50 protein-coding genes (2 of these 50 running past the window's edge) are annotated in these 57,671 nt (G+C 35.5%); 31 read left to right on the top strand and 19 right to left on the bottom strand.

Translation table 11 applies throughout. From position 1 onward, the window contains the following. The 6 genes from ES676_RS00775 to ES676_RS00750 all read right to left on the bottom strand — a co-directional run. Window positions 1-691: the 5' portion of an adenylosuccinate synthase gene (locus ES676_RS00775; protein ID WP_148368126.1), read on the bottom strand. Its footprint begins 581 nt before the window's first position; the window shows 691 of its 1,272 coding nt (coding positions 1-691); its start codon is at window positions 689-691; its stop codon lies off the left edge, out of view. A 7-nt stretch (window positions 692-698) separates the two neighbouring features. Next, on the bottom strand, window positions 699-1,154 hold the full coding sequence (locus tag ES676_RS00770) for a Fur family transcriptional regulator (RefSeq protein WP_148368125.1): 456 nt from the start codon (window positions 1,152-1,154) through the stop codon (window positions 699-701). Window positions 1,155-1,248: 94 nt separating this feature from the next. Then, on the bottom strand, window positions 1,249-3,462 hold the full coding sequence (locus tag ES676_RS00765; RefSeq protein ID WP_148368124.1) for a RelA/SpoT family protein: 2,214 nt from the start codon (window positions 3,460-3,462) through the stop codon (window positions 1,249-1,251). A gap of 220 nt (window positions 3,463-3,682) precedes the next feature. Then, on the bottom strand, window positions 3,683-4,666 hold the full coding sequence (locus tag ES676_RS00760) for a carboxypeptidase-like regulatory domain-containing protein (protein WP_148368123.1): 984 nt from the start codon (window positions 4,664-4,666) through the stop codon (window positions 3,683-3,685). Between the two features lie 52 nt (window positions 4,667-4,718). Further along, complete coding sequence (locus ES676_RS00755; RefSeq protein WP_148368122.1) at window positions 4,719-5,954, bottom strand: DEAD/DEAH box helicase; 1,236 nt, start codon at window positions 5,952-5,954, stop codon at window positions 4,719-4,721. A 173-nt stretch (window positions 5,955-6,127) separates the two neighbouring features. Continuing rightward, window positions 6,128-8,386: an FUSC family protein gene (locus tag ES676_RS00750; RefSeq protein ID WP_215731626.1), complete on the bottom strand. Its 2,259-nt coding sequence runs from the start codon at window positions 8,384-8,386 to the stop codon at window positions 6,128-6,130. A 258-nt stretch (window positions 8,387-8,644) separates the two neighbouring features. Between ES676_RS00750 and ES676_RS00745 the strand changes: the two genes are divergently transcribed. Beyond that, a complete protein-coding gene (locus tag ES676_RS00745; RefSeq protein ID WP_148368121.1) occupies window positions 8,645-9,274 on the top strand; it encodes a LysE family translocator in 630 nt (209 codons plus the stop codon). A gap of 115 nt (window positions 9,275-9,389) precedes the next feature. Here the strand turns inward: ES676_RS00745 and ES676_RS00740 are convergent, their stop codons facing one another. The 4 genes from ES676_RS00740 to htpG form a co-directional block, all read right to left on the bottom strand. Continuing rightward, a complete protein-coding gene (locus ES676_RS00740) occupies window positions 9,390-11,582 on the bottom strand; it encodes a B12-binding domain-containing radical SAM protein (protein ID WP_148368120.1) in 2,193 nt (730 codons plus the stop codon). Window positions 11,583-11,716: 134 nt separating this feature from the next. Next, entirely contained in the window at window positions 11,717-12,664 is a 948-nt protein-coding gene (locus ES676_RS00735) for a tRNA dihydrouridine synthase (protein ID WP_148368119.1), read from the bottom strand. Between the two features lie 161 nt (window positions 12,665-12,825). Continuing rightward, a complete protein-coding gene (locus ES676_RS00730; RefSeq protein ID WP_148368118.1) occupies window positions 12,826-14,664 on the bottom strand; it encodes a Xaa-Pro dipeptidyl-peptidase in 1,839 nt (612 codons plus the stop codon). Window positions 14,665-14,919: 255 nt separating this feature from the next. Beyond that, entirely contained in the window at window positions 14,920-16,812 is a 1,893-nt protein-coding gene (htpG, locus tag ES676_RS00725; RefSeq protein ID WP_148368117.1) for a molecular chaperone HtpG, read from the bottom strand. A 239-nt stretch (window positions 16,813-17,051) separates the two neighbouring features. Here htpG and ES676_RS00720 point away from each other — a divergent pair, with 239 nt between their 5' ends. Both ES676_RS00720 and ES676_RS00715 read left to right on the top strand, forming a co-directional pair. Next, window positions 17,052-18,059 carry a 3-oxoacyl-ACP synthase III family protein gene (locus ES676_RS00720; RefSeq protein ID WP_148368116.1) on the top strand — a complete coding sequence of 336 codons (1,008 nt, stop codon included), beginning with the start codon at window positions 17,052-17,054 and terminating at the stop codon, window positions 18,057-18,059. A 680-nt stretch (window positions 18,060-18,739) separates the two neighbouring features. Then, the gene (locus tag ES676_RS00715; protein ID WP_148368115.1) at window positions 18,740-19,102 is read left to right on the top strand and encodes a CoA-binding protein; all 363 of its coding nucleotides are present in this window, start codon (window positions 18,740-18,742) and stop codon (window positions 19,100-19,102) included. Here the strand turns inward: ES676_RS00715 and ES676_RS00710 are convergent. After that, on the bottom strand, window positions 19,099-20,559 hold the full coding sequence (locus tag ES676_RS00710; RefSeq protein WP_148368114.1) for a sodium:solute symporter: 1,461 nt from the start codon (window positions 20,557-20,559) through the stop codon (window positions 19,099-19,101). The two genes, ES676_RS00715 and ES676_RS00710, sit on opposite strands and share 4 nt — an antisense overlap. A gap of 123 nt (window positions 20,560-20,682) precedes the next feature. Between ES676_RS00710 and recR the strand changes: the two genes are divergently transcribed. The 3 genes from recR (at window position 20,683) to ES676_RS00695 (ending at window position 23,819) form a co-directional block, all read left to right on the top strand. Then, a complete protein-coding gene (gene recR / locus ES676_RS00705; protein WP_148368113.1) occupies window positions 20,683-21,300 on the top strand; it encodes a recombination mediator RecR in 618 nt (205 codons plus the stop codon). A 7-nt stretch (window positions 21,301-21,307) separates the two neighbouring features. After that, complete coding sequence (locus ES676_RS00700) at window positions 21,308-22,411, top strand: glycosyltransferase family 2 protein (RefSeq protein WP_148368112.1); 1,104 nt, start codon at window positions 21,308-21,310, stop codon at window positions 22,409-22,411. Window positions 22,412-22,517: 106 nt separating this feature from the next. Next, a complete protein-coding gene (locus ES676_RS00695) occupies window positions 22,518-23,819 on the top strand; it encodes a dihydrolipoamide acetyltransferase family protein (protein WP_148368111.1) in 1,302 nt (433 codons plus the stop codon). Between the two features lie 87 nt (window positions 23,820-23,906). On the opposite strand, the gene ES676_RS00690 is transcribed toward ES676_RS00695, so the two are convergent. After that, window positions 23,907-24,290, bottom strand: coding sequence for an acyl-CoA thioesterase (locus ES676_RS00690; protein WP_148368110.1), 384 nt, complete (start codon window positions 24,288-24,290; stop codon window positions 23,907-23,909). A 34-nt stretch (window positions 24,291-24,324) separates the two neighbouring features. Next, window positions 24,325-24,897, bottom strand: a complete 573-nt coding sequence (locus ES676_RS00685; protein ID WP_148368109.1) for a GNAT family N-acetyltransferase — start codon at window positions 24,895-24,897, stop codon at window positions 24,325-24,327. Between the two features lie 108 nt (window positions 24,898-25,005). Here ES676_RS00685 and ES676_RS00680 point away from each other — a divergent pair, with 108 nt between their 5' ends. From ES676_RS00680 to rimO, 9 genes are all read left to right on the top strand, one after another. After that, on the top strand, window positions 25,006-25,779 hold the full coding sequence (locus ES676_RS00680; RefSeq protein WP_148368108.1) for a 3'-5' exonuclease: 774 nt from the start codon (window positions 25,006-25,008) through the stop codon (window positions 25,777-25,779). 139 nt (window positions 25,780-25,918) lie between these two features. Continuing rightward, window positions 25,919-26,530, top strand: a complete 612-nt coding sequence (locus ES676_RS00675; protein WP_148368107.1) for a fumarylacetoacetate hydrolase family protein — start codon at window positions 25,919-25,921, stop codon at window positions 26,528-26,530. Beyond that, window positions 26,530-26,871 (top strand): Hpt domain-containing protein, encoded by a 342-nt coding sequence (locus ES676_RS00670; protein ID WP_148368106.1) that lies wholly within the window; start codon window positions 26,530-26,532, stop codon window positions 26,869-26,871. The genes ES676_RS00675 and ES676_RS00670 overlap by 1 nt, the downstream gene beginning before the upstream one ends. Window positions 26,872-26,874: 3 nt before the next feature. Then, on the top strand, window positions 26,875-28,125 hold the full coding sequence (locus ES676_RS00665; RefSeq protein ID WP_148368105.1) for a CinA family nicotinamide mononucleotide deamidase-related protein: 1,251 nt from the start codon (window positions 26,875-26,877) through the stop codon (window positions 28,123-28,125). 83 nt (window positions 28,126-28,208) lie between these two features. Further along, the gene (rpmB, locus tag ES676_RS00660) at window positions 28,209-28,445 is read left to right on the top strand and encodes a 50S ribosomal protein L28 (protein ID WP_148368104.1); all 237 of its coding nucleotides are present in this window, start codon (window positions 28,209-28,211) and stop codon (window positions 28,443-28,445) included. Window positions 28,446-28,474: 29 nt separating this feature from the next. Further along, a complete protein-coding gene (gene rpmG, locus ES676_RS00655) occupies window positions 28,475-28,657 on the top strand; it encodes a 50S ribosomal protein L33 (RefSeq protein WP_148368103.1) in 183 nt (60 codons plus the stop codon). A 7-nt stretch (window positions 28,658-28,664) separates the two neighbouring features. Beyond that, the gene (locus ES676_RS00650) at window positions 28,665-28,814 is read left to right on the top strand and encodes a DUF4295 domain-containing protein (RefSeq protein WP_148368102.1); all 150 of its coding nucleotides are present in this window, start codon (window positions 28,665-28,667) and stop codon (window positions 28,812-28,814) included. A gap of 212 nt (window positions 28,815-29,026) precedes the next feature. Then, complete coding sequence (gene ftsY, locus ES676_RS00645; protein ID WP_148368101.1) at window positions 29,027-30,001, top strand: signal recognition particle-docking protein FtsY; 975 nt, start codon at window positions 29,027-29,029, stop codon at window positions 29,999-30,001. A 250-nt stretch (window positions 30,002-30,251) separates the two neighbouring features. Further along, window positions 30,252-31,556, top strand: coding sequence for a 30S ribosomal protein S12 methylthiotransferase RimO (gene rimO / locus ES676_RS00640; protein ID WP_148368100.1), 1,305 nt, complete (start codon window positions 30,252-30,254; stop codon window positions 31,554-31,556). 46 nt (window positions 31,557-31,602) lie between these two features. On the opposite strand, the gene ES676_RS00635 is transcribed toward rimO, so the two are convergent. Next, window positions 31,603-32,874, bottom strand: a complete 1,272-nt coding sequence (locus ES676_RS00635; RefSeq protein WP_148368099.1) for a carboxypeptidase-like regulatory domain-containing protein — start codon at window positions 32,872-32,874, stop codon at window positions 31,603-31,605. 126 nt (window positions 32,875-33,000) lie between these two features. On the opposite strand from ES676_RS00635, the gene bshC reads away from it, so the two are divergent. The 9 genes from bshC to ES676_RS00590 all read left to right on the top strand — a co-directional run bounded on the left by bshC (window position 33,001) and on the right by ES676_RS00590 (window position 45,051). Continuing rightward, the gene (gene bshC / locus ES676_RS00630; RefSeq protein WP_148368098.1) at window positions 33,001-34,602 is read left to right on the top strand and encodes a bacillithiol biosynthesis cysteine-adding enzyme BshC; all 1,602 of its coding nucleotides are present in this window, start codon (window positions 33,001-33,003) and stop codon (window positions 34,600-34,602) included. A gap of 4 nt (window positions 34,603-34,606) precedes the next feature. Next, window positions 34,607-35,977, top strand: coding sequence for a pyridoxal phosphate-dependent decarboxylase family protein (locus ES676_RS00625; RefSeq protein ID WP_148368097.1), 1,371 nt, complete (start codon window positions 34,607-34,609; stop codon window positions 35,975-35,977). Window positions 35,978-36,028: 51 nt separating this feature from the next. Then, the gene (gene guaA, locus ES676_RS00620; protein WP_148368096.1) at window positions 36,029-37,564 is read left to right on the top strand and encodes a glutamine-hydrolyzing GMP synthase; all 1,536 of its coding nucleotides are present in this window, start codon (window positions 36,029-36,031) and stop codon (window positions 37,562-37,564) included. 169 nt (window positions 37,565-37,733) lie between these two features. Continuing rightward, window positions 37,734-39,737: a LysM peptidoglycan-binding domain-containing protein gene (locus tag ES676_RS00615; RefSeq protein WP_148368095.1), complete on the top strand. Its 2,004-nt coding sequence runs from the start codon at window positions 37,734-37,736 to the stop codon at window positions 39,735-39,737. A 42-nt stretch (window positions 39,738-39,779) separates the two neighbouring features. Beyond that, a complete protein-coding gene (locus ES676_RS00610; RefSeq protein WP_148368094.1) occupies window positions 39,780-40,316 on the top strand; it encodes a DUF922 domain-containing protein in 537 nt (178 codons plus the stop codon). A gap of 1 nt (window position 40,317) precedes the next feature. Continuing rightward, a complete protein-coding gene (locus tag ES676_RS00605) occupies window positions 40,318-40,554 on the top strand; it encodes a DUF3820 family protein (RefSeq protein WP_148368093.1) in 237 nt (78 codons plus the stop codon). Window positions 40,555-40,620: 66 nt separating this feature from the next. After that, entirely contained in the window at window positions 40,621-42,243 is a 1,623-nt protein-coding gene (locus ES676_RS00600; protein ID WP_148368092.1) for a CTP synthase, read from the top strand. Window positions 42,244-42,344: 101 nt separating this feature from the next. Continuing rightward, the gene (gene yidC, locus ES676_RS00595; RefSeq protein WP_148368091.1) at window positions 42,345-44,252 is read left to right on the top strand and encodes a membrane protein insertase YidC; all 1,908 of its coding nucleotides are present in this window, start codon (window positions 42,345-42,347) and stop codon (window positions 44,250-44,252) included. A 91-nt stretch (window positions 44,253-44,343) separates the two neighbouring features. Further along, complete coding sequence (locus tag ES676_RS00590) at window positions 44,344-45,051, top strand: toxin-antitoxin system YwqK family antitoxin (RefSeq protein WP_148368090.1); 708 nt, start codon at window positions 44,344-44,346, stop codon at window positions 45,049-45,051. 122 nt (window positions 45,052-45,173) lie between these two features. Here the strand turns inward: ES676_RS00590 and ES676_RS00585 are convergent, their stop codons facing one another. After that, the gene (locus ES676_RS00585; RefSeq protein WP_148368089.1) at window positions 45,174-46,592 is read right to left on the bottom strand and encodes a fasciclin domain-containing protein; all 1,419 of its coding nucleotides are present in this window, start codon (window positions 46,590-46,592) and stop codon (window positions 45,174-45,176) included. A 182-nt stretch (window positions 46,593-46,774) separates the two neighbouring features. On the opposite strand from ES676_RS00585, the gene mnmA reads away from it, so the two are divergent. From mnmA to ES676_RS00555, 6 genes are all read left to right on the top strand, one after another. Beyond that, window positions 46,775-47,965 (top strand): tRNA 2-thiouridine(34) synthase MnmA, encoded by a 1,191-nt coding sequence (mnmA, locus tag ES676_RS00580; protein ID WP_148368088.1) that lies wholly within the window; start codon window positions 46,775-46,777, stop codon window positions 47,963-47,965. Window positions 47,966-47,987: 22 nt separating this feature from the next. Next, window positions 47,988-49,601 carry a S8 family serine peptidase gene (locus tag ES676_RS00575; RefSeq protein WP_148368087.1) on the top strand — a complete coding sequence of 538 codons (1,614 nt, stop codon included), beginning with the start codon at window positions 47,988-47,990 and terminating at the stop codon, window positions 49,599-49,601. An 85-nt stretch (window positions 49,602-49,686) separates the two neighbouring features. Beyond that, window positions 49,687-50,628: an NAD(P)H-dependent flavin oxidoreductase gene (locus ES676_RS00570; protein WP_148368086.1), complete on the top strand. Its 942-nt coding sequence runs from the start codon at window positions 49,687-49,689 to the stop codon at window positions 50,626-50,628. A gap of 94 nt (window positions 50,629-50,722) precedes the next feature. Then, a complete protein-coding gene (locus ES676_RS00565; RefSeq protein ID WP_148368085.1) occupies window positions 50,723-52,096 on the top strand; it encodes an MATE family efflux transporter in 1,374 nt (457 codons plus the stop codon). 7 nt (window positions 52,097-52,103) lie between these two features. Further along, window positions 52,104-52,331, top strand: coding sequence for a hypothetical protein (locus ES676_RS00560; RefSeq protein WP_148368084.1), 228 nt, complete (start codon window positions 52,104-52,106; stop codon window positions 52,329-52,331). Window positions 52,332-52,463: 132 nt separating this feature from the next. Further along, window positions 52,464-53,039: a phosphatase PAP2 family protein gene (locus tag ES676_RS00555; protein WP_148368083.1), complete on the top strand. Its 576-nt coding sequence runs from the start codon at window positions 52,464-52,466 to the stop codon at window positions 53,037-53,039. 552 nt (window positions 53,040-53,591) lie between these two features. On the opposite strand, the gene ES676_RS00550 is transcribed toward ES676_RS00555, so the two are convergent. From ES676_RS00550 to ES676_RS00540, 3 genes are read right to left on the bottom strand one after another with little or no spacing between them, the layout of a single operon-like run. Beyond that, window positions 53,592-55,226, bottom strand: a complete 1,635-nt coding sequence (locus tag ES676_RS00550; RefSeq protein ID WP_148368082.1) for an ArnT family glycosyltransferase — start codon at window positions 55,224-55,226, stop codon at window positions 53,592-53,594. Beyond that, window positions 55,210-55,842 (bottom strand): lipid-A-disaccharide synthase N-terminal domain-containing protein, encoded by a 633-nt coding sequence (locus ES676_RS00545; RefSeq protein ID WP_148368081.1) that lies wholly within the window; start codon window positions 55,840-55,842, stop codon window positions 55,210-55,212. The genes ES676_RS00550 and ES676_RS00545 overlap by 17 nt, the downstream gene beginning before the upstream one ends. Then, window positions 55,842-56,555 carry a glycosyltransferase family 2 protein gene (locus ES676_RS00540; RefSeq protein WP_148368080.1) on the bottom strand — a complete coding sequence of 238 codons (714 nt, stop codon included), beginning with the start codon at window positions 56,553-56,555 and terminating at the stop codon, window positions 55,842-55,844. Before ES676_RS00540 ends, ES676_RS00545 begins: the two co-directional genes overlap by 1 nt. Before the next feature lie 95 nt (window positions 56,556-56,650). On the opposite strand from ES676_RS00540, the gene ES676_RS00535 reads away from it, so the two are divergent. Continuing rightward, entirely contained in the window at window positions 56,651-57,592 is a 942-nt protein-coding gene (locus ES676_RS00535; protein ID WP_148368079.1) for an NAD-dependent epimerase/dehydratase family protein, read from the top strand. Between the two features lie 20 nt (window positions 57,593-57,612). Here ES676_RS00535 and meaB read toward each other — a convergent pair whose 3' ends face one another. Beyond that, window positions 57,613-57,671, bottom strand: partial view of a methylmalonyl Co-A mutase-associated GTPase MeaB gene (gene meaB / locus ES676_RS00530; protein WP_148368078.1) — the 3' end only. The gene runs 1,018 nt beyond the window's last position; the window shows 59 of its 1,077 coding nt (coding positions 1,019-1,077); the start codon falls outside the window, past its right edge; the stop codon is at window positions 57,613-57,615.

Here is a 57,671-nt window from a genome sequence, read left to right as displayed (position 1 = left end):
CGATATCTAATAAAGACCCTTGAGCACCTTCAGCTAGAATAGTTTTTCCTGATTTCTGAGCTTGGTGAACATATTCTTCAGAATCAATGATTTTTAAAGATTTTAAAACTTTAACAGCTTCAAAAAATTCAGTTTCTAATTCTGCTAAGTCGTACTGTATTTCAACATTGTGAAAGTCAATCATTGCTTCATGTTTATCTGCTAAAGCTCTGTATTTTTCTTTCCAATTGGTTAATTCTAAATCGCCAACACGCAATCCATTTCTACCCGTTTTGTCCATATATGTTGGACCAATACCTTTTAACGTAGAGCCAATTTTGGCTTTTCCTTTTGAGGCTTCACTAGCAGCATCCAATAAACGGTGCGTTGGTAAAATAATGTGTGCTTTACGAGAAATTAAAAGTGATTTTCTGTAATCTACACCTTGCTCTTCTAATTTGTCAAGCTCTTTCTTAAAGATAACTGGATCTATAACAACACCGTTACCCACTAAATTTGCCGCTTCTTTATGGAAAATTCCTGATGGAATTGTATGAAGAACGTGTTTTTTTCCGTTAAAGACTAAAGTATGACCTGCGTTTGGTCCTCCCTGAAAACGCGCAATGATATTGTATTTGGAGGTTAATACGTCGACAATTTTTCCTTTGCCTTCATCTCCCCATTGTAATCCTAGTAGTAAGTCTACTGCCATTATATAATTATTTTGTTGTTGTGTTTTTTGTTCCGTAAAAGTAAAGCGAGTGGTTATTAATTTTAATATCAAAAACTTCTTCAATCGTTTTTTTAATTGATTGAATTCGCGGATCGCAAAATTCTATAACTTCTCCTGTGTCGGTAAGTATAACGTGATCATGCTGTTTGTCGAAATACGATTTCTCGTAATGCGCTTGATTTTGTCCAAACTGATGTTTACGTACTAAACCGCACTCTAAAAGTAAATCTATAGTATTATAAAGAGTTGCGCGACTTACTCTATATTTTTTGTTTTTCATACTGAGATATAACGACTCAATATCAAAATGTTCTTTGTTGTTATAGATTTCTTGAAGTATAGCGTAGCGTTCGGGAGTTTTTCGATGCCCGTTACCCTCTAAAAAAGTTGTAAAAACGTTTTTAACTATTTCTTGATTTTTATTTTCTGTATCTATGCTCATAATTTCATCGCAAATTTACATATTTTTTTTAGGTGAACTCTAATAATTTTAGAGTTTAAAGATAGTATTAATTAATTGTTATAACCAATGTAATTTAAGTGCGATATACTTTGTCTATACCAGTCACTTTTTTTAGGTTATCCATTACTTTTTTAAGCAGTGTTTTGTTTTTTACAATAACATTGATTTTTCCTGAAAATATACCATCTTCGGTTTTAAAACTCAAACTGGTCATATTAACGTTCATATTTGAAGAAATCACCTTAGTCATTTCATTTACAAGACCTAAGTTATCGATGCCTGATAAAATAATTTGAGCTGCGAATTCCTGTTGTGAAGAGTCTATCCATTTGGCTTGCATAATGCGGTAGGCATAATTAGAATGCATACTTAATGCGTTTGGACAACTCTTTTTATGGATTTTTATACCTTCATTAATCGTTAAAAAACCAAATACCGAATCGCCCGGAATAGGGTTGCAACACGTCGCTAATTTATAGTCTAATTTTTCTTCTTCTTTACCAAAAACAAGCATATCGTACTTGTCTGTAATTTCATCTTTTTCAACATCCTCTTTATTAAGAGAGGGTTTTCTAGCCATTTTATTTTTAAAGAAACTCATTAACGCGTTGCTTCTGGACGCGGCATATTCTTTTAGCATCGGGTTGCTAATAGTGCCAATACCTACGCGATAAAATAAGTCTAAACTGGTTTTAAGTTTAAAATGGCTTACCATTTCATTCACCGAGTTTTCGTTAAGTGTAATTTTAAGTTGTTTTAATTTACGTCTTAAAATTTCCTTGCCATCTTCAGCTATTTCTTTATTTTTCTCTTTAAGTAATGATTTTATTTTGCCACGGGCTCGAGACGTGGTTGCATAGTCTAACCAATTAGGATTTGGTTTTACATTTTCAGAAGTTAAAATATCGACCTGATCACCACTTTTTAACTCGTGACTTAAAGGTACTAACTTGCCGTTTACTTTTGCGCCACGAGTTTTCATTCCTACTTCGGTATGAATACTAAAGGCAAAATCTAAAGGTGTCGCACCTTTTGGCAACGATTTTAAATCTCCTTTTGGTGTGAAAACAAAAATCTCTTTGGAATATAAATTCAGTTTAAACTGCTCGACAAAATCTACGGCATTAGTTTCATTATTTTCTAATGCTTCCTGCAAACGATTAATCCAAACGTCTAAACTGTCTTCCTTGTCATTGTTTTTGTATTTATAGTGCGCAGCGTACCCTTTTTCTGCAATTTCGTTCATTCTTCGGCTACGAATTTGCACTTCTACCCAACGTCCTTTTGGGCCCATAACAGTAATGTGTAGCGCCTCGTAACCTGTAGATTTCGGTGAGGAAATCCAGTCTCTTAATCGTGTTGGATTGGGTCTGAAGTGATCGGTAACGACAGAGTAAATTTTCCAAGCAATAAATTTCTCATTACCATCGGTATCCGCTTTATAGATAATTCTCACGGCGAATTTGTCGTACACTTCATCAAACGCCACCCCTTGTTTATCCATTTTTCTTTTAATTGAAAAAATAGATTTTGGTCGGCCTTTTATCTCATAATTCAAGCCTTCTTTATCCAGAGAGTTTTTAATAATATTATTAAACTCTTTAATGTAAACATCTTGTTCCTGCTTACTTTCTTTCATTTTGGTTAAAATATCGAAGTAGACGTCTGGTTCGGTGTATTTTAATCCTAAATCTTCAAGTTCGCTTTTTATGTTATAAAGTCCAATTCTGTGTGCTAGTGGTGCATATATATAAAGAGTTTCGCTAGCTATTTTTTCCTGTTTATCAGGGCGCATAGATTCCATAGTTTGCATATTGTGGAGTCTATCGGCGATTTTAATAATAATTACGCGTACATCGTCATTTAGAGTTAATAACATTTTCCTGAAATTTTCGGCTTGTAGCGAAACATCGGCATCTGTTTTTAATGACGAAATTTTGGTTAACCCGTCAACAATTTTGGCAACGGTAGCCCCAAAAAGGCGTTCAATATCCTCGGTTTGGTAATCATCACTATCCTCAACAACATCATGTAATAAGGCAGCAGCAATAGAGGTGGCATCTAATCCTATTTCCGAAGCAACAATATTAGCCACGGCAATAGGGTGAAAAATATAGGCTTCTCCACTCTTTCGTCGTTGGTCTTTGTGCGCATCAACAGCAACATCAAATGCTTTTCTAATTAGTTTTTTGTCGTCATCCGAAAGTGTTGTATAACTAACCTTTAATAAATTCTTGTATGCCTTAGCGATAGCCGCATTTTCCTTCTCAATATCTATTTCTGTCATATATTTAAAAATAACATAAAATTTTAAATTTTCAATGTCTTTTTTGACTTTTTAATTGAAGTATTTTAAGCGGTTCACTAATAGAAACGTAAAGGTGCTAGAGCCTTTTTTATACGTTGAAAAACAAAATATAGGGTAATGGAAATTAACCTGCGACAATAAAAGGAATCAGACTATCAAATTTGAAGGAAACACTGCTTATAAGATGAGACTAGCGCTCTTAATTTTTAGAATATACTTCCATTTCTAAACCCATACCATAATTATTTAATCCCGACGATAAAAGATTAGAATTCTTAATGTTTTCTTTAGCGTAAAGCACCCATTTCCCACCATTTAAAAACACGCGTTTTACGTACGTTTGTTTCTTAATAATAGCATTTGTAAAAGGTAATAAAGGTCTAAAGGTTGTCGATACTTTTACAGTACCGCGCGTTGTTTTTACTTCTTGGTATTTTTTATGAGGTAGGAGTTTGCCCTTATCGTCGGTGTAACCTAGAACTTGAATAGATACAAAAACGCCCGATTTCGGAACAAAAATATCGTATTTTTTAATATCGAGTTCGTATATTTTTTCATAATCCTCAGTAGCGATAAATACGACTTTATCATAAGTTAAAATGTCGCCAGGCAATCCGTCGTTATTCTCGTAAAACTGAACTCTAAATAAAGTCGAAAACGATCGTTTTTCAGCATTTGCTCGTTTTCTTTTTCGCCAGGATTTTGCTTCCACTTTAATAGGTAAATACAGGGTCGTTAATCGTTTCGTTTGTTGGGTTTCATTGGGGAAGAATACGGCTATTTCCGATTCTATTGTGGGTAACCAACATTGGTAATAATCGTCGTGTGTGGTTGGTTTTATTTCTTCAATTTTAAACGGTCCCGACGGTTTATTTTTTACGATAACTTCTTGAAGTTTATCAATTCTACTTTCTAAAACGAGTGTGTTTGGTAAGTTTTTAGTAGTGATTTTAAGATCTTTATATCCCAAAGCAGAAATATACAGGGTATCGATATCGCTGTACAGTTTTTTAGTAAAATAGAATTTGCCCTCATCATCGGCAAAGATACCGTTACCATTCCCAAAGGAAATAGAGGCAAACGAAACGGATTCTTGAGTCTCAGAAATGATACTTGTATTCTGAGAGAAACCAAAAAACGGAACATATAATAGCGCTAAAAAGAAGTAGTGATTAAAATTCATACTGCTAAAAATAGTAAATACTTTTAAATCGTCTCTATTTAAGCTTTATAAATTAATACCAGCGTTTCTTTTTCTTTTTAGAACCTTCACTTTTACGCCCTTTTCTGTGTTTAGATCCTTGTTTTTTGTGTATAACAGCTTCGGCTTTTGGATCTAGAGGATAAGGGTGTTCGTCTATTACGTCCAACTGTAAATGGATTAATTTCTGAATATTAGTAACGTAATCTTTTTCGTCTGCAGAACAAAATGAATACGCCCCACCAGTATTACCGGCACGAGCAGTTCGCCCTATTCTATGCACGTACGTTTCTGGTACATTTGGCACATCGAAGTTAATAACCGCGTCTAAATTTAAAATATCAATTCCACGAGCAGCGACATCGGTTGCAATAAGAATATTGAATTCCTTTTTCTTAAAGCTATTTAAGGCGTCTTGTCTTTCTGTTTGACTTTTATCACCGTGTATGCTATTAGCTTTGTAACCATTTCTTAATAAGGTTTTTTCTAATTTATCGACACCGAATTTTGTACGTCGAAAAATAATGATGCGCCCTTTAATCGTGTTGCGTAACAAATGCAAACACAATTCTATTTTTTTAGGTTTAGGTACGTAATATAGCGCCTGATTGACATTTTTAGAGGTTGAAGAATTTTGAGCCACTTCAACACGTTTTGGATCTTTTAAAATAGTCTTAGCTAAATCTTGAACTTTAAAAGGAATCGTAGCCGAAAATAAAAGCGTTTGCTTATTCTTAGGACAGAGACGTTCTATTTTTCTAACATCGTCTATAAACCCCATATCCAGCATTAAATCGGCTTCATCTAAAACTAACGTTTCAATAAAATCAAGATTGATAATATCTTGCTTGTGTAAATCTAATAAACGCCCAGGGGTAGCAATTAATATATCGACTCCCTGTTTTAAAATATCCTTTTGAGGTTCTATTGAAGTACCACCAAAAACGACTGTAGTTTTAAGATTGGTGTACGTCGCATAAGTTTCAAAATTTTCATTAATTTGAATGGCTAATTCGCGTGTAGGACTTACAACTAACGCACGAATTTTCTTTCCTTTTTTTGGCGCGTCTTGCTTATCGTACAACCGTTGTAAAATGGGCAATGCAAATGCAGCCGTTTTACCGGTTCCTGTTTGTGCCGAAACAACAACATCTTTGTTTTCTAACACTAAAGGAATTGTTTTTTCTTGAACCAACGTGGGGTTGTCGTAACCTTTTTCGGCAATGGCTCTTAAAATCGGTCTGTTAAGCTGTAAGTCTTTAAATGACATAAATGGATATTTAACGCAAAGATAAACGAAAAAATTGGTGCGGAAGCCTAATAAAAAACCGATTGTGGTTTCTTATTTTATTAGTGACATTTATTTTAGTACAGCAAATTTAGTAGGTTGTGCCTTAGATCATTTAGAGCATCAAGGAAATGAAGCGGTGACCAGTACTTGTTTTAACTAAAAGCAGCTTTATATTTAACCGTAACTTTTCGTAAATTACTACTTAACGTTTTTAACCAAATTAATTGATTGGTAATTAAATGGGCTTCTCGCAAATGCAATAAAAAATCACTATCAATAGCAACATTACCTGCTGCGATATCTTTATCTCTAGCCTGCGATAAAGTATCGTAATTCGCTATTAGTTTTTCTTGAGCCCATTGTATGTGTTTCGGCTTGTAAAGTTTTTGCATCTCGTCTTTATTTAATAAGGAGGCCGCATTGTTTAGAGACGTTGAAATACCCGCGATAAGAATATCAAATTCTTCCGAAGGATTAGTTGTGTTATTATTTATAGTATAGCTTCCTATTGAAGCGATGGCTGAAAGTATGGTGTGATTAAGCGTTACAATATCATAAATTAACACAGATTCTTTTTGCTTCGATTTCGGGTCTTGTGTTAAGCGCTGAAAAGCGGCATTAAGATTACTCATCGCTAAAAACGCTTTTTTTCGATATACTTTATACTCTAAATGGTTAGTTCCTTTTTTGTGATATAAAGTTTTTGTGGCTTGTAAATAATTATTATTAGCCTGAATAACCTCAAAAATAACACCGTCTAAATTTTTATACTCCCAACTCGGTAGTAATGCATAATTGGCAAGTACGGCAATTCCGGCGCCCAAAATAGTATCTATAACACGATATTGAATCACCTCAAACGCATTTGGGTCCATAAGTGCATACACGAACACAATGGTTAATGTAATAAATGCTGCACCTGCTTTATAACTTTGCTGTATAAGGGAGAAGGCAAAAGTTAAAGAGATAATAGCAAGGACCATATACACGGTAGTGTTCTCTGTTATTATAACAATCGCCGAAGCGATAACGGCCCCAATTAAAGTGCCTATAATCCGATTTTTAGAGCGCTCTTTAGTTAAACCATAATTTGGGCGCATAATTACAATAATGGTCAATGCTATCCAATAGGCATTTTTAACGCCTAATACACTACCAACAGCAAAACCAAAAACGATGGCTACAGCTATACGAAGTGCGTGCCTAAACATTGGCGATTTTAAGCTAAAATTTTGAACGATAATATTGAAGCGATACTCTTGTAAGGTTAAAAATTGTTGCGATTCTTGATCCTTTAACAGTACTTTAGAACTGCTTTTAACCTTGCCTAAAACACGACGAATGGCTTTTATTTCTTCTAATAATTGCTTTTGGTATTCGTTTAAGTTTCTTAATGTTATAGCGCCTTCTCTCGCTTTGGGTAGCGTAATTTCGTTCTTGTAATCTTGAATAGCTTGTAGGGTTTCATCTAGCGTTGTGTTTAAGATAGTATCGTCTGGAAGTTGCCCTTTTTTTATTAATAACTCAGATAACGTAATGAGATGGTTTCCCATTACTTTATTCATTTTTTTGAAGGCTTTTAAATGCTGTCTATTAACCCCGAAAAGTGTGTCGATTTTTGAGTAATCCAAGGTGTTTGTTAAAGCCAGTTCAAAAATATCTACCGAAGAGATAAAAATAAGCAAGCGTCTCTCGTTAGAATGCGAACGTCCTGAACGTTTTCTGCCTTCTAACAATAACTCTCTAAGCGTCTCGTGCTTTTCACTAATTTGCGTTTGAATAATAAGTGCTTTTTTCGAGAATTTGTCGCGTTTATGAGGTTTCGAAAGTAGTTTAGCTCTAATTTTTAAATATTTTCCCGTTAACAGAAGTGTATCAGATAATAACTGATCGTCATCCTTTTTGGGTGCAATCCATCCTGCTAATAAAGACACCACTAAATACCATATACCACCAACGGCTATTAAACCAGTGTGAATAAGTATCGACTGCATATCGGGTTTACTAACGGCAAGCGATAAAACAATAGCTAGTAACCCAGAAAAGGAAATTAACGACGCTCTAAAACCGTAGACGGAAATCATTGAAATTAAAAAACTCAATGCGGCAATAACGAGTAATAATACAATAAAAACGGGTTTACAAATTAAAATGATAAAGGTGACGAGCGTGCTTAAAATAATAGTAATTAAAACACCGTTTATTTTACGTTTTAAACTACCGGGAATATCACTAGGTGCGCTTAAAAAGGCTCCTAAAACAATGGAGGGAGCATATTTAAAAATGTCGATATAGTTAAATAAAAATAAAGGAATGACCACCGCAATGGTAAGCACAATCCCTCTGTAAAAGCTAGATCCTTTTAAAAATAACTCTATGGTTTTAATGTTGTTTTTTATCTTGTTTTGCATTGTATGGCAAAGATAGTTTAATTGTTTTGCGAGCTAAATAGCGCAATGTTAATTTATGATTAAAAGCAGGACGTTTGGGTAAAGCGTTTTTTAAAATACAACTCTAAGGTCGCTTAATTAATTTATATAGAAAAGAATATAACGGCCGAATTAAAAAGGAATCTAAATAATTTGTTAATCTTTAAAAAAGAACGGATGAGCTTTAAAATTAAGTTTACTTTTGTAGGCTGTTTTTATTAATAATTTAAAACTAAGGTTATGGGAATAGAAAATTTTATGACGTTTATTATCACGGCACTTTTTTTTGTGATGACACCGGGAATAGACACTATTTTTGTGTTAAATAAGTCTATTGGTCAAGGTAAAAAAGCGGGCGTATATTCCACATTAGGAATTAACACTGGGATCTTGGTTCACACCTTGTTTGCAGCCTTAGGATTATCGATTATTGTAGCAAAATCGGCAATGGCTTTTTCTATTATAAAATATATTGGGGCAGCCTATTTAATCATTTTAGGAATTTCAAGTCTTTTTAGTAAAAAAGGGATGGTTAAAACAGTTGCTGCAGATCAGAAAATGAATACGGGACGAGAAAACTTTATTTCAGGATTAATTACTAATACCCTAAACCCAAAAGTCGCTTTGTTTTTCTTAGCCTTTTTTCCTCAGTTTATAAGTCCTGCGCAATTAGAAAGTGCGTTACCTTTTATTATTTTAGGAGTTACCTTCGCTATCATTGGAGTCGCTTGGTATTTAATACTAACATTTTTTGCGGGTACCTTTTCAAAAAAAATAATGCAAAACCCGAAAGCGGATTATTGGATGAATAAATGTACGGGAATTATTTTTATACTAATGGGATTAAAAATCGCGCTCACTAAGAAATAATCGGTGTATTATTGCGATGACCTCGTATTCTAAACTATAGGGGAGTCCATAGTAATTGAATTATACAACAAAAAAGGATCATTTTAAACAGGTGATCCTTTTTTGCTTTCAGTAGTTAAAGGACCAATAAACCAGCGCCTCTTAGTTTTAATAACGGTTTAGAATACCAGAATAATTCAAAATCTTCAAACGTGGTTTCAAAATTCTTTTTTAATTGTGAAAAGGTGGGCAGTTTAGCATTGTGCGGCAGTAAAAGATCTAGTTGATCTAAAAACCAGTCTCCGTGATCTTTATTTAAGGTAATGGTAATCGCATCGGTTTTGGAGTGAAATGTAAGTTGTAATTGGTGAAATGTCTGGCCTTTTTTAGTTTTAGACGTTTCTTCAACTAGCGGCCATTGTCCTAGCCATACAATTTTAGCGGTAGGTTTGGTGCTGAATAGTTGTTCGTTTTCGATACATTCTTCAATAAATTGATGCGGAATAGAGGTTTCAGAAATATCAAAATCAAACCAATTTTGTAACGGCAATTCAAATCCAATACCGTGCATAAAATTGAATAAAGACTTCTTTAATCCATAACTGAATTTAGAATGATCAATTCCTGTAATATCTGAAAAATGAACATCGTTATTAGCGAATGAAATTGTGTTGTAATGTGGTGTTACCCCATAATCTGAAGGATTTATACCTATGGGGCTATGTGCTGTTAAAGCAAACTGATGCCAAAACCCAGATTGTAAAATACCGATTTCGAAAAGCTGTCGCACCATCTCTAAACTGTCTACCGTTTCTTGTTCGGTTTGCGTGGGGTAGCCATACATTAAATAGGAGTGCACCATAATATTGGCTTCGGTAAGATTGCGGGTAACTTGTGCCACTTGTTTTACCGTTACACCTTTGTCTATTAATTTTAAAAGCCTATCGGAAGCGACTTCTAATCCGCCAGAAATAGCAATGCAACCCGATGTTTTTAGTAATAAACAAAGGTCTTTGGTAAAGTTTTTTTCAAACCGAATGTTCGTCCACCATGACACTACGAGCTTTCGTTTTATAATTTCTAATGCCAGCGCTTTCATTAAAGCTGGTGGCGCGGCTTCGTCTACAAAATGAAAACCATATTCGCTAGTTTGGGCGATAAGCTCTTCCATCCGGTCCACGAGTAACTTGGCAGCTATAGGCTCGTAAATTTTTATATAATCGAGCGATATATCGCAAAAGGTACATTTCCCCCAATAGCAACCGTGTGCCATTGTTAGTTTATTCCATCGGCCATCGCTCCATAAACTGTGCATTGGGTTGGCGATTTCAATAACCGAAACATAGTCCGTTAGTAATAAATCACTATAATCGGGTGTGCCTACTTGCGCTTGTTTATAATCGGGTGTAACCGCATTGTTTTTATAAGTAACCGTATCATTTTCTAATAAAAAAGTACGTTTATACTCTTGTGGTTCTTCTGTTTTGCTAAGATTTGTGTGAAGTAATTCTATAGGTAATTCACCATCATCTAAAGTAATAAAATCAAAGAATTCAAAAACGCGTGAATCGGTTAACGAGCGTAATTCTGTATTTGGGAAACCCCCACCCATCGCTATTTTTATAGTTGGGTAGTGGGTTTTAATATACTGAGCACATCTAAAAGCGCTATATAAATTTCCCGGGAAAGGTACCGAAAAACAAACGAGTTTAGGTTTCGTCTTATGTAATTGGCGTTCTAAAAGATCTACGGTAATGGTATCAATGTGAGTTCGTTCTTTTTGTAGCTCATTATACAATTCATCAAATGCATTGGCGCTATGGCCTAATCGTTCAGCATAGCGACTAAATCCAAAATTAGGATCGATACATTCTATAATAAAATCGGATAAATCTTCTAAATATAGAGTGGCTAAATGCTTGGCTTTATCTTGCATTCCCATTAAACCAAAAGCATAGTCTAAATCGTCTAATTGCTCAAAACGCGAGGCCTGCGGTAGGAAGTTTAAAGTGCAAATTTGTCGTGCAAACGTGCTGTTTTTTCCTTGTAGAAACCGAATAACCACGTCCAAAGGTTGTAAGTATTCGTGTCTTAAGCTATAAATACGTTGCCCGTTGGCGGTAACAATCGTGTCATTTTTATAAGCATAATCAAAGAGTTGCGCAAAGGTGTCTTTAGTAAATAATTTAAGAATAACCTCGATACCTAAATCCATCTGAAAGGCACTAATTGCTTTCGTATTTAAAAATCCTTTTAAATACGCCGTGGCAGGATACGGCGTATTTAATTGGGTAAAAGGTGGCGTAATAAGTAAAAGGTCTTTTTGCATAGTTTAAAGTTGAATGAAGCAAAGATAATCGAAAAGAAACAGGTGTTATTTCAATTTCTAAAAAACCTCTAAATACGTATTTGGAATCTGGTGATGTTACAAATTGCTGGGAATGAGAAAGCGTTCTCTAATAATTATTTTTCATTATTCAATATCTCCGCAACGGCTTGTTGATATTTTACGGGATTTGATGCTTTTTTGATTTTCTTATACGTTTTTTGCGGATTAGAAAATGACTGCGAGAAATAGTCCCAAAAACCGAGCATTTTCATTTTTATAGGCGTTGGCCCCGAAAGTACAGCATCGTATTGCTGGTAAATCTCATCGTGAAAGTCTTTAAAAACGGACCAGCGGTTTTTAGGGTATTCGGTGGTGTTATTTTTTATCATACTAGGCAAAAAAGGATCCGCAATTAAGCCACGACCAATCATAAAATGATCGATAGATGGGAAGTGTTCTTGCATTGCTTTAAACCCTTTAACAGTTGTGATATCGCCGTTATAATAGAGTTTCTGTTTTGACACTTCAATACATTTCTGAAAAGCATCTAAATTCACCCCGCCTTTATATAATTGTTTTCCAATGCGCGCGTGAATCGCAATGTTTTTAAGCGGATATTTTTCTAAAATAGGGAAGGTGTGTAATATTTCTTCAGGATTTTCGTAACCCATTCTCATTTTCATAGAAACCAAAATATCAGTTTCGCTGTGAGCACGCTCTAAAATAGCATCAATTTTATTGGGGTCGCAAATGAGTCCCGAGCCCATTCCGCGCTTGGTAACCATTGGGTAAGGGCACCCTAAATTCCAATTCAATTCTTTATAACCCAATTCGCGCACGTATTTGGCAACAAATAAAAACTCTTCGGCATCGTTTGTTATAACTTGCGGAATAACCTCCAAAGTGGTGTTGTTTTCAGGTAATAAATCGCGCGCGTACGACGACTTAATTTTTAGTTTTCCGTTTAAACGAATATATGGGGCATAAAACGTATCGATGCCGCCAAAATATTTTTGTTGCGCGTTACGAAAACGGTAATCTGTAAAACCTTGTAAAGGTGAAGACAATAATTTGAAATTCATAATTTAAAATGTGCCACAAAGATAGTTGAATTCCAATTTTAAAAAGTGTGTATACTATCAAAAATAAATAAATAAAAAAGTATAGAGATCTTAAAACGTAAACCCACTTTAAAGCTTTTGGTAAGCCTTAAAGTGGGTTTAAACTAAATAATGAAGTGCGTTTAGTTGCGTGTTGCTTTTGTTAAGGCTTTTTTACCACCAACAATTGGTAAGGTTAACGCAGTGCCTTGTAAATCTATAGTTAATTCGGTACCCGGTTTTGGCAAGATTGTAAATTCAGAATCACTAGAAAAAACCATTAATCCTATTTGCTGACCTTTAGGAATAATCTGGTCATCTGGCATAAGGTTAAAAGTTATTTCGTAAAATTCACCTGGATTTAAGGGCGAACTCTCTGTTATTGATTTGTGATTTTGAGGATCGGCCCAACCTCTTGTGATAATATTATCTGTGATTTTCGCCTTTTTTGCCGGATTCCAAGGTAGCGATACTAACCACACCGATAAATTTGCTGCTGGTTTGCTACTCGCTAATTTTATAGTAATCCTAGCTTCTCCAGAAAGGTGTAACGCTTCTTTTAAAATAGGAGTAGAGTATAATAACCTATGTCTTGATGTTGTTGCTTGCGCTAAATTTCCACCCGAAAAATTATAATCGTCGATAAGCGTTTCTTTAGTATTCTTTGTCGTTTTGGTAGTGTTTAGGCTTCCGTTTGTTTCTCCGCCTTTACCCACATATAAAGTAACATCTTCGGCACTTGGATTCGGGTAATTAGCGTAGGCTGTAGGATTATCATTTTTGTCGTTTTCACGAACAATCCAAGCCTTAGCATCGTTCTCAACACCGTTTTCAACACCGTGTAAATAATGAGTAAACCAACGGTTCATCATCGTCATCGGTGGTGGTCCCCCATGCCCTTGTTGGTGGTAATAAATTTGCGACGGAATACCTTGCGCTTCCGCTTGCTTGTAAATACGGTAGCTGTGTTCTGGCATCACATTCCAATCGTTGAAACCATGCGACATTAATAAGGCTGCTGTCATTGGTTTCATCTGATTTAAATAGTCGCGGCTGGCCCAAAAATCATTATAATCACCTGTTAATCTGTCCATATTTGGAACCAACTCAGTGTCTCTAATGACTTTATTGTTATGCGCTCTATTCGCTGTGTCACCACTATGTATAAAATCGTATAAAACATCAATATCCTCACCCAAATAACCGCCCGGAGAACGTACCAATCCGTTAGATCGGTAATAGTGATAATACGATGTGTTTGGCGCAATCGGGATAATCGCTTCTAAACCCTTTACTCCTGTGGTAGCCGCTGCTAAAGGTAATGTTCCGTTAAATGAAGTCCCCGTCATACCGACTTTTCCAGTAGACCAATAGGCTGTAACTTTTTCGTTACCATGGGGCGTTGTGTAACCATCGACACGACCATTTAACCAATCGATAACAGCTTTGGGTGCTAAGGCTTCATTTTCTCCTCCTAACGTTGGCGCACCTTGCGATAAGCCAGTTCCAGGAGACGAAGAATGTACCACGATATAACCACGTGGTACCCATTTCGAAATATGAGAATTAGAAATAATTGGTCGTTCTCCTAAACGTGTAACTTCGGGATGCACGCGCTCTTTTGAAGCGGGTTCACCAAGCTCGTGCTTTACATCCCACATAATACCGTGAACATCTGGTGCGACACCCGCAAAATACGGACTTGTAACATAAACGATTGGAAGTTTTAAACCTTCGGTTTCTGTTTGTTGCGGTCTTGTTACCGAAACGTGAACGCGGTCTAGGAGGTCATCGCCATCGGTATTAGTATTTGTCTCTACCCAAAGGTCGTGACGAATCCAATCTTTTGGTGAGCTAAACGCTTTAACTATTTGTGCTTCGCCATCTTGGAAGACGGGTTTTATCTTGTTTTGTGCAGTGGTTGTTAACGACACAAATGTAATTAGCAGAAATGCAATTAGTCTTGTAGTTTGTTTTTTCATTATAAAGGAATTTTATGTAAAGTCTTTTTAAGATGGTGTATCAGTGCGCGAAATCGTAACGCTTTGAATAAAAGGATTAGCTGTAAAAATAAACATTATTGTTCGATAAAAGACATAAGACCGCTTCACTTTTAGAATCGAGAAATAAGATTGGTTTTCGTGTTTTATAGAAAATGAACAGTAAAAAAAAAATCCACTTCAAAATTTTGAAGTGGATTTTATTTGGTAACGTTCTTATAGAAATAAGAAATGGTATTATTTTATCATTTCGTAACTACGTTTTATAAAGTCGCTTAATTCTTTTCCTTTTAAAAGGCCTTGCGATAAACAAGCTAAATCTAAACTTTGCGTAATTAATTGTTCTTTTCTCTCTTTTTCTTCAGTGGCTAAAATATCGCTCACTAAAGACGAGTTGGTATTTACCACAAGATTGTACATTTCTGGCATATTACCCATTCCGAACATACCACCGCCACCTCCAGACGCTTGCATATCTTTCATACGTCGCATAAATTCTGGTTGTGTAATCATAAACGGAATAGCATCGCTATCTAAAGCTTCTAACTGCACCATAAATTTTTCAGAAGGAATAACGTCTTTTAAAAGATCTTCTAACGTTTTCGACTCGTCTTCGCTCAATTTAGAAATAGCAGTCTCGTCTTTTTTGATAAGGTTACCAACAGAATCAGCATCTACACGAGCAAACGAAATATTTTCTTTCGTGCTTTCTAGTTTTTGCATTAAATGCGAAATGATTGGAGAATCTAATAATAACACTTCGTAACCTTTTTCTTTAGCAGCTTCAATATAGGTGTGTTGCGCATCAGTATTACTGGTATAAAGAAGTATTAATTTACCGTCTTTATCGGTTTGATTCTCTTTTATTTTATTCGTTAACTCTTCGTAAGTGTAATACTTACCGTCTACTGTTGGGTATAAAGTAAAAGCATCAGCTTTATCGAAGAATTTATCTTCAGAAAGCATTCCGTATTCAATAACCACTTTAATGTCGTTCCATTTCTTTTCGAAATCTTCACGGTTTTCATTAAATAGTGATTTTAATTTATCAGCTACTTTACGCGTAATGTAAGACGATATTTTTTTAACCGCACCATCAGTTTGTAAATACGAACGCGATACGTTTAACGGGATATCTGGAGAGTCTATTACCCCACGAAGCATTGTTAAAAACTCGGGTACAATACCTTCCACGTTATCGGTAACGTAAACTTGGTTTTGGTACAATTGAATTTTGTCTTTTTGAATACCCATATCCTGACTCATCTTAGGGAAATATAAAATTCCTGTAAGATTAAACGGGTAATCTACATTTAAGTGAATATGAAATAAAGGCTCTTCAAATTGTGACGGGTATAATTCCTTGTAGAAACTTTTGTAATCTTTATCCTCTAATTCCGTTGGCTGTTTTGTCCACGCTGGGCTAGGGTTATTAATAAAGTTATCGACTGTGATTTTTTCTGGAGTAGCATCTTCTTCAGCATCTTCAGCAAGTGGTAACGTTTCCTCTTTTGTTCCAAATTTAATTGGAATAGGCATAAACTTGTTATACTTCTGTAATAATGTGCTTATTCTAGCTTCTTCTAAAAACTCGGTAGAATCTTCAGAAATATGTAAAATAATCTCTGTTCCACGATCTTGTTTATCGCATTCTTCTAATGTGAATTCTGGCGAACCGTCGCAAACCCAATGCGCAGCTGGTGCATCAGCATTATGAGATTTAGTAAGAATTTCTACTTTTTCGGCAACCATAAATGCCGAGTAAAAACCTAATCCAAAATGACCAATAATTCCAGAATCTTTCGCCGCATCTTTATATTTATCTAAAAACTCTTCAGCTCCAGAAAACGCGACTTGGTTAATGTATTTCTCTACCTCTTCGGCAGTCATACCTATACCTTGATCTATAATGTGTAATTTCTTTCCTTCTTTATCGATTTTTACTTCAATAAACGGATTACCATATTCAGATTTAGATTCCCCGATGCTTGCTATGTGCTTTAATTTTAGGGTCGCATCTGTACCATTACTAATTAATTCTCTTAAAAATATTTCGTGATCGCTATACAAGAATTTTTTTATAAGCGGAAAAATATTTTCTACAGAAACATTAATATTTCCTTTTGCCATAATATTTAATTTATTTTTTCTCGATATCTCGAGAAGTTGTTTGTTGTTGAACTCTTGAAAAGTAATAGTCAACAAAAATGCCAATAGATAAAAAGTGACAAACTGTCAATATTGAATTATTATGCATGCATAATTAATAAGAATTTATTTTTTAAACCTTACTACTGAAAAGACTAAATTGCGATAGAATAACGTCTTAAATTGAAGCGTTATTGGTAACCTTTATGATTAAATAAACTATGTATAATTCAAAAATTATAGGATTAGGCCATTTTGTACCTGAACATATTGTCACTAATGAAGAGCTATCTCAATTAATGGACACCACAGACGAGTGGATACAAGAACGTACTGGAATACAAGAACGCCGCTGGGTTAAAGATTCTGGAGACACCACGTCTTCTATGGGAGTTAAAGCGGCAAAAATTGCGATTGAGCGTGCGGGAATAGATAAAGACGAGATCGATTTTATAATTTTCGCGACTTTAAGTCCCGATATGTATTTTCCTGGACCTGGCGTGCAAGTTCAAGAAGCTTTAAAAATAAAAACGGTTGGTGCGTTAGATATTCGCAACCAATGCTCGGGTTTTATCTATGCAATTTCTGTGGCCGATAATTTTATAAAGACTGGAATGTACAAAAACATTTTAGTTATAGGCGCCGAATTACATTCTCACGGATTAGATAAAACTACGCGTGGTCGCGGCGTCTCTGTCATTTTTGGAGATGGAGCAGGAGCGGCGATTTTAAGCAGAGAAGAAGACACTACAAAAGGAATTTTATCGACTCATTTACATTCGCAAGGGGAACACGCCGAAGAATTAGCTCTAATTGCACCAGGAATGGGCAAGCGATGGGTAAACGATATTATTGCTGATAATGACCCCAACGACGAAAGTTATTTTCCGCATATGAATGGACAATTTGTATTTAAAAATGCAGTCGTTCGCTTTAGTGAGGTAATTATGGAGGGACTTCAGAAAAACAACCTGAAACCTGAACATATTGATATGCTAATTCCGCATCAAGCAAATTTGAGAATTTCTCAGTTTATTCAGAAGAAATTTCAGCTAAACGATGATCAAGTATTTAATAATATCCAAAAATATGGAAATACAACCGCAGCGTCAATTCCTATTGCGTTATCTGAAGCTTGGGAGCAAGGAAAAATTAAAACTGGCGACACGGTGGTTTTGGCGGCTTTTGGAAGTGGTTTTACTTGGGGAAGCGTTATTATTAAATGGTAATAATTTTAAAGACACTAAATATACAATACTTAAAGATTAAAACTAAAAATCCCGAAGCTTGCTTCGGGACTTTTAAGTTATATACTTTACGTTTACTGTATGGCGAATTGAAATATAGAGGAAGACTAATTCAAATAAAATATAATTCGTTAACTGCTTTTTGTATCGGTATACTATGTGTGTCTTTTATTTTTATTGTATTGATTGTTAGGTTTTAACGAGGTTTTACAGTCGGAGGTTTTAATTGTTTGTTATTACTTTAAATAAAAAATCCTAGAACATAAGTCTAGGATTTTTTTGCTATTAATCAACAATAATTAAAAAATCGAAGTATGATTTAAATTATTACTGCAAATATAAGGTAAGAAACACGAGTGGTATTCTCATTTATAGAGGTTTGGGACAAGTTTAACTTAGTATTAAGTTTACTTTAGTACTAAAAAGTCTACAAAAAATTAGAAATCTGAAGCCGATTAAGCTCTAGGTTTCCTTTTCTATACGCATACTTAACACTAACGATGACTTTGCAACCAGGTAATTAAGGCTAATTAACCGATATTATATTTTTACAATTTTTTATTTGATTTTTTACAAAAGTCTATTACATTTAGTAGGTGTAACACTCTTTTTATTACATTGAAATAGTGAAACCCAAGAACCCTAATTTAAATAGATATTATATGAGTAAAAAAACACTAGTAATAGGTGCTTCTCTAAAACCGATTAGATATTCTAATATGGCTATTCAGAAATTAACCAATTACAAACACGAGACCGTGGCTATTGGTTTGCGAGGGGGCGACATTAAAGGTGTCTCCATAGATGTCGATTTAAAAGACTATAAAAATATAGATACGGTAACCTTGTATTTAAATCCTAATCGACAAGAAGACTATTACCGCTACATAATAGGTTTAAACCCTAAGCGCGTTATTTTTAATCCGGGCACAGAAAATCCGGAATTTTACGATCTTTTGAAACGTAATAATATTGACGTTGAAATAGCGTGTACACTCGTCTTATTATCAACGCATCAGTATTAAATCGGTTTAATGTTCTTTTTTTTAGAAATAAGTAATAAGCCTAAAGCCATAATTACACCGTTTACAATTAAAATTTCGAAACCAATTTGGTACCCGTTAAACAATTGCATAGAGTAGCTATTTAAAACATACGAAACCAGTGGCGCTAAAAGGGCTATAATCCACACGTATTGGTCTTTTATTTGCTTTTTGGTGTAAATACCAAAGGCGAATAAACCTAATAACGGACCGTAAGTATACCCGGCTGCTTTAAATAATTCCCAGATAACAGAAACGTCTTTAAAAATTGTATCGAATAAAATGATGACGATAATTAAAAGGATACTGACTACTATATGGACTTGCTTTCTTATTCTTTTCTGCTGATTCTCTGGCTTCTTCTCTAAATCAATAATATCAATACAAAAAGAAGTGGTTAGCGAGGTTAAAGCCGAATCTGCACTAGAATATGCGGCTGCAATCAATCCTAGTAAAAAGAAAGCAGAAGTTACCAAACCAATCTCTGGGAGCATTGCAATGGTAGGAAATAAATCGTCTTTATTAGCTGTAATACCATTCTGTTGCGCGTATTGCGTAAGTAGTAAGCCTAAAGCTAGAAACAGAATATTCACAAAAACCAACACCACACTAAAAACGAGCATATTCTTTTGTGCGTCTTTTAAGTTTCGGCAGGTTAAGTTTTTTTGCATCATATCTTGGTCCAAACCGGTCATAGTGATAGTAATAAACATACCCGCAAGAAAACTTTTTATAAAGAACTGTGCATCATTAACGTCGTCTAGAAACAAGATTTTGCTCATTTCGCTCTCTTTTACATTCGATATTATAGCTGAAACACTATTTAAATCTAAAGCAGAAGCTAAAAATGAAATAGTAACCACCACAGAAATAAGCATGAACAGCGTTTGAAGCGTATCGGTGAAAATGATGGTTTTAATACCACCTTTAAAGGTGTACAACCAAATTAAAGCAATCGTAAAAATAACAGTAATTGGAAACGGAATTCCAAACTGGTCGAAAATAAGTAACTGCAATACTTTAGCCACTAAAAACAGTCTAAATGCTGCCCCAACAGTACGCGAAATTAAAAAGGCAACCGAACCCGTTTTATAACTCGTCACGCCAAACCGCTCTTTTAAATACGTGTAAATGGATGTTAAATTCATTTTGTAATACAGGGGAAGCAAAACATAGGCGATAACAATATATCCGAAAAAATAACCTAAAACAACTTGAAAATAACCAAACTGTTTCGTTTCTACTGCGCCAGGAACCGAAATAAAAGTGACACCAGAAAGTGACGCTCCAATCATCCCAAAGGCAACTAAATACCAAGGCGCCGATTTATTAGCTTTAAAAAAAGCAGCGTTAGAATCTTCTTTTCCAGTGAGATACGATATTAACATTAAAACGCCAAAGTAAGCGGCAATTAAAAGTATAATTTGAGTTGCAGACATTGTTTTAGATAAATTTCGGTGCGCCAAAAATACAAATAAGTTGGTTGCACCGCTTTAAAAAACGGATTAAAATATAGACCGCTATTGTACGGCAAAAGTTTAAAAAGTAGTAAATTCGCAACCATGGAATTTTCATCTAAACTTTTAGAAAAAGCAGTCGGCGAAGTATCGCAATTACCAGGTATTGGTAAGCGTACAGCGTTGCGTTTGGTGTTGCACTTATTACGTCAGCCAAAAGAGCAAACGCAAGGGTTAACAACAGCTTTAAGCGCTATGCGAAACGATTTAAAATTCTGTAAATCGTGCCATAATTTAAGCGATGTCGATATTTGTGAGATCTGCTCGAGTGTGCTTCGCGACAAAGAAATTATTTGCGTTGTAGAAGATATTCGCGATGTAATGGCCATAGAAAACACAGCTTCTCACAAGGGGATTTATCACGTTTTAGGCGGAAAGATATCGCCAATAGACGGCGTTGGTCCGCACGATTTAAACATCGTAACGTTAGTCGAAAAAGTAAAAGCAGGACACGTAAAAGAACTCATTTTTGCACTGAGTTCTACAATGGAAGGCGATACTACAAACTTTTATATTTTTAAACAGATTCAAGGATTGGAGGTTAAAACGTCTACGATTGCCAGAGGAATTTCAGTAGGAGATGAATTAGAATATGCCGATGAAATTACCTTAGGACGAAGCATATTAAACCGTATTCCTTTCGAGGCTTCATTAAAACAATAACCTGCATTTGAAGCTGTCTATTATCATATTAAATTACAATGTGCGTTACTTTTTAGAAGTGTGTCTACAAAGTGTGGAAGCAGCTATTTCATCTATCGACGCCGAAATTATTGTGGTCGATAATAATTCTCAAGACGATAGTTGTGCCATAGTGAGAGATAAATTTCCTAATGTTATCTTAATTGAAAATAAGGAAAATTCAGGGTTTTCGAAAGGCAATAATCTGGGATTTAAAAGAGCGAAAGGCGAGTATATTTGTATTCTAAATCCCGATACGGTGGTTGGCGAAACAACGTTCAGTAGTATTTTAGAGTACGCCAATACTAAAACTAATTTAGGTATTGTTGGGTGTAAATTGGTAGATGGTAGCGGGCAATTTCTTCCTGAGAGTAAGCGCCATATTCCAACGCCTAAAGTGGCGATTAGTAAAATGCTTGGACGAGATACCACATATTATGTGCATTCTTTAGGCCAAGATGCCGTAGGCGAAACGCCTGTTTTTGTCGGCGCTTTTATGCTCATGAAATACGCGGTTTACAATGAAGTTAACGGGTTTGATGAAGATTACTTTATGTATGGCGAGGATATCGATTTGTCTTATAAAGTGCTAAAAGCAGGTTACACTAACTATTATTTTGGTAAAACAACGGTAATACATTACAAAGGAGAAAGTACGTTAAAAGATAAGGTGTATGCCAAGCGTTTTTACGGAGCGATGCAAATTTTTTACAAAAAACACTTTAAAAGTAATCTAGTTTTTAATGGGTTTTTGTGGTTGGGTATCCAAATGGCAAGTCTTTTAAATGCCGAAAAACCTTCAATAGAATTAAAAAAGGAGGCCATTTTTGTCTGCGCTTCAAATGGTAAGAATGATTATACTGCGCGCTTTCCGTTTCCGGTGAAACAAATTGAACAGCTTACTCAAGCTACGCCCAATTCTGAAATTATTTTTGATGCTAATTATTTGACTTTCAGTGAAATAATTAGTGTGATTTCGGGTTCTGATAAGAATAAAAATTTCACTTTTAAAATTCTACCTAAAAACTCTAATTTTATCCTCGGAAGTAATTCTTCGAAATCTAGAGGGGAAGTTATTGCTTTTAAATACTAAAATAACAAAACTATAACAGCAGAATTATATTGAATAGTGAAAGAAATCGACTATTTTTTATTAATTTTGCACTCTAAAAAAGAAAACAGACCTATAAATTATTGATATGGCAAGATTTGAACTTAAGTTACCAAAAATGGGAGAAAGTGTTGCGGAAGCAACTATAACCTCTTGGCTTAAAGAAGTTGGTGATACTATTGAAGCAGACGAAGCAGTGTTAGAAATCGCTACCGATAAAGTAGATAGTGAAGTCCCAAGTGAGGTGGACGGTGTTTTAGTTGAAAAACTATTTAATGTCGACGATGTTGTTCAAGTAGGACAAACCATAGCAATTATAGAAACAGAAGGAGAGGGTAGTGCAACTACCGAAGCGCCAAAAGAGACTACAACAGAAGCGCCTGCGCAAACTAAGGACGTAGAGCAAACGGTAACTTCTGCACAAGAAACAGCCGCGCCAATAGCCTCTAACGACGGTCGTTTTTATTCGCCGTTAGTTAAAAATATGGCAAAACAAGAAGGTATCTCGCAATCAGAATTAGATGCGGTTACTGGAACAGGAAAAGAGGGTCGTGTTACCAAAAATGATATGATTTCGTATTTAGAAAATAAAGACTCTAAACCAACTCCGGCTGTGGCACCAACAACGTCGGTACCAAAACAAGCGCCAGCGAAACAAGTGGCTCCTGTCGTTGCAAGTGGTGACGATGAAATTATTGAAATGACTAGAATGGGTAAATTAGTTGCTCATTATATGGTAGAATCTGTTCAGAAAAGTGCTCACGTGCAAAGTTTTATTGAAGCCGATGTGACGACAATCTGGAATTGGAGAAAGAAAGTAAAAGATAGCTTTATGAAGCGCGAAGGAGAAAACTTAACGTTTACTCCAATATTTATGGAAGCGATTGCAAAAGCGTTACGCGATTTCCCAATGATGAATATTTCACTTCAAGGTGACAAAATTATCAAGAAGAAAAATATTAACTTGGGTATGGCTGCAGCTTTGCCAAGTGGCGATTTAATTGTTCCGGTAATTAAAAATGCAGATCAGCTTAATTTGGTTGGAATGACCAAACAGGTTAATGACTTAGCTAGAAGAGCGAGAGAGAATAAATTAAAACCAGACGATATTCAAGGCGGGACGTACACAGTAACAAATGTAGGTACCTTCGGAAGTATCATGGGGACTCCAATTATTAATCAGCCACAAGTAGGGATTTTAGCGTTAGGTGCCATACGTAAAGTGCCTGCCGTTATAGAAACTCCAGAGGGTGATTTTATTGGTATCCGTTATAAAATGTTCTTATCGCATTCGTACGATCATAGAGTTGTAAATGGTGCGCTTGGCGGACAATTTGTTAAAGCTGTAAAGGATTACTTGGAAGCATGGGATGCTAAAAGAGAAATGTAATACTGATTAGTATAACAAAGAAATTGCATAAAAAAAGCACAGTTTTAAAACTGTGCTTTTTTTATGTAATAGAGTATGTATTCTATTTTAAATAATCTTTATAGGTTTTTTGTCTTTATCGATAGCGACAAACGTAAATTCTCCTGAAACTGCTTTTTCTCTAGAGTCTGAGTACATTTCTTCGACATAAATATCAACTTTTACTTTTAAGCTTGTGTTGCCTAAGTACGCTACTTTTCCTTTTAATTCTATAATAGTTCCTGCAGGAATTGCTTTTTTGAAATCTATTTTATCGCTACTTACCGTTACCATACGCTGACGGCTAAATCGAGTGGCGGCAATAAAAGCAGTTTCGTCCATAAGTTGCATTGCAGTGCCACCAAATAAGGTGTCGTAATGGTTCGTTGTGTTTGGGAAAACCGCTTTGAAAATAATGGTTTCAGAATGTTTTATGCGTTCTTCTATAGTCATAATTAAGTCGTTTTAGGCTTAGTTTTTTGCCGTTTTAAGATTGTAATTCTTGATGTCTTATTTGTAAATGGTCTAAATGGTAACTTAAAAGTTCTTTTTCCCCTACTGGCTTAAAACCCAATTTTAAGTAAAGCTTTTTAGCATTGAGGTTTCTTTTATCGACTAACAATCCTAGGGTTTCTTTGCGATTTACAACATATTCCTGAATTAAATGTTGTAAAAGCTTCGAGCCAATACCTTGACCTTGGTGTGTTTTACAAACACCTAAGGCATCAATATAAAATTCCCCATTTTGGGTCTCGTTTTCAATGTGTAATTGCGAGTTATAAAACGTTTTAATATATTTAATAATAGGAGCGCGCAAGGTTTCTAATTGTCCGCCATCATAAATGTTTACGGCCGCGATGATTACCGTGTCGGCTTCAACAACAGTACAGTTTTCGTAAGAATATTGATTATTTTCTTGCTCAATAAAGTATTTCAAAAAGCGTCTCGCTTTATCGTAGTCATTCTCGGTGACTAGTTTATAGGTAATATCTTCCATTGCAAGTAATAATAATGTGGCGATGGTATCTGAATCTTTTCTTGTGGCTTTTCGAATTATCATTATCAATTAATTTTTAGAGTATAAGCTTAAAGTTTTCATATTTATAAAATGCTTACAAGTAAAAGTAACATAATAAAATTATATTTGCAGAAATCATATTACAATTACATGGAATTAAATCTCAAAAAGCCCATTTGTTTTTTCGATTTAGAAACTACAGGTGTTAATATTTCTAAGGATCGCGTCGTAGAAATTTCAATCTTAAAAGTGTTTCCTAATGGCAATAAAGAAAGTAAAACGTGGCTGGTAAACCCAGAAATGCCAATACCCGCAGAAACCACCGAAATACACGGTATTACTAACGAAAAAGTCGCTAATGAACCTACGTTTAAGGCCTTGTCGAAAGATATTAATGCAATGATTAAAGATTGTGATCTTGCCGGGTTTAACTCAAACCGATTTGATATTCCGCTTTTAGCAGAAGAAATGCTTCGGGCAGATATCGATTTTAATATGAAAAACAGAGTCGCTATCGATGTGCAAACTATTTTTCATAAAATGGAAAAACGCACCTTAGGCGCCGCATATCAGTTTTACTGCAACGAAAGTTTAGAAAACGCCCATTCTGCCGAGGCAGATACAAACGCAACGTACGAAGTTTTGAAAGCGCAAATAGAGCGTTATGATGATGTCGAAAACGATACGGCGTTTTTATCAGAGTTTAGTGCACACAAAAAGTTTGCAGATTTTGCAGGCTTTATAAATTTTAATAAAGAAGGCGTGGAGTGCTTCTCTTTTGGGAAACATAAAGGTAAAGCCGTAGTGAGTGTTTTAGAAAAAGAACCTGGTTATTTTGGGTGGTTATTAAATGCCGATTTTCCGTTATATACCAAAAAAGTGTTAACGGCTATTAAATTACGCGCATTCAACAATAAAATTTAAAAAATACTTATGCCTTATTTTAATTGCGTTGAAGCCACGGCGAGTTAACACTATTAGAGTTAACGTGTCTCTACACTTAAAGCCTACGAACTGAATTTAAATAAGTAAACCACTATAGTATTGCTAATTCTTAATAATTATGAAACTAATTTGTATAGGTAGAAATTATACCGAACACATAGCAGAACTTAAAAACGAAAAGCCCACAGAACCTGTCGTTTTTTTAAAACCTGATACTGCGATTTTATTAAAAAAACAACCGTTTTTTATACCGGATTTTTCAGACGATGTGCATCACGAAGTTGAAATCTTAGTAAAAATCAATAAGGTAGGAAAATACATCGATAAAAAATTCGCTCCCAAATATTATGACGAAATCGGATTGGGAATAGATTTCACAGCGCGCGATGTACAGCAGAAATTAAAAGACAAAGGCCTGCCGTGGGAAAAAGCAAAAGCGTTTGATGGTGCTGCGGTAATTGGCAAATGGAGGTCTAAAAGTGACTACGAAGATCTCAACAATATTAACTTTTCTCTTCAAAAAAACGATGAGGTTGTACAAAAAGGTAATACCAAATTTATGCTTTGGAAAATTGATGAGATTATAGAATATGTCTCTAAATATTTCACTTTAAAGATTGGAGATATTATCTTTACGGGCACACCTTCTGGCGTTGGTAGAGTGAAAACCAACGATAAATTAAAAGGCTATATGGAACAAAACGAAATGTTTTCAATTACAGTAAAATAATGGAGAATAACTATAAATTAAATCGCCTAAGAGAGTTAGCCGATAATGACCAGGAATTTTTAGAGGCTTTAGCACAGACTTTTTTAGAGGAAGTGCCAGCCGATGCAAATACATTAAAAGAAGCGGTAGAGAATGAAAATTATATGCTAACCTATCAAACGGCGCACAAGATGAAACCCACTATCGATGTGTTCGAATTAGGGGTTTTAAACGAGCTTGTCGATATTCAAGATTGGGGAAAAGACGAAAAAAGAAATGAAGATGTATCTATGCAACTTCATAAGGTATTAAAAGCTATTGATGCCGCAGCAGAAGAATTAAAAACAGATTTTAATTTGTAATTAATGCAAGCAGAAATTATAACTATTGGAGACGAAATTCTAATCGGACAAATTGTCGACACGAACTCAGCATTTATTGGAAAAATACTTAATTCCGTTGGTGTTTCAGTTTATCAAATCACTTCCATTCAAGACGATCGAGCGCATATTTTGAAAGCGTTATCCGCAGCAGAAGCGAATGCTGATATTATAATTGTAACGGGCGGTTTGGGGCCTACAAAAGACGATATTACAAAACACACTATTTGCGATTATTTTAATGATCACTTGGTTAGAAATGAAGCGGTGACTATTAATATTGAACGGTTGTGGCGGGATTACGTGAAGCAACCTATGCAGCAAGTAAACTTAGATCAAGCATTAATGCCATCGCAATCACAAGTCTTAATGAATACTGTGGGGAGCGCTCCTGGAATGTGGATAGAGAAAAATAATAAAGTATTTATCTCGCTACCTGGTGTGCCCTATGAGATGAAATTATTGATGGAAAATGAAGTCATTCCGAAGTTAAAAAATAAATACAAACGGCCGTCTATTCTTCATAAAACACTAATAACTTACGGCATTGGAGAAAGTATGCTTGCTGAAAAAATTGAAGAATGGGAGACTAATTTACCTATTTTTATAAAATTAGCGTATTTGCCAAATTTCGGAAAAGTGAGATTGCGTTTATCGGCAATAGGAGCCGATCTTGAAAGTATAACACGCGCCGTTGATGCCGAGATACAAAAAGTAATACCCTTAATAAAAACCGAATATATTGGTATTGAAGAAGAAGATGGCGATTTGGAAGTGGTGATTGCAAAACAACTGACTAAATTAGGAAAAACACTTGCTTTGGCCGAAAGTTGTACAGGTGGAAAAATAGCAGAATTGTTTACGTCGCATTCAGGAGCTTCAGCTTACTTTAAAGGCGGTGTGGTAACATATGCTACTCAAAGTAAAATAGATATCTTAGGCGTGCCAGAAATACTAATCACAACACACTCGGTGGTGAGTGCCGAAGTTGCAGAAGTGATGGCGCAAAAAGCAAGAGTATTGTATAAAAGTGATTTTGCACTGTCTACAACGGGTAATGCCGGACCAGCAAAAGGCGACTCGGAGGCCGAAGTGGGAACCGTTTTTATTGCTTTAGCGACAGAAAACGGTGTTTTTTCTCAAAAATTTGAATTAGGAAGCAATCGTGAAAGAGTCGTGAACAAGTCTGTTAATAAGGCTTTAGAGCTTTTACAAAAAGAAATATTTAAAATTTGATGAAAAACAGATTGAGATTTCTAAAACATTTTATATATTTGCACCTCGATTTTTAATAACATCATTTTTAAAGTTATATAGTAATGTCAAGAGTTTGTGAACTTACAGGAAAAGTAGCGATGGTTGGAAACAACGTGTCGCACGCAAAGAATAGAACGAAGCGTAAATTTAACGTGAACTTATTAAAGAAGCGTTTTTTCATTGCTGAGGAAGATAAGTGGATAACTTTAAAAGTTTCTGCATCAGCATTAAAAACAATCAATAAGATTGGAATTACGGCAGCAATTAAAGATGCTAAATCTAAAGGATTTTTAAAATAATAGCCAATACGGTTTAAAAGCATAAGAAAATGGCAAAAAAAGGCAACAGAGTACAGGTAATATTAGAATGTACGGAGCACAAAGAATCTGGGAAACCAGGGACGTCTCGTTATATTACAACAAAAAATAAGAAAAACACGCCAGATAGAATGGAGATTAAGAAATTTAATTCTGTTCTTAAGCGTATGACAGTTCATAAAGAAATAAAATAATTGAGTCATGGCAAAGAAATCAGTAGCATCATTACAGACAGGATCTAAAAGATTATCAAAAGCAATAAAAATGGTAAAGTCTCCAAAAACAGGAGCTTACATGTTTATTGAGTCCATTATGGCACCAGAATTAGTAGACGAGTTTTTAAAGAAATAAGTTATACTTCTTATATACAATTTATAGTAAGCTGCTTTCGTTTAGAAAGCGGCTTTTGTTTTTTATATAATATTGTGTTACTTTACGTCAGTTTTAATGACAAAGTTTCAGTTTGTAAAAATAAGGCTCAAAATTTGTTATAGAGCCTATAGATAGTTTGTTTAATAGAGTGGGAATTACTGTCTTTAATTACTTAGCCAACACGCAACAATATGAGTTTTTTTAAAAAAATATTTTCTTCAGAAAAAAAAGAAACCTTAGACAAAGGACTTGAGAAAACGAGTAACTCCTTTTTAGGAAAGTTAAGTAAAGCAGTCGCTGGAAAATCTAAAGTAGATGAAGATGTTTTAGATAACTTAGAAGAAGTTTTAGTCTCTAGTGATGTCGGTGTTAACACAACACTTAAAGTGATTAGTCGTATCGAGGAAAGAGTATCTAAAGATAAATATTTAGGAACAGCCGAACTTAATAAAATTTTAAGAGAGGAAATTGCCGGACTATTATCTGAAACCAATTCTGGAGAAGAAGTAGAATATTCTATCCCAAAATTAGCGCCACAAGCTAATGGTGCAAAAACACCGTATGTTATAATGGTGGTTGGTGTTAACGGCGTTGGTAAAACAACAACTATTGGGAAGTTGGCGTATCAGTTTAAAAAGAAAGGCTTAAAGGTTGTTCTCGGAGCTGCCGATACCTTTAGGGCGGCTGCCATAGACCAATTACAGGTGTGGGCAGATAGAGTGGAGGTGCCAATGGTACGCCAAGATATGGGAAGTGATCCTGCAAGTGTCGCGTTCGATGCGTTACAATCAGGCGTGTCTCAAGCGGCCGATGTTATTATTATTGACACTGCCGGACGTTTACACAATAAGGTAAACTTAATGAACGAGCTTACAAAAGTAAAACGGGTAATGCAAAAAGTGATTGGCGATGCGCCACACGATGTGTTATTAGTTTTAGATGGTTCTACAGGACAAAATGCATTCGAGCAAGCCAAACAATTTACTGCCGCAACCGAAGTAACGTCGCTAGCCGTTACAAAATTAGACGGTACTGCAAAAGGTGGCGTGGTGATAGGTATTTCAGATCAGTTTAAAATTCCAGTAAAATATATAGGTGTTGGCGAGGGTATTGAAGATTTACAAGTCTTTAATAAATTCGAATTTGTAGATTCATTCTTCAAATAAAACACCACTTACATGCTATAGTAAATACAGTATAAAAAATTGAAGCTCTATTACAGCTTCAATTTTTGTTTTAATTTAATAGCAATATTAGGGCAACTGAAAATATTTCGGTCAAAAAAAGCTGTCGGAAGTGTGGCAAAGGCACTCCAAAATAAAAAAATAAACGTCTGCAAAGTGCTATTTTGTTTTAAATCTTAAAACATCAAAAAGGTTTAAATATCGTTGTATCTTTGCAATCCAAAATTATTATATGCGTACTAAATCACTTAAGAAGAACAAAATCAATGTGATCACTCTTGGTTGTAGCAAAAATGTATACGACAGCGAGGTTTTAATGGGACAGTTAAAAGCGAGCGGAAAAGATGTGGTGCATGAAGAGGAAGGAAATATTGTGGTTATTAACACTTGTGGTTTTATAAATAATGCCAAAGAAGAGAGTGTCAATACTATTTTAGAGTACATGCAAAAAAAGGAAGATGGCGAAGTAGATAAAGTATTTGTTACCGGTTGTTTATCTGAGCGCTATAAACCAGATTTACAAAAGGAAATCCCGAACGTAGATCAGTATTTTGGTACCACAGAACTTCCAGGATTATTAAAAGCATTGGGTGCCGATTATAAGCACGAATTAATAGGAGAACGTTTAACGACTACCCCTAAAAACTATGCCTATTTAAAAATTGCCGAAGGGTGCGATAGACCATGTAGTTTTTGTGCGATTCCTTTAATGAGAGGAAAACATAAAAGTACACCTATAGAAAATTTGGTTGTTGAAGCTGAAAAGCTTTCAGCAAACGGGGTTAAAGAATTGATTTTGATTGCGCAAGATTTAACCTACTACGGATTAGATATTTATAAGAAACGAAATTTAGCTGAGCTGTTAGAAAACTTAGTGAAAGTTGAAGGTATTGAGTGGATTCGTTTACACTATGCATTTCCAACAGGATTCCCTATGGATGTCTTAGATTTAATGAATCGTGAGCCTAAAATCTGTAACTATATAGATATACCTTTACAACATATTACCGACTCTATTTTAAAGAGTATGCGTCGTGGTACGACCAAAGAAAAAACGACAAATTTGTTAAAAGCGTTTAGAGAAACCGTACCAGGAATGACTATTCGTACCACTTTAATAGTGGGGTATCCAGGAGAAACACAAGAAGATTTCGAAGAACTTAGAGACTGGGTTCGCGAAATGCGTTTTGAGCGTATGGGGTGTTTTACCTATTCTCACGAAGAAAACACACACGCTTTTAATTTAGAAGATGATGTGCCGGAAGATGTAAAGCAAGACCGTGCTAATGAAATTATGGAAATTCAATCTCAAATTTCTTGGGAATTGAATCAAGAGAAAATCGGACAAGAATTAAAGGTGGTTATCGATAGAAAAGAAGGGGATTACTTCGTGGGGCGTACCGAATTCGATTCGCCAGATGTAGATAATGAGGTGTTAATTAACGCGTCTAAAGTGTATTTAAAGACGGGAGAGTTTGCACGGGTTAAAATTACCGAAGCTGCAGATTTTGATTTGTATGCCGATGTGGTAAGCTAAAACGCGTTGAACACTATAGTATTAAAGAGTAATCTAAGCCATTAGATTACTCTTTTTTTTGTTCTTTATTAATTTTATTAATGGCGTACTCTATAGATTTATCGGGTTCTATAATATTGTATTTGCCCCAAAAATCGGGTTCCGAAAATCCTGACGCTTCATCTTGTAAAATAGCATTTGTTTTAAGCTTGTCTCTGTTTTTAAGCGTGCTTTTAGCGGTGTTGTCTTTCCAATTCGTAATGGCCATTTCACTTTGTAAAGTATAGCGGGTATTAAAAATTCTGTTTTTCCATTTTACTTTAAAAGCCAATGTTATCTTACTATACGCAAACTGCCATTTGTTATTGTCATTTTTATAATGAACAACGTATGCCGCTTCGGTAGGGTACACAACAGCTTTTCGTGGTTTTTTAATAATGAATAGATTAGTCGCCTGTACTCTGTTTTCTACATTTAAGTTAAAAGCCGAACGCGTTAGTGCGAAGCTATTGGCATCGATGTAGAGTTTACCGTAATACAAAGCGTCTGTATTATTTTCTTTTTGTTTAAAAGCGACTACATAGACTAAATTGTTATTAATTTGTGTTGATTTTTCGAATGAAAAGTTATAACTGTCTAAATTGTTTTCATTAAAAACATACTCAGAATATTTTACTATGTCGGTATGTAGCGCACTATAAGGGCCGCCTTGAAGTTTTAAAGCCACAGTATCCAGTCTAGCGTAATTAGTTTGTTTACGAGCTTTTATAAGCATTATATCATCTTGTTTATAACTCGTGTAGGGTTCTTTATAAATAGACACCACAGCTTCAGATAAAGACGCATTTCTATTTCGGCGCTTAATTGTTTCTCTATAAAAACCAGTCATAATCACTTCATTATTAAAATAATTTTCATCCTTTAAGGATAACATTTTTTTGACTAAATTTCTAGCATTATTTGGGGTGTTTATATCAACTTGAGCTAAAACGGTAGGAGAAACGTCTAATTTTATGGTCGTAAAGTCTTCTTGTAAATCGGCAATCGCAATCACTCGTTTATTGTAGCCTAAAGCAGTAATGGTAACAAAGTTTTGAGTAGCTTCAGAAGGATATTTTAAAGTAAAAACACCTTCGGAATTGGACACGGTACTAATATTCGAAATGTTTAACTGCAATCGTGCTAGCGGTATAGGGTTGTCGGTTTGAGCGTCTATAATTTCACCTTTTATAGTGTCTATATTTTGAGCTTGCACACTGCTTATACAGACTACTAAAAATAAAAAAAAGAGAATTTTTATCGCTTTATTGCGGCGCGCTTTAAATTGTTGAACTTTCATAACAATAGTATTTTTTCACTTGATAAATTACGAAAAAAACGCTTTCCATTCGTAATCTTTTATACAAATTTTAAGAGCTGACTTTATGCAAAGAGCCTTATCTTTGTTGGAGAATTGATATTGACTATGCCAACAGACTATATTTCATTTAAAGATACCGGTTTTTTTTCTAAACTAATCGGTGATTATCTTTCTGAAAAAGAAGAACTTCGACCGTTTTATAATAACTTTCCGAAACTTGAAAATTTTAAGCTTCAAATGGAAGCGAAACACAAAACAATTTCTAACGAAACACGATTGGTGTTGGTAAATGCTCTCCAATCGCAATATAAAAATACAGAAACGACGTCTGCCGTTTCAGAAAACATAGCAGCTTTAAGAGAGAATAATACGTTTACGGTAACGACGGGGCATCAGCTTAATTTATTTACGGGACCCCTATATTTTCTATATAAAATTGTATCGACTATTAATTTGGCCAAAGAATTAAAAACCGAATATCCTAAAGTCAATGTTGTGCCTGTTTACTGGATGGCAACGGAAGATCACGATTTTGAAGAAATCAATTATTTTAATTTCAATGGAAAAAAAATTCGATGGAATAAAGACGCTTCCGGTGCTGTTGGAGAATTAAATACTGAAGGTTTAGAACCTGTTTTCAACCTGTTTTCTAAAGAATTAGGTTTGGGTGATAACGCAAATACGCTTCGCGATCTGTTTAAAAAAGCGTATTTAGAGCACGATAATTTAGCAGAGGCGACCCGTTTTCTTGCAAATGAATTATTTAAAGATTACGGATTGGTTATTATTGATGCCAATTCTAAAACGTTAAAGCAAGAGTTTGCCCCTTATATAAAACAAGAATTATTAAAGCAAACCGCTTTTCAAGAAGTGACTAAAACAAGTGGGGCTTTGAGTGCCGTTGATAGCGATTATACTCTTCAGGTTACTCCTAGAGAGATTAATTTATTCTACAACATAAAAAATGTACGGGAGCGTATTATTTTTGAAAATAACAGTTATAAAGCGCTAAATACTCAGCTTTGTTGGACGGAAGAGGAATTGTTGAAGGAGGTCGATACACATCCAGAGCATTTTAGTCCCAACGTTATTTTACGTCCGTTATATCAAGAGGTTATTTTGCCAAATTTATGTTACATTGGTGGTGGGGGAGAATTAGCGTATTGGTTTCAGTTACATGATAATTTTAAAGCTAATGGGGTTGTTTTTCCAATGCTATTAATGCGTAATTCGGCAGTAATAAAAACCGTAAATCAATCTAAAAAGCAACAGCAACTGGCTATTTCTAATCAAGATTTATTCTTAAAACGCAATACTTTTATAAACAAGCGTGTGCGCGAAATATCGAATATTGAAATTGATTTTTCTGAGCAAATTCAGCTTCTAAAAACACAGTTTAAAGAGTTGTATGCGGTAGCCGAACACACCGATAAGTCTTTTGTTGGAGCTGTTTCTGCACAAGAAAAGAAACAAATTAACGGATTGCAGCATTTAGAAAAACGATTACTTACTGCTCAAAAACGCAAATTGAAAGATGCTATTTCAAGAGCAACAGCGATTCAAAATGAGTTATTCCCGAATGAAAATTTACAAGAAAGAATTACAAATTTTTCACAGTTATATGAAGAGTTCGGCGATACATTAATCCCGAAACTCCTTCAAGAACTTCACCCTTTAAACGACAATTTCGTAATATTAGAATTGTAAAAAAATGCACAAAATAGATTTAGGACTAGTCGAAATGACTATGGATGTTATGAAATATGCCATAGATCGTATTTCGGCAACAGACAGAAAAATAGGGAAACCCTTAAAAGCTGAAGAATTAAAAAAGTTAGTTGGCGAAACTATCACCGATAAAGGAATTGGAGGCGAAAATGCCTTTAATTTATGGAAACAGCATTTGGCCGCAGCAAATGTACCGGTCGATCACCCTAGAAATTTAGCGTTTGTTCCGGCGGCACCAACGAAAGCCGCAATAATGTTCGATTTAGTCACTTCGGCGTCGAGTATTCATGGCGCATATTGGATGGAAGGCGCCGGTGGTATTTATTGTGAAAACGAAGCAATGCACTGGATGGTTTCCTTAACGGGATTGCCAGAAGGGGCGTTTGGCGTTTTTACTAGCGGCGGAACAGCAGCAAATCTGTCGGCTTTAGTTACGGCTCGCGAACATTGGCGTGAAAACGAAAGCAATAGAGGTAAAAAAGGATTAATGATTACCTCTAGCGGTGCTCATTCTTCGGTAAAAGCTATGGCGAAAGTTATTGATGTCGACGTACTTTTAGTGGAATCTGAGGAGGCACTTCAAGGCGGTAGTTTACAGCAAACTATTTCAGAATTATCCATTACAGAGCGCCAACGCTTATTTGCTATTGTAGCTACTGGAGGAACTACCAATGCAGGGATTATTGACGACTTAGAGGGGATCGCTCAAGTCTGTGAAGATGAAAATTTATGGTTTCACGTGGATGCAGCTTACGGCGGAGGCGCTTTAGTAGCCGATTCTGTAAGACACTTATTTAATGGTATTGAAAGAGCCAATAGTATTACGATCGACCCCCATAAATGGATGTTTTCACCTTACGATTGCGGAGCGGTAATTTACAGAGAGCCGCAATTAGCAAAAAATGCACACTCTCAACAAGGTTCTTATTTAGATATTTTTAAGGATGAAGGTGCGCACGGATTTAATCCTGCCGACTACCAAATACAATTAACACGTCGTGTTCGTGGATTGCCTTTATGGTTTTCTTTAGCAATGCACGGTGTGGATAGATATAAAAAAGCTGTAGAACGCGGACTAGAATTAGCGCAAATAGCTGGTAAAATGATTGAAGCACATCCAGATGTTGAACTCGTTAGAGCGCCAAGCTTATCGTGTGTTTTATACAGAAGAATAGGATGGGAGCCAGAAGATTACACGGAATGGACTTACGAAAACCATCGAAAAGGGTTTGCTTTAGTTACACCAACAAAATATAAAACAGGCGATACTTACGAGACCGTTTCGCGCTTTTGTTTTATCAATCCAGACACCACAGAAAAAGACATAGAATTAATATTAAACTCGATGCACTAATTTTTATTAGAGTATCATTTATTTTTTTATAATTAAATAGTATTTTTGCACATGCAACACGACAAGGTATTAATATTAGATTTCGGATCGCAATACACACAACTTATTGCGCGTAGAGTTAGAGAACTTAACATCTATTCTGAAATACACCCATTTAACAAAATTCCAAAAAACGTCTCAGAATATAAAGCGGTCATACTTTCTGGTAGCCCAATGTCTGTAAGATCGGTGGAAGCTTTTCATCCAGATTTAGCAGAGATTAGAGCCAAAAAGCCACTGTTAGCAGTGTGTTATGGCGCTCAATATTTAGCCCATTTTTCAGGTGGAGAGGTAGCCCCTTCAGACACAAGAGAATATGGTAGAGCGCATTTAAGTTATGTTAAGGAAGGAGAAACATTTTTTAAAAACATACAAAAAGGCAGTCAAGTTTGGATGAGTCATAGCGATACTATTAAAAGTCTTCCAGAAAATGGCGAGCTTTTAGCAAGTACCGAAGACGTTAAAAATGCGGCGTATAAAATAAAAGGTGAAGAGACGTACGCTATTCAGTTTCACCCAGAAGTGTATCATACTACTGATGGAAAACAATTATTAGAAAATTTCTTAATTCATATTGCGAAGTTAAATCCAGATTGGACACCAGATAGTTTTGTGGAAGAAACGGTCGCCAAACTTCAAGCACAAATTAGAAACGATAAGGTGGTTTTAGGGCTTTCGGGTGGAGTAGATTCTAGTGTAGCCGCGATGTTATTGCATAAAGCTATTGGAGAAAATCTATACTGTATTTTTGTAAATAATGGACTACTTCGTAAAAACGAGTACACCGACGTATTAGAACAATACAAAGGTATGGGCTTAAATGTAAAAGGGGTAGATGCTTCGGCACGCTTTTTGGATGCGCTAGCAGGAATTAGTGATCCAGAATTAAAGCGTAAAGCTATCGGTCGTGTGTTTATTGAAGTTTTCGACGACGAAGCGCAGCAAATTCAAGATGTAAAATGGTTAGCGCAAGGTACTATTTACCCCGATATTATAGAAAGTGTATCGGCAACTGGTGGACCAAGTGTAACCATTAAGAGTCACCATAATGTTGGCGGATTGCCCGATTTTATGAAACTTAAAATTGCTGAACCATTAAAAGCATTATTTAAAGACGAAGTGCGTCGCGTAGGTGCTTCAATGGGAATGGATAAAGCCTTATTAGGGCGTCATCCTTTTCCTGGGCCAGGTTTAGCCATTCGTATTTTGGGAGATATTACGCCCGAAAAAGTAAGGTTATTGCAAGAGGTAGATGCCGTTTTTATTAACGGGTTAAAAAACGCAGGGTTATACGATAAAGTATGGCAAGCGGGTGCAATACTATTACCAGTAAATAGTGTTGGTGTAATGGGCGATGAACGTACCTACGAAAAATGTGTCGCTTTACGTGCTGTAGAAAGTACAGATGGAATGACCGCGGATTGGGTGAATTTACCTTACGAGTTTTTGCAAAAAACATCTAACGACATTATTAATAAAGTAAAAGGTGTAAACCGAGTGGTTTACGATATTAGCTCTAAGCCACCAGCAACAATTGAGTGGGAATAAATATTAAAACGTGTTTTATAGCGTTTAAAGAGACTAATTATAACAATCGTATTAGTAAGCGCGTTATCTTAAAGAGCGCGCTTTCTTTTGCTTCATTTTGAACTCTATTATTAAAATGAAAAAGACGGTTAAGTTGTTAGTATAGTAGTTTTTAAAGTATAATAAGTATATGAGAAAAATAATAGTTACAGCATTAATAGCATTGAGTTTTTTAGGATGTTCTTCATTGCAAGGACAAGACTATTCCACACATAAAGTGACTTCTGGAGAAACCTTAGAAAGTATTTCGAAACACTATAAAGTGTCTGTTCCTGCTATCTTAGGATTAAATCCAGACGCGAGAAAAGGATTAAAAAGCAATACCGTTTTAATAATTCCGAAAGAGGGCACTTTAATTAGTAGCCCTATTCGAAATGTTGCCGTAGTCAATGAAGTTGAAAAGTTTATTTCACACAAAGTAAAACGAAAAGAAACGCTATATAGCTTATCTAAAACGTACAATATTCCACAAGCTGAAATTAAAAAATACAATACCTTTTTATATGCTAATAATTTAAGAAAAGGGGACGAGTTACAAATTCCTGTTCTTAAAAAAGTTGCTGAAACTGTAGGTGGTGAAGAGGGTAGAACCAACACCAATGTGGAGACTGAAAAAAACACATCAGAGACTACAAATACTTATGTGGTGCAGCCTAAAGAAGGAAAATGGCGAATCGCTTACAAATATGATATTACGGTTAAAGAGTTAGAAGATTTAAATCCCGGTTTACCAGAAATTCTGCAACCTGGAGAAACTATAAAAGTTCCGAATCTTAAAACGAAAGCGATTAAGAATGTCGATGAGAAATATAGTTATTATACTGTTTTGCCAAAAGAAGGGTTTTACAGATTAAAGGTGAAAACCGGATTAGACCAAGCGGTGTTAGAGCAATTAAATCCAGGGTTAGCTGAAACGGGTTTAAAGGAAGGAATGGTGCTTAAAGTGCCATACGATAGAAGTTTGGCTGCCGAAAATAATTCTGAAAGCATTCCAATGCCAGGAAACGAGTTATTAAGCACGAATTTAGCATCGCAGTTGGGTGTTAATAAAGCAGGGGTGAAGGAAATAGCGATTATGCTTCCTTTTAGATTACATAAAATGGATGTAGATACTGCCGATACAAAAGAATTAATCAAAAACGATAAAACCTTAAGTATCTCGTTAGATTTTTATTCTGGAGCGTTAATCGCTTTAGATTCCCTTAAAAAGTTAGGTGCTAATCTTAAAGTGACTGTTTTCGATACAAAGAATATGCATAGCGAATTGCTTTCTATTTTAGATAATAACAACTTTAAAAATACCGATGCTGTAATTGGACCGCTAATGCCGAAGAACTTTAATACGGTTGCTTCAGCCCTAAGGAACGATACGGTTGCCGTTGTCTCTCCAATAACCAAAACGGTAACTTTAGGCAGTAATGTGTTTCAGTCTAGAGCTTCAGATGCCGATTTAGAAAAAGCAATTATTCATCATTTCAAAAATCAACCGGCAACTAACTTTGTTTTCGTATCCGATCAAAAACACCGAGCGAAGTCTAATACGTTAAAAACTGAATTTATTGGTGCCTCTTCAGTAAGTTCGCGCAACGATAAAAAGACAGGAAAGGACGCTTTTTATATTTTCGACCAAGATATTATTAAAGCCTTAAAACCGGGGAAAAATGTGGTGTTTTTAGAAACCGATAATTCAGGATTTATATCTAACGTAACGAGTATTTTAAACTCTTTAAACGATTCTGATAAAAGAGAAATTACGCTAGCAACTTCTGGACAGAATAAACCTTTTGAAGCAGATATAGTCTCTAATTATCACTTATCTAATTTAAAATTTACGTATCCAGCAGTCTCTAAAGTGGTTAATGAAGATGAAAATAATAGCTTTGTACGCACCTACGAAAAGCAATATGGTTTAACACCAAATGCATATGTAGTAAGAGGTTTTGATGTGACTATGGATGTTGCTTTACGCTTATTAACTTCAGACGATTTATATTTATCTGTTAACGATGCGCCTTTAACTAAACACGTAGAAAGTAAGTTTTCATATAAAAAGAAATTATTTGGAGGGTATTTTAATGATGCTGTTTACATTGTGAATTATAACAATTTAAAGATAGAAGAGGTTAAGCAATAAGTTAATCTCCACGCACGATTTATAATTTAAAAGCGATCGGTTATGTTTAAATATATTTTAATATTTGCTTGTATTACTATGTTATATAGCGATACCAAAACGATGTCGTGGTCTGAAGATTATAAATTATCGTGGGCGGATTTTAAGGGGAAGCCAAGTTATAACACAAAAGCAGCTGCCGTAACGGCGGCTGGTTTAAGTTTCAAGTATTCGGTGAATAAAAGAGATAATCAGATAGTTGGATTTAAAGTTGATATTTCGGCCGATTTTTATCCAGAACATTCTTGGTGCAAAAAAGAAAGTGTTACAGATCATATCTTGGCGCACGAACAACTTCATTTTGACATTACCGAACTACACGCCCGCTATTTTAGAGCACAAGTACAGCAGCTAAAACCTTCAAATACTATTGTAAAGGAGCTTCAAATGCTACACGACGCTATAAATAAGACTTTAGAAATCACCCAACTTAAATACGATGATGAGAGTAACTTCTCAATCGATAAAAAAAGACAATTATTTTGGTCAAATTACGTGGCTTCAGCATTAAAAAATCAATCCGCATTTAAAACCCCATAAAATGGAAGCTCTACAACCTGATAAAAAATTTCTAATTCAATTGGCGCATACCAAAATGCCTTACGGTAAATATAAAGATCGTTATTTAATAGATTTACCAGAATACTACGTGGTATGGTACAATACCAAAGGTTTTCCTAAAGGGAAATTAGGGCAAATGTTGGAGACTGTTTACACATTAAAGCTTAACGGACTCGAGAATATTGTAAGAAACATACAGCGAAATTTTCCGAAATAAATAAATCATTAAAGATTAATTTTATCAACTTAATATTGTAAATTTGCTCGCGTTTAACAACGCACTATGGCAACAACAAAATACATATTCGTAACAGGAGGAGTAAGCTCTTCTTTAGGAAAAGGAATCATTGCAGCTTCCTTAGCAAAATTACTTCAAGCTCAAGGGTATAGGACTACAATTCAAAAATTAGACCCTTATATAAATATAGATCCAGGTACATTAAACCCATACGAACACGGGGAATGTTATGTTACCGACGATGGGGCAGAAACAGATCTAGATTTAGGGCATTACGAGCGCTTTTTGAATGTTCCTACCAGTCAAGCCAATAACGTAACGACAGGACGTATTTACCAAAGCGTAATCGACAAAGAGCGTCGTGGCGAATTTTTAGGTAAAACAGTTCAAATTATTCCTCATATTACAGACGAAATAAAAAGCCGTATCCAAATTTTGGGTAACTCAGGCGATTTCGATATCGTGATCACAGAAATAGGTGGAACAGTAGGTGATATCGAATCTTTACCATACATAGAAGCAGTAAGACAATTAAAGTGGGATTTGGGAGATCACAACGCGCTTGTTATTCACTTAACGTTAGTGCCCTACTTAGCGGCTGCCGGAGAGTTGAAAACAAAACCGACCCAGCACAGTGTTAAAACCTTAATGGAAAGCGGTGTGCAGGCAGATATTTTGGTATGTCGTACCGAGCACGAATTACCGCAAGACTTACGTGTTAAATTAGCGCGTTTTTGTAACGTAACGCAAGATTCTGTTATACAGTCTATCGATGCGAAAACAATTTACGATGTTCCTAATTTAATGCTGGAGCAAGGCTTGGATAAAATAGTATTAAAGAAATTAGATTTAAAAAGTGAAACGCCAGATTTAAAACATTGGAACGCCTTTTTAAAACGTCATAAAAATCCTAAAAGTGAAGTTACCATTGGTTTAATTGGTAAATATGTAGAATTACAAGATTCTTATAAATCTATTTTAGAGGCCTTTATTCACGCGGGAGCAGAAAATGAAGTTAAAGTAAATGTGGAGTGTATCCATTCTGAGTATTTAAATGAAGATAACATTAAACTAAAACTATCGCATTTAGATGGAGCCTTGGTCGCTCCGGGATTTGGAGAGCGTGGTATTAACGGTAAAATAGAAGCCATAAAATATGTAAGAGAGAATAATATTCCCTTTTTAGGAATTTGTTTAGGAATGCAAATGGCGGTAATTGAATTTTCAAGAAATGTTTTAGGGTTTAAAGATGCTAATTCTACAGAAATGGATATAAATACTAAGTATCCAGTCATCAATTTAATGGAAGAACAAAAAAGCGTTACCGAAAAAGGGGGAACGATGCGTTTAGGACAGTGGGATTGTGAATTGCTGGAGAATACATTGGCACGTTCTGTTTATAAGCAGAAAGTGATTAAAGAACGTCACCGACACCGTTACGAATTTAACAGTGATTTTAAAGCGCAAATTGAAGCTGCAGGAATGATTGCCACAGGATTTAATCCTGAAACTAAATTGGTGGAAATTATAGAACTGCCTAACCATCCTTGGTTTATTGGTGTACAATATCACCCAGAATATAAAAGTACAGTAGCAAATCCACATCCTTTATTTATGGCGTTTGTAATGGCTGCTAAAAAGTACCATACAGCAAAGAAGAAAAAGTAATACGCCACATTGGCACAAATACATTAACGGTCATATTTTTGACTATAAAGAGCGAATAGATTGTTTTAGCTTGAATGGGCTAAATGTCTAAATATATTAAAATGGAAGAAAAAAAATTAGACTTAAAATCGATAATAGGATTCATTATTATATTCGGAATTTTATTATTTATGCTTTGGCAAAGTAAGCCAAGTGATGAGGAAGTAGCAGCACAAGAGCAAGCTAAACAAGAGCAAATTGAAGCCGAAAAAATACAACAAAAGGCTTTAATAGAGAATTCTAAAACTGAAGATTTTGCAGACACTCAATTAGAAACGCTTCCAGATTCTTTAAAAACAGTAGCTTTAAAAAATAAATTTGGTGCGTTTGCTTATTCCGCTTCACAAGCAGCAAATACAGATAATCCTATAGTTAAAACAGATCTTTTAACCATTACATTCGACACGAAAGGGGGACAAATTTCTGAGGTAAAACTTAATAAGTTCGTCAACTACGATTCTATTCCTATCTATTTAGTAAAAGATAAGAATGCGTCTTTCAATATTAATTTTGGAACAACAGACAACCGCATTTTAAATACGAAAGATTTAGTATTTCAACCTAAAGTAACCCGCAGTGGTGAAAACACGGTGGTATCTATGAAGCTGAAGGTTTCTGAAAGTAAGTTTCTAGAATATAGATACATTATTAAACCCGATAATTATTTAATAGATTTTACGGTTAAATCTCAAGGGTTAAACGATGTTATTAACAGCGCGCAAGAAGTTAATTTAGATTGGAGTTTAAAAACAATTCGTCATGACCAAAGTATTGCTTACGAAAATCGTTACACCCGTTTAACGTACCAATTAGATGGTAATATCGAAAAGTTAGGACAGAGCGATGAGGATAACGAAATTGAAGAAGATGTAGACTGGTTATCTTACAGACAGCATTTTTTTAGTTCTATTTTAACGACCGATAAAGCATTTAAAAAAGTAGCTATAACGTCTAGAAACTTAGTTCAAGACGAAGAAATAGATACTGTTTTTACCAAAGCGTATAACACAAAAACGGCCTTAGAATTAAGCGGAAATGAGTTTAACGAAAACTTTGGTTTCTATTACGGGCCAACAGAAGTAAAGGCCTTAAAATCCGCCGAAAAAGGACTGGAAAAAAGTATTCCTTTAGGATGGGGTATTTTTGGTTGGATTAACAAATACTTGTTTATTCCATTATTCGGTTTCCTATCTGGTATATTTCCTTACGGTGTTGCTATTATTGTAATGACCATATTGATAAAATTAGCGATGTCTTTTGTGCAATACAAACAATACTTATCGCAAATGAAAATGAAGGTGTTAAAACCAGAATTAGATGCGATTCGCGAGAAGTATAAAGACAATAAAATGAAGATGCAACAAGAAACTATGGCACTTCAAAATAAAGCAGGAGCGAGTCCGTTAGCAGGGTGTTTACCCGCATTAATTCAAATGCCAGTATTTTACGCCTTGTTTATGTTCTTTCCAACGGCTTTTGCTTTACGTCAAAAAAGTTTTCTTTGGGCAGACGATTTATCATCTTACGATGTTATCGCCGAGTTGCCTTTTCATATCCCATTATATGGTGATCACGTAAGTTTATTCCCGATTTTAGCAGCAATTGCAATTTTCTTCTATATGAAGTTAACTACTGGGCAACAAACTATGTCTGCACCAACGCAAGAAGGGATGCCAGATATGCAGAAGATGATGAAATACATGATCTATTTTGCTCCGATTATGATGATGATTTTCTTTAACCAATACGCGTCAGGATTAAGTTTATATTACTTCGTCTCAAACCTTATAAGTATTGGTATTTTATTAGTGATAAAGAACTATGTTTTAGATGAGAATAAAATTCACGCTAAAATTCAAGTGAAGAAAAAGAATCCTAAGAAAGAAAATCGTTTTCAAAAGAAAATGAAAGATATGATGGAGCAGGCAGAACAACAGAAAAGTGCCCAAAACAAAAATAAGAAAAAGTAATATTTTTCAAAATTATAAAAGCTGCCTCTTAATGTTAAGATAGGCAGCTTTTTTTTATACTATAACAACCTATCTAAACGTTACTGTTTTTATGAAAACTATATTTATACTTATTTTTTGTTTCTTTTCAGTCTTTGTTTCGGCTCAAGAGATTAATCAATTTGATAATCAGGGAGCGCGTCATGGTAAATGGACGAAAAATTATGAAGGATCCGATATCTTACGTTACGAAGGCGAATTTAACTATGGTAAAGAATTAGGCACTTTTAAATTCTATAAAAACGTAGATGGAAAAGCTGTGCTTTCAGTGACACGAGAATTTAATCCGAATAATGATGTCGTTCAGGTTACTTTTTACGATGGGAATAAAAACATAGTGAGTAAGGGGGCTATGAAAAATAAGATCCAAATAGGAAAATGGGTTTATTTTCATAATAATGGTGGTGAAGTAATGATGGAAGAGGTGTATAACGACGACGGCGAAATTGAAGGTGAAAAGAAAACGTATTATAAAACCGGAGGCATCGCAGAACAAGCTCTTTTTAAAGGCGGTGTTTTAAATGGCGTGTCGCAGTGGTTTTCAGACAAAGGCATACTAATTCGTTTATTTAATTATACAAATGGAGCTCTCGACGGGCCTTCTAAATCTTACGATTCTAAAGGGAATGTTACAATGGAGGGTGTTTATAGAAACGATTTAAAACACGGCATTTGGAAGTATTATGAAAACGGGAAATTGGTGAAAGAAAAAGACTTTACAAAACGCAGTCAGAACCCTTATAAAAGCAAACAAAAATAGGCAACATTCTATTAAATATAATAAAAGAGACTGGTGTTGTTACACCTTTTTAAAACATAAAAAACCCGCTTTTATAAGTTATTGTAAAAGCGGGTTTTTAGCTATTAATCGTAATCTAAATATTATTGAGGTGGTAAAATAACGGTATCAATAGCATGGGCTACTCCGTTTGTTGCTTGTATATCTATTAATGTTGGAATTATAGTACTCACTCTTAAATTGGCATCTGTTAACGTAAATGTTCCGGCATTAGCCGTAATATCTCCACCTAAAGTTGTCACAGTTCCAGATACTAATTGAGACGATTGTACATTGGCATTAACAATGTGATAAGTTAAAATGGCATCAACAGTTACTGGATCGACATCGGCTAGAGTGGTGTTTCCTGAGGGATCTAATTCTAAAAGTACATCTGCAAAAGCATCGTTTGTTGGTGCGAACACAGTGAATGGTCCACTTGTGGCATCAGATAGGGTTGCTATATAAGGTACTGTAGGCGTTCCAGAATCCGCTAATTGCAAAGCAGCTACTAAGCTCGATAATGCAGGGTTTGAAGTCGCAAAAGTTGCTAAAGTTGGTAATTCAATAACGGTGTCTACCGCGTGAATAATTCCGTTTGTTCCTATAACATCGGCAGTAGTAACAGTCGCTGATCCGTTAAACATAACATTATTATTTGTCGTGTAATAAATACTCATTGCGTTGCTACCAGCTCCTGTGGCATTAGTATTAGAGTATCCACTTCCTAAATCTGATAATAGTGTAGAAGGTAATTCTCCATTAATTACATGATTTAATAATAATTGAGATAAAACATCTGTGGGTACGTCCGCTAAAGCTGTTCCGTTTAAATACGTTGTAAAAGCATCATTAGCTGGTGCCAATATCGTGAATGGTCCAACACCACTTAGTACGTTTACTAATTCGCCATCGGCAGCGCCTAATGCCGTAACTAAACTTGAAAAATTTGTGTTTGCCGCTGCGTGCTCTACAACACTAGGTAAGGTAATAACTTTATCAACCACGTGAATTATGCCATTTGTAGCTTCTACATCGGCTGTTGTTACAGTAGATACATTATTAAACAAGACTCCAGAAGAAGTTTCAAAATACAAGCTCATTGCATTATCTCCAGCTCCTGTAGCCAACGTGCTGGTATATCCTGCTCCCAATCCTACAAGATCTGAAGATGTAATTGTGCCTGAAATAACGTGATTTAACAACGTTTGTTCTAAAGCCGTATCAGGAATATCTGCTACTGTCGCCCATCCGTTTGCCGACAAAAATTCGGCGAAAGCAGCATTGCTTGGCGCTAATACTGTAAAAGGTCCTGAACCGCTTAGTGTAACGTCCAAATTAGCTTCTATAACTGCGGCGACTAAACTGCTTAAATTAGCATTAGCTTGCGCCGTTTGAACAATGTTTAGTCCTGTTTCTGGATTTTGATTTAGTGGTGCGCTATTATCATCGTCGCTATTACACGACCAAAATAATAAAACAACAAGCACATACAGTAAAGGTAATTTTTTGATTGTTTTCATAATAATTAATTTCTTTGTTTTGTTTAGCTAAATTAATAAAACATTAAACAAAATAACTAAAATTTATGTTAAATTATTTTTAACTTATTGTTTTTTAGTTGCTTAGTGTTTCGGTTTGCTGAGTGTTAAGGGGACACATAATAGCAAAAATGTTAGTATCTTTGCAGCGATAAAAAAGGACAATGAAAAAAAGAGTAATAGTAGGGCTTTCAGGTGGCGTCGATTCTAGTGTAACAGCCTACTTGTTAAAAGAACAAGGGTATGAGGTTATTGGGCTATTTATGAAAAACTGGCACGACGATTCTGTAACGATTTCTGATGATTGTCCGTGGTTAGACGATAGCAACGACGCGATGTTAGTTGCTGAAAAATTAGGAATTCCTTTTCAAACGGTAGATTTAAGCACGCAATACAAAGAGCGTATTGTAGATTATATGTTTAACGAATATGAAAAGGGAAGAACGCCAAATCCAGACGTGTTGTGTAATCGAGAGATTAAGTTCGATGTGTTTATGAAAATTGCTTTAGATCTCGGTGCAGATTATGTTGCAACTGGTCATTATTGCCGTAAAGGAACGCTTATAGAAAACGGAAAGGAAACCTATCAATTACTGGCCGGAAAAGATAATAATAAGGATCAGTCGTATTTCTTATGTCAATTATCTCAAGAGCAGTTAGCAAAAGCGATATTTCCTATTGGCGAATTACAAAAGCCAGAAGTAAGAGCTATTGCGGCAGAAGCCGATTTAATTACGGCCGATAAAAAAGACTCTCAAGGGTTATGTTTTATAGGAAAAGTAAGATTGCCAGAATTTCTTCAACAGAAATTAAAGCCTAAACAAGGTCAGATTATTGAAATTCCGGAATTATTTTCTGAGTATACAGACACGAGAAACAACTTCAGCTCTAAAGTAGAAGAACTTGAATATCTATCACGTAAAATAAACTATTCAGAAACCGACGGCGAAATTGTAGGAACCCATCAAGGGGCTCATTATTTTACTAAAGGTCAACGTAAAGGCTTATCGGTTGGCGGAAAAGTAGAACCGTTATTCGTTATCGATACCGACGTAGATACCAATACAATTTATACGGGTCAGGGTAAAAAACATCCTGGATTATACAAAAGAGCCTTATTTGTAACGAATGAAGAATTGCATTGGGTACGTGAAGATTTACAATTACTATCGGGGGAAACTTTAGAGGTCTTAGCAAGAATTCGTTACCGTCAAGCTTTAGAAAAAGCGACCTTACATAAGGTCGATGCTGGCTTATATGTTGAATTTGAAAATAAACAATCTGCCATCACCGAAGGGCAATTTGTAGCCTGGTATTTAGAAGACGAATTAGTAGGTTCGGGAGTTATTTCATAAATTGCAGTCTAACTGTAGTCTTATGAAAAACAAATTACTAGTCCTTACTTTTTTATGTTTTCAACTGTGTATTTATGCGCAAGAAGATGCTTGGGTGTATTTAACAGATAAGGAGAATGTAGCCACGTCTATAGCAAATCCTATTTCTATTTTAACGCAAAAGGCTATCGATCGTAAAGCGGCGCACTCTATTGGTATCGATGAAAGAGATGTCCCTGTTAACGAAAATTATATTTCACAATTAAAAAATCAATCAGGAATTACTGTTTTGGCAAAATCAAAATGGTTTAATGCCGTTCACGTTCGCGGCCTAGAAACCGATATTAATGTAGTGTCTACCCTTCCTTTTGTGGATGTTATTATTTTTGCAGATAATAATTTGAACGCTAAGGGGGCGAGTGTTGAAACAATCGTAAATAAATTTGAATTAGAAAGTGTCAGTACGACCTTTAATTATGGTGATGCAGCCAATCAAATTGAAATGTTTAATGGTGACGATTTGCATTTGGCCAATTATACGGGATCAGGTAAAACCGTTGCGGTTATCGATGCTGGTTTCCCGAGTGTGGATACCAATCCCGGTTTTGATCGTGTTCGTAACGCTGGAAACATTTTGGGAACTTACGATTTCGTAAACCGCGATACTGATGTGTACACCAATACAACGAGTAACCACGGTACCTTAGTATTTAGTGATATGGCAGGTTACGTCGAAAATACTTTTGTAGGTACAGCGCCAGACGCGAGTTATTATTTATTTATTTCTGAAAATGCACCCACCGAAAACCCTATTGAAGAAAGTTTGTGGGTAGAAGCCGCCGAACGCGCCGACAGTTTAGGTGTCGATGTTATAAATACCTCTTTAGGCTATAAAACCTACGATAATCCTAATTATTCTCATACCAATGCCGACTTAGACGGTAATACGACCTACATTACAAAAGGCGCAAATATTGCGTTCGAGAAAGGAATGTTGCTCGTAACTTCTGCTGGAAATTCGGGGGCTAACGGAATAGCTGCTCCCGCCGATGCTGCTGGTGTATTTACTATTGGCGCCGTAAAAGCCGACGGTACGTATGCGAGTTTTAGTTCGGTAGGAAGTACGTTTCAGCCCACATTAAAACCAGACGTTGTTGCACAAGGGCAGGCCAGTTATGTTATTAATGAAAGCGGTGGCCTATCTACAGCAAACGGAACCTCATTTAGTTCGCCTATTTTAGCGGGTGGTTTGGTGTGTTTATGGGAAGCATTGCCCAATCTAACCAATGCCGAAATAATGCAGTTGGTTCGAGAATCGGCATCGCAATACACTACTCCCGATTATTTTTTAGGGTATGGTATTCCCGATTTGTCTTTGGCTTTACAAACCGGATTATCGGTGGAAGAAGTGACCTTCAATACCTCAAAAATTCAGGTGTATCCTAATCCTGCAAAGCACACTGTGTTCGTTAAATTACCTACCGAAATTAAAAAAGCACAGATTAAACTTTATAGTGTTTTGGGAAGAAAGGTTTTAGATGCTAAAATAAATACAACACAATCAAAATTGAATGTCGAACAGTTTTCTAAAGGAATGTATCTATTAAAAATTGAAGCTGAAACCTATTCAAAAACAATCAAACTAATAATTAATTAAGCTGAAGCATTATGCTATAATCACCTTTTTTTTCAGCGGTTTATGCCATCATAGAACACAATCATAATACTAAAAAACTATAGATTTGGAAAATAGAATCACACAACTATTTAATATAAAGTATCCAATAATTCAAGCAGGGATGATTTGGAATAGCGGCTGGAAATTAGCTTCAGCTGCGAGTAATTCAGGGATTTTAGGACTTATAGGTGCTGGGAGTATGTATCCGGAAGTGTTACGCGAACACATTCAGAAATGTAAAAAAGCTACCGATAAACCGTTTGGAGTTAACGTGCCAATGTTGTACCCCAACATTACCGAAATAATGGATATTATAGTGGAGGAAGGGGTAAAGATTGTTTTTACATCGGCGGGAAATCCTAAAACGTGGACCAAATGGTTACAAGAACGCGGTATTACTGTTGTGCACGTGGTAAGCAGCGTAAAATTTGCATTAAAATCTCAAGAGGCGGGTGTCGATGCTATTGTAGCCGAAGGTTTTGAAGCCGGCGGACATAATGGTCGTGATGAAACAACAACGCTAACGCTAATACCAATGGTGAAAGAACAGTTACAAATTCCGTTAATTGCCGCTGGCGGTATTGCTTCTGGTAAGGCAATGTTGGCGTGTATGGTACTTGGTGCCGACGCTGTACAAGTGGGAAGTCGTTTTGTGGCCAGCGAAGAATCGTCAGCACATCAAAAATTTAAAGAGGTTGTGGTCACTGCTAAAGAAGGTGATACGCAATTAACGTTAAAAGAATTAGCACCCGTACGATTAATAAAAAATAAGTTTTATAACGAGCTTCAAGAATTGTATAAATCCTCGCCATCGGTAGACGATTTAGTAAAACTATTAGGGCGTGCTCGAGCTAAAAAAGGAATGTTTGAAGGAGACTTAGAGGATGGTGAATTAGAAATAGGTCAAATATCAGGACTCATTCACGATATTAAACCAGTAGCAACCATTGTAGAAGATATGGTTGCAGAATTCGAAAAAGCTAAAGCTAACGTTGTTAATTTATAATGTGAACAACGATTTATAGATAACGTTAAATTATAGTGCTAAAATCTATGTTTATTATCACTCAAAGCTCAACGCTAAGTATTACTTTTGCACGATGATTTTAAGTAAGTACACTAAAGAGTTTAAATACAATTGGCAACTCGCAGCGCCTGTTATGCTGGGTATGTTGGGTCATACCTTTGTCAGTTTTGTAGATAATATTATGGTTGGGCAGTTAGGTACTGCCGAGCTCGCAGCGGTTTCTTTAGGAAACAGTTTTATGTTTATCGCAATGTCTATTGGTATCGGGTTTAGTACCGCCATTACGCCGTTAGCTGCCGAGGCAGATTCGGCTAATAATAAAGAAGACGGTAAGTCGGCATTTAAGCACGGGTTAGTCTTATGTACGGTTTTAGGCATTTTACTTTTCTTACTTATCTTTTTTGCAAAACCTTTAATGTACTTAATGAAACAGCCTGTTGAGGTTGTGGATTTGGCACTGCCTTATTTAGATTTGGTGGCGTTCTCCCTTATCCCCTTAATAGTATTCCAGGCCTTTAAGCAGTTTAGCGATGGTATGTCTATGACAAAATACCCAATGTATGCGTCTATTATTGGGAACTTAATTAATATCGTTTTAAATTATTTATTCATTTTTGGTAAGTTTGGCTTCCCAGAATACGGTATCGTTGGTGCAGCTTACGGTACTTTAATATCGCGTTTCGTGATGTTGTGGTACTTATGGTATTTATTAAAGAAGAAAGACAAAAGCCGTTACTTTGTTACCAACATAAAATTATTTGTTTTAGATAAATTAATGCTTAGAAAGATAATAAATCTAGGTACGCCTAGTGCTATGCAAATGTTTTTTGAGGTCGGTATCTTTACCTCGGCGGTATGGTTAAGTGGGTTGCTGGGTAAAAACCCACAAGCAGCGAACCAAATTGCTTTAAACTTAAGTTCTATGACGTTTATGGTGGTTACAGGCTTAAGTGTTGCGGCAATGATACGGGTGGGGAACCAAAAGGGATTAAAAAACTATTATGAGCTAAGACGTATCGCTTTTTCACTTTTCTTATTAGGCACTATCTTAGCGCTCTTTTTCGCCTTACTATTTTTGGCATTCCGCGAATATTTACCACGAATTTATGTCGATTTTGATGATGTTATTAACTATGAAGATAACATGGAAGTGGTAAGTATTGCCTCAAAATTATTGTTGGCTGCAGCGGTATTTCAAATTAGCGATAGTATTCAAGTCGTCGTTTTGGGAGCGTTGCGAGGGTTGCAAGATGTGAAAATACCGACGATTTTGACGTTTATTTCTTATTGGTTAATAGGGTTTCCTATTAGTTATTATTTTGGAACCGAAGCGTATTTTTCTAGTTTTGGTATCTGGATGGGATTAATTGCAGGATTAACTACCGCTTCTATTTTATTATATATTCGATTTAATTACCTTACAAAAAAATTAATTGCTCAAAAATAAATTATCTATGGAACTGCCTAAATTTATACTCGGTGATAATACCGATTTACCGAATGCTATTTTTGTGATACATACAGAATTCCCTATGTTTATTATAAATTTAGAAGATGATGAGGTGGAATGGTTAGAAGAGTTTGACCAAGATGATGAGAAAGAACTAGAATTAGAAACCGAAAACTTAATTGAATTAGCGACTGCTTTTTACGATAGAGAGGTTTTAAGATACGATGATTAATACGATAAGTATTATATTCATTTTAGTACTATAGAGAAGTATTCGAGATTACTTCGAAGTTGATGCTCTCGTGTTTTTTCGGGAAGCAATTGCCAAAAGCCCGACCTAATGGTAACGCCCAAAATATTTTAAATGTTAGAACAACTTGTAGAGTTAGATAAAGACTTATTTTTATACTTAAACGGAATGGGAAACGTCTATTGGGATGCTTTCTGGATGTTTTTTACTGCCAAATTTAATTGGATTCCGTTGTATGCCGTTTTGGTGTTTTTAATGTACAAAAAATTGAATTCAAAAATGTTTGTACTAACCGTAATCATCATCGTATTAATGATCACGTTTACAGATCAGGTAACCAATTTGTTTAAACACGGTGTAAAACGACTTAGACCCTGCCAAGACGAAAGCTTGGTAGATATAATGCGTTTAGTGAAATCGCATTGTGGAGGTCGTTATGGTTATTTCTCTGGACACGCTAGTAATAGTATGGCAGTCGCTATTTTTACAGGGAAAATGCTGCAATACCGATTTAAATACTTAATTTATATTATGATTGTGTGGTCGTTATTTATGGCGTACAGTCGTGTGTATATTGGGGTACACTTTCCTTTAGATATTTTAAGCGGAATGGTTTTCGGAGGAGTTTCAGGGTATGGGTTTTATAGATTAGAACGCTATGTGCAAAAACGCTTTACGGTGGCTAAGTAGTTAGTTATATGCTGAAAATTATGGAATGAAATAAATATTAACAGTGTTTATACTTCTATCTTTTAATTCGGGATGCACGGTTAAAATCAAATTAATAAAGGGTTTGTACTACATTTTGGAAAGCCGAATTTTGATTATAAATGCTACTATTAGCATAAGTATTGATATCTAAAACTAAATTCCACCAGAAAATATTTCAGGACTAACTATCTTTTAAATAATATATATTGAGTGCTACAAATGCGTTTCTGGCCAAAAACAAAATAAAGGAATTATTAATGTAGCTATCGATAACCAATTTGAAAGTAGAACTCAGAAAGAGTTGAGGTTTTTCGTCAACATAAAACCAATCACATTTATAGTAACGGATATTTGATTGATAATGAAAATCAGACTGTTTTACCGAAAGTATAATAGGAATTTAATTAATCAGCGCTGACAACTTTAGATTAAAAATAATCCCTTTAACTATCAAGAATGAATACAAAAACGCTGATTAACGCCACATAAAATTCCTGTCTGCTCCCTAGGGCATTCTAAACGTAAAAACCTCTACTTCTCACTAAGAATATAAAACGTATTTGTTAAACGGTCGTTGTAGTGTTGCGTCCCTTCTTTGGCCTGGTTTAAATCGTAAGTTTCCACTTCTTTTACGTTAAAATTATCTTTTAAAAGCTTTAAATCTTCAGCCGATAAGAGATTAGTTAGCACTCCAAATTTAGATTCCGAAGGAAATTGAAAAGCGTTATTTTTATAAGGAATTCGCGGTATCATATCACCATATTGCCAAATGGTTTCTGGAGCGACGTATTTAAAGGAATACAAAGGAATACCACGCGTATCGTTATCATTTTTTAACGTGGCTATAGAATTGAAATCATCATTTTTAAATAATTGCATTAGCGGTAATCCCACAGCAAACACAGCAGCAAAAAAGAGTACTGTTAATAAAAAAACGTGCTTCATATTTTTCTGTTTTAGTCGCAATAGAATAAACACGCCCAGAGTCACTAATACGATAGATGCTAAAACAAACGGTAACCAATGCTGCTGCAATTCGGATTTAAATAGAATATAAAACACAATGGGAAACGCAATACCGATAGTGCCTATTAATCCGAAATTGAAATATACAGGTAACGTTTCGCGCTTGTCTTTTATGTCTTTAAAACGACGGATTAAGTATTCAATATAGAAACCAATATTAAAAGCTAACGGAATTAAAACGGGCATTAAGTATCGCGATTTTTTCTCTGGAATAATCGAGAGTAAGACCACGGCTAAAATAGTCCATAGTAAACTAAATTTATAAGCTTTATAATTGCTAACTCGTGTTTTTAAATATGGAAAAAGTAAACTTATAAATGCGGGAATAGTCCATAAACCACTTTGTATAAAAAAGCTCCAATAGTAGTAAAAGGGCCTAACATTATAACTCGTCCAATTGCCAGTTTCTTTTTCGGTAATCGCATTAAAAGTTGTAGGATCGTTTAAACGCACATAAACATACCAGAGGCCACCAACGACTAAAGCAATAACGAGTACACTAAAAAAGGAGAATACTTTTGCTTTAGCATTTTTATATTTAAAAGTGACGCCATAAGCGATTAAAAAGGGTAATAATAAGGCGTAAAACGAGACGGGACCTTTACTTAAAATAGAAAAACCGATAAACAAACCGGCGACTACGGTATGTTTCCACACCACGCCCTCGGCTTTAAATAACTTGTGCAAATGAAAAATGGCTACCAACATAAAACCGTGCGTAAAGATATCCCAAGGGGCTTCAATAACAATCCCGATGACGTAAAAAGAGGTTACAACAATGAGGGCATTAATTAAAGCGTGGCTTCTGCTTTTTAACATGCTTCTCGAGAGCTTATACATAAAAGATCCTGTTACCATTACTAAGAGAACAGCGGGTAAGCGCATACCAAAAACACTCTTAATGCCAAAAAACAATCCCGAGAAGGCAGTAAGCCAAGTAGGTAACGGAGGCTTTTGGTAACGAGGTTCTCCATTCATAGTCGTTAGCAACCAATTATCGTTTAAAACCATTTCGCGAGCGGTGACAAAATTTCGTGCTTCCATAATAGATACTTGAATGGCATCTAATTGTGGTAATAGCATTAAGGCTACCAATAAACAAATCGTAAGTATCGGATATTCTTTAAGTAGTTTGGGCATCTTGTTTTTTTAATAAAATTAAATTTCTAACATAAATGGTCGCTCCTAATATATGACCAACTAACAGTACAGGATCTTTTCGAAAGATGGCATACGCTAAGATAAGAAGAGATCCTACTAAACTCAAGGCCCAAAAACCGAAAGGTAAAGAGGACGTTTTATGTTTTTCGGAATATAACCATTGGTACACAAAACGGAAGGTGAAAACAGTTTGTGATACAATACCTAAAATAAGTAACCAGACAGGTATACTTTCATTTTTAAACAATAGAGTAACGTCAATATTATTATTGTTAAAGTAAAATATCGTTATAAATCCAGGCATAAATAATAAAATATAACGGATAATCGCGGGATATCTCTGCCATTGGTTTTGTAATTGTAAATTCCTAATGTAAATAAAGTAGGTAAGACCTTGTCCTAACATGATGGCAAAATCATTACGTAAATATCCGTAAATAAAAAGTAGAAACGAAGCGACTAAGCTTAAGGTCCAAAATAGTGTAGGTGTTATCACGCGCTTTTGTTTTTCGCTGGTAAGCCATTGTACAACTAAACGCGCAGAGAACAATAATTGCGCGAAGAAACCTATACTATAAATGATCCAGTCGCTCATTATCCCTGTTTTGCTACGGTATAATTAATATACTTTTTTTTCATCCATAAATAGGCGAAACAGTCCATTAATGGCCCCAGCAAACGGTTCCAAACTCCAAACTTAGCTTCGCCAGCGAGACGCGGAAAATGCTGTACAGGGACTTGTTTAATGCGTCCCTTTTGCAATAAAATCATTGCCGGTAAAAAACGATGCAAACCTTTAAACATAGGAATACGTTTGGCATAATCAGTTTTAATAACTTTTAGTGGGCAACCGGTATCGTCCATGCCGTCACTCGTAAAACTGCGCCTGATGCCATTGGCAATGGTAGACGACATATTTTTAACAAAGCTGTCTTTTCTATTCTCGCGAACGCCCGTTACCAAGTCGTTATCGCCAATATGCGCTAACAATAAATTAAAATCGTCTGGAGCAGTTTGTAAATCGGAGTCTATATAACCTACCAAAGGTGTTTTGGTATAATCGAAACCTGCTTTAATAGCGGCGCTTAAGCCGCGGTTCTCATAGAATGAAATAAAAGAAAATTCAGGATTTCTAGCTGCAATGAGTTCAATAAGCTCTTGGCTTTTATCTTTAGAACCATCGTTTACAAAGAGTATTTTAGTTTTTTTCGACGCTTTTTTGGTGTACGCTAGTAATTCGGTTTCAACACGTAATAAATTATCTTCTTCGTTGTAAACCGGTACAACTATTGTAAAATCGTAGTTCATAAATAAGTATTAACACTGCAAATGTATTGTTTTTTTAAGAATTGAAAATGAGTATGAAATAAAATATGTTTCTTTGTACTACGATTTTGAAATTTATGAAAGTATTAGTAACAGGAGCTGCAGGATTTATTGGATCGCATACGTGCGAAAGACTGAAAGAAATGGGGCACGACGTCATTGGTTTAGATAACTTTAATCCATATTACAGTCTAGAATTGAAGCAGTTAAACGAACAGGCTTTGCGTGAGAAAGGGATTGCCATTATAAAAGGTGATTTACGCACGGATGATTTATGTGCGATTTTACCTCAAGATATTAATTATATCTTTCATTTTGCGGCGCAGCCAGGTATTTCGGCAGCGTCAACGTTCGAAGATTATTTTACCAACAATATCTTAGCAACGAAGCAATTAATCGATTATGCATCACAGCTTAAAACGTTAGAGTTATTGGTAAACATCGGTACGTCGTCAATCTACGGATTGGAAGCAACGTTCCCAGAAGATGTGGCGCCACAACCAGCATCTCATTACGGTGTTACAAAATTAGCAGCCGAACAATTGGTGCTTCAAAAAAGTAGAGAAACGCTATTTAAAGCGTGTTCGCTACGTTTATATTCTGTTATCGGGCCACGCGAACGCCCAGAGAAAATGTACACCAAACTCATTGCTTGTGCGTATAATGGTAATGCTTTTCCGTTATATCAAGGTAGTGCGACGCACCTGCGTAGCTTTACTTATGTTGGCGATATTGTAGATGGTATTGTAAGTGTTATTGGTAGCGAAACGGCTGTAGATGGTGAAATTATAAACTTAGGAACCGAAGTAGAACATACCACTCAAGAGGGGATTGAGGCGGTAGAAAAAGTGATTGGGCAATCCATTGCTATTAATAAAGTCGCTGCACGTGCTGGCGATCAATTGCGTACGAAAGCAACTATTGAAAAAGCAAAACGACTATTGAATTACAATCCTAAAACGACCTTACTAGAATCGGTAGAAAAGCAAGTGGCGTGGTACACCAAGAATTTTCTGTAATTGGAGTTTCAAATGAAGTATTATACTTTCAATTTTAATAGATAATCGGCTGCAACAAACGGTGTCGTTTTATTATCTT

The organism is Bizionia saleffrena (genome assembly GCF_008086175.1).
Classification (GTDB): domain Bacteria; phylum Bacteroidota; class Bacteroidia; order Flavobacteriales; family Flavobacteriaceae; genus Bizionia; species Bizionia saleffrena.
This window is presented reverse-complemented; position numbering and strand designations above follow the sequence as displayed.

Coding starts and splice junctions, on each gene's coding strand:
- ES676_RS00665 (WP_148368105.1), top strand. CDS start 26,875: ATGCAAGCAGAAATTATAACTATTGGAGACGAAATTCTAATCGGACAA.
- ES676_RS00610 (WP_148368094.1), top strand. CDS start 39,780: ATGTTTAAATATATTTTAATATTTGCTTGTATTACTATGTTATATAGC.
- ES676_RS00715 (WP_148368115.1), top strand. CDS start 18,740: ATGAGTAAAAAAACACTAGTAATAGGTGCTTCTCTAAAACCGATTAGA.
- ES676_RS00625 (WP_148368097.1), top strand. CDS start 34,607: ATGCACAAAATAGATTTAGGACTAGTCGAAATGACTATGGATGTTATG.
- ES676_RS00635 (WP_148368099.1), bottom strand. CDS start 32,874: ATGAAAGTTCAACAATTTAAAGCGCGCCGCAATAAAGCGATAAAAATT.
- ES676_RS00615 (WP_148368095.1), top strand. CDS start 37,734: ATGAGAAAAATAATAGTTACAGCATTAATAGCATTGAGTTTTTTAGGA.
- htpG (WP_148368117.1), bottom strand. CDS start 16,812: ATGGCAAAAGGAAATATTAATGTTTCTGTAGAAAATATTTTTCCGCTT.
- ES676_RS00605 (WP_148368093.1), top strand. CDS start 40,318: ATGGAAGCTCTACAACCTGATAAAAAATTTCTAATTCAATTGGCGCAT.
- ES676_RS00600 (WP_148368092.1), top strand. CDS start 40,621: ATGGCAACAACAAAATACATATTCGTAACAGGAGGAGTAAGCTCTTCT.
- ES676_RS00565 (WP_148368085.1), top strand. CDS start 50,723: ATGATTTTAAGTAAGTACACTAAAGAGTTTAAATACAATTGGCAACTC.
- ES676_RS00545 (WP_148368081.1), bottom strand. CDS start 55,842: ATGAGCGACTGGATCATTTATAGTATAGGTTTCTTCGCGCAATTATTG.
- ES676_RS00765 (WP_148368124.1), bottom strand. CDS start 3,462: ATGACAGAAATAGATATTGAGAAGGAAAATGCGGCTATCGCTAAGGCA.
- ES676_RS00560 (WP_148368084.1), top strand. CDS start 52,104: ATGGAACTGCCTAAATTTATACTCGGTGATAATACCGATTTACCGAAT.
- ES676_RS00555 (WP_148368083.1), top strand. CDS start 52,464: ATGTTAGAACAACTTGTAGAGTTAGATAAAGACTTATTTTTATACTTA.
- ES676_RS00675 (WP_148368107.1), top strand. CDS start 25,919: ATGAAACTAATTTGTATAGGTAGAAATTATACCGAACACATAGCAGAA.
- rimO (WP_148368100.1), top strand. CDS start 30,252: ATGCGTACTAAATCACTTAAGAAGAACAAAATCAATGTGATCACTCTT.
- ES676_RS00590 (WP_148368090.1), top strand. CDS start 44,344: ATGAAAACTATATTTATACTTATTTTTTGTTTCTTTTCAGTCTTTGTT.
- rpmG (WP_148368103.1), top strand. CDS start 28,475: ATGGCAAAAAAAGGCAACAGAGTACAGGTAATATTAGAATGTACGGAG.
- ES676_RS00680 (WP_148368108.1), top strand. CDS start 25,006: ATGGAATTAAATCTCAAAAAGCCCATTTGTTTTTTCGATTTAGAAACT.
- ES676_RS00710 (WP_148368114.1), bottom strand. CDS start 20,559: ATGTCTGCAACTCAAATTATACTTTTAATTGCCGCTTACTTTGGCGTT.
- ES676_RS00540 (WP_148368080.1), bottom strand. CDS start 56,555: ATGAACTACGATTTTACAATAGTTGTACCGGTTTACAACGAAGAAGAT.
- ES676_RS00745 (WP_148368121.1), top strand. CDS start 8,645: ATGGGAATAGAAAATTTTATGACGTTTATTATCACGGCACTTTTTTTT.
- ES676_RS00735 (WP_148368119.1), bottom strand. CDS start 12,664: ATGAATTTCAAATTATTGTCTTCACCTTTACAAGGTTTTACAGATTAC.
- ES676_RS00690 (WP_148368110.1), bottom strand. CDS start 24,290: ATGACTATAGAAGAACGCATAAAACATTCTGAAACCATTATTTTCAAA.
- ftsY (WP_148368101.1), top strand. CDS start 29,027: ATGAGTTTTTTTAAAAAAATATTTTCTTCAGAAAAAAAAGAAACCTTA.
- ES676_RS00535 (WP_148368079.1), top strand. CDS start 56,651: ATGAAAGTATTAGTAACAGGAGCTGCAGGATTTATTGGATCGCATACG.
- ES676_RS00730 (WP_148368118.1), bottom strand. CDS start 14,664: ATGAAAAAACAAACTACAAGACTAATTGCATTTCTGCTAATTACATTT.
- ES676_RS00685 (WP_148368109.1), bottom strand. CDS start 24,897: ATGATAATTCGAAAAGCCACAAGAAAAGATTCAGATACCATCGCCACA.
- mnmA (WP_148368088.1), top strand. CDS start 46,775: ATGAAAAAAAGAGTAATAGTAGGGCTTTCAGGTGGCGTCGATTCTAGT.
- ES676_RS00550 (WP_148368082.1), bottom strand. CDS start 55,226: ATGCCCAAACTACTTAAAGAATATCCGATACTTACGATTTGTTTATTG.
- guaA (WP_148368096.1), top strand. CDS start 36,029: ATGCAACACGACAAGGTATTAATATTAGATTTCGGATCGCAATACACA.
- yidC (WP_148368091.1), top strand. CDS start 42,345: ATGGAAGAAAAAAAATTAGACTTAAAATCGATAATAGGATTCATTATT.
- ES676_RS00575 (WP_148368087.1), top strand. CDS start 47,988: ATGAAAAACAAATTACTAGTCCTTACTTTTTTATGTTTTCAACTGTGT.
- rpmB (WP_148368104.1), top strand. CDS start 28,209: ATGTCAAGAGTTTGTGAACTTACAGGAAAAGTAGCGATGGTTGGAAAC.
- ES676_RS00670 (WP_148368106.1), top strand. CDS start 26,530: ATGGAGAATAACTATAAATTAAATCGCCTAAGAGAGTTAGCCGATAAT.
- ES676_RS00770 (WP_148368125.1), bottom strand. CDS start 1,154: ATGAGCATAGATACAGAAAATAAAAATCAAGAAATAGTTAAAAACGTT.
- ES676_RS00755 (WP_148368122.1), bottom strand. CDS start 5,954: ATGTCATTTAAAGACTTACAGCTTAACAGACCGATTTTAAGAGCCATT.
- ES676_RS00760 (WP_148368123.1), bottom strand. CDS start 4,666: ATGAATTTTAATCACTACTTCTTTTTAGCGCTATTATATGTTCCGTTT.
- ES676_RS00720 (WP_148368116.1), top strand. CDS start 17,052: ATGTATAATTCAAAAATTATAGGATTAGGCCATTTTGTACCTGAACAT.
- ES676_RS00585 (WP_148368089.1), bottom strand. CDS start 46,592: ATGAAAACAATCAAAAAATTACCTTTACTGTATGTGCTTGTTGTTTTA.
- ES676_RS00650 (WP_148368102.1), top strand. CDS start 28,665: ATGGCAAAGAAATCAGTAGCATCATTACAGACAGGATCTAAAAGATTA.
- ES676_RS00695 (WP_148368111.1), top strand. CDS start 22,518: ATGGCAAGATTTGAACTTAAGTTACCAAAAATGGGAGAAAGTGTTGCG.
- ES676_RS00740 (WP_148368120.1), bottom strand. CDS start 11,582: ATGCAAAAAGACCTTTTACTTATTACGCCACCTTTTACCCAATTAAAT.
- bshC (WP_148368098.1), top strand. CDS start 33,001: ATGCCAACAGACTATATTTCATTTAAAGATACCGGTTTTTTTTCTAAA.
- recR (WP_148368113.1), top strand. CDS start 20,683: ATGGAATTTTCATCTAAACTTTTAGAAAAAGCAGTCGGCGAAGTATCG.
- ES676_RS00750 (WP_215731626.1), bottom strand. CDS start 8,386: ATGCAAAACAAGATAAAAAACAACATTAAAACCATAGAGTTATTTTTA.